This is a genomic window from Mycobacterium shunyiense (assembly GCF_058270075.1).
Map to the genome: position 1 here is coordinate 57,672 of NZ_JBZDPU010000005.1, position 57,083 is coordinate 114,754.

A 57,083-nucleotide genomic window follows, 5' to 3' on the forward strand; every position below is an offset into this window, starting at 1 on the left:
GGGTCAGTGGTGCGCAGGCCGCGCTGGCCTCGGCGACCGGCAGCGCCTCGGTGGTTCAGCGCAGCGCTGCCGAGCGTGATCTGGACAGCGCGCTGACCGGCGTGCTGGCACTGGGATCGTCCTACCCGCAACTCAATTCGTCGGCCAACTTCCTGAACCTGCAGGAGAACCTGGCCGACACGGAGGACAAGCTGGCGTTCGCCCGGCAGTATTACAACGACGCGGTGGCCACCCTCAACCGGCTCGTCGGAACGATCCCGTGGGTGTACCTGGCGCCGCTGGCCGGAGTCTCCGAGCGGGAGTACTATCGGCCGCCGCATTAGGGAAGCAGCACTCCGAATCCCTAAACTGGTCGGGTGCGTCTTGTCTTTGCCGGAACCCCAGAGCCCGCCCTCCCGTCGTTGCAGCGGCTGATCGACTCGCCCCGCCACGATGTGGTCGCGGTCCTGACCCGGCCCGACGCCGCCGCCGGGCGCCGCGGGAAACCCGCTCCGTCACCGGTCGCGAAGCTGGCGCTCGAGCACGACATACCGGTCCTGCGACCGGCTAAGCCCAACTCCGACGAGTTTGTCGCCGAGCTGTCCGAGCTGGCGCCGGACTGCTGTGCGGTGGTCGCCTACGGTGCGCTGCTGAGCGAGCGCCTGCTCGCGGTGCCACAGCACGGCTGGATCAATCTGCACTTCTCGTTGCTGCCGGCCTGGCGCGGGGCCGCTCCGGTGCAGGCCTCCCTGGCGGCGGGTGAAGAGGTGACCGGAGCGACGACGTTCCTGATCGAGCCGGCCCTCGATTCCGGTCCGGTCTACGGGGTGGTGACCGAGCGGGTCCGCGACACCGACACGGCGGGCGAACTGCTTGGGCGACTTGCTGATTCGGGTGCCGCGTTGCTGGAGTCGACCCTGGACGGTATCGCCGAGGGAGCGCTGACCGCGGTGCCGCAGCCTGCCGACGGAGTCAGCCTGGCACCCAAGATCACCGTGGAGTCGGCCCGGGTGCGCTGGGATCTGCCGGCCCACGTCATCGACCGCCGGATCCGCGCCGTCACCCCGAATCCCGGTGCGTGGACGATGATCGGGGACCTGCGGGTCAAGGTCGGGCCGGTCACGGTGGAGCCGTCGGAAGATTCGTTGGACCCCGGCGAGATCCGCGTCGAACGCAACGCGGTGCTGGTCGGTACCAGTTCCCAACCCGTCCGGCTCGGGCAGATCCAGCCGCCCGGAAAGAAACTCATGAACGCGACCGACTGGGCCCGCGGGGCGCGGCTCGACGAATCGGTGCGCGCCTCATGAGCAACAGGCCGAACCGTCCCAACCGTCCGCCGCAACGCAACCGCCAACACCGGCGCACCCCGCTGGATCCCGCCCGCCGGGCCGCCTTCGATGTGCTGCGCGCGGTGTCGGAGCGTGATTCCTACGCCAACCTGGCCTTGCCCGCGCTGCTGCGGGAGCGGGGGATCGAGGGCCGCGACGCGGCCTTCGCCACCGAGCTGACGTACGGCGCGTGTCGCACCCGGGGACTACTCGACGCAGTCATCGAGGCGGCCGCCGGGCGTCCACCCGAGCGGATCGATCCGGTGCTGCTCGATCTGTTGCGTCTGGGCACCTATCAGCTGCTGCGCACCAGGGTCGAGCCGCACGCCGCGGTGTCGACCACCGTCGAACAGGCTGGCATCGAATTCGACACGGCCCGAGCTGGTTTCGTCAACGGTGTGCTCCGGACCATCTCGCGTAGTACGGAGCAGGAATGGATGGAGCAGCTGGCTCCGCCGGCAGCCACCGACCCGGTCGGACACGCCGCATTCCTGCACGCCCACCCGCGGTGGATCGCCCAGGCCTTCACCGACGCGCTGGGCGCCAGGGCGGGAGAGCTCGACGCCCTGCTGACCAGTGACGACGAGCGTCCCCTGGTGCACCTGGCGGCACGGCCGACCGCACTGACCGCGGCCGAACTGGCGGAACAAGCTGATGGCACCGTCGGCCGCTACTCGCCGTATGCCGTCTATCTACCGGGCGGTGATCCCGGACAGTTGACGGCCGTGCGCGATGGTGCGGCTCAGGTGCAGGACGAAGGCAGCCAGCTGGTGGCCCGCGCCCTGACCCTGGCCGAGCTCGACGGCCCGGACAACGGCCGCTGGCTGGACCTGTGCGCCGGCCCCGGCGGCAAGACCGCTTTGCTGGCTGCGATCGGTGCGGCTTCGGGGGCCAGGGTCACCGCGGTCGAGCCCGCGCCGCGTCGCGCCGACCTGGTCGAGGAGAACACCCGCGGGCTCGACGTCGACGTGCGCCGCGTGGACGGGCGGGAATCGGATCTCGAACCAGGATTCGATCGCGTCCTCGTCGACGCCCCCTGCACCGGGCTGGGTGCGCTGCGCCGACGGCCCGAGGCGCGGTGGCGACGCCAGCCCGGCGACGTTCCCGGACTGGCGAAACTGCAGCGTGAACTGCTGGCGGCGGCCATCGCCCTGACCCGCCCCGGCGGCGTTGTCCTCTACGCGACCTGTTCGCCGCACCTCGCCGAAACCGTCGGGGTGGTGGCCGACGCCGTCCGCCGCCATCCGGTGACCCAACTGGACACCCGGGAGTTGTTTGCCCCGGCCGACGACCTCGGTGACGGACCGCACGTCCAGCTGTGGCCGCATCGGCATGGGACCGATGCGATGTTCAGTGCAGCCCTGAAGGTTGGATGAGCGCTTGCGCGAAGACCATCAAGATAGGCTGACCGCCATGGCAGAACCCCTGATCGCCCCGTCCATCCTGTCCGCTGACTTCGCGCGGCTGGCCGATGAGGTCGCTGCGGTGGCCGGGGCGGACTGGTTGCATGTCGATGTCATGGACAACCACTTCGTGCCCAACCTGACGCTGGGCATGCCCGTCGTGGAGTCGTTGCTCAAGGTGACCGACATCCCGATGGACTGCCACCTGATGATCGATCGGCCGGAGCGCTGGGCGCCGCCGTACGCCGAGGCGGGTGCCTACAACGTCACCTTTCACGCCGAGGCGACCGACAATCCGATCGGCGTGGCCCGCGATATCCGCGCCGCCGGCGCCAAGGCCGGCCTTTCGGTGAAACCCGGCACCCCGCTGGAGCCGTACCTGGAGATCCTCAAGGAATTCGACACCCTCCTGGTGATGTCGGTGGAGCCCGGGTTCGGTGGGCAGAAGTTCATCCCGGAGGTGCTCACCAAGGTGAGCACGGTGCGCCGCCTCGTCGACTCCGGCGAGCTGACCATCGTCGTGGAGATCGACGGCGGCATCAACGCCGACACCATCGAGCAGGCGGCCGAGGCCGGTGTGGACTGCTTTGTCGCCGGCTCCGCGGTGTACAGCGCGGCCGATCCGGCCGCCGCGGTGAGTTCCCTGCGCCAGCAGGCAGCGAGCGCCTCGAGACATCTGACGCTATGACGCTCGAGTCCGTGATGCGGCTGGCCATCGAGCAAGCCGAACAGGTCAAGGGCTCGACCTATCCCAATCCGCCCGTCGGCGCGGTGATCCTGGACCGTGACGGGCAGATCGCCGGGGTCGGGGGAACGCAACCGGTCGGCGGCCCGCACGCCGAGGTGGTGGCACTGCAGGCGGCCGGTGACCGGGCCAAGGGCGGCACCGCAGTCGTCACCCTGGAGCCGTGCAACCACCATGGCCGAACCCCACCGTGTGTAGATGCGCTTCTGGCATCAGGGGTTTCGAATGTCACATACGCGGTGTCCGACCCCAATCCCGCCGCGGCGGGCGGGGCGCAACGCCTCGCCGATGCCGGCGTCACCGTCAGCGCCGGGCTCCTGGCCGACGAGGTCGAGAAGGGGCCGTTGCGTGAGTGGCTGCACAAGCAGCGCACTGGATCACCCCATGTCACATGGAAATTCGCCACCAGCGTGGACGGTCGTAGCGCCGCTGCCGACGGTTCCAGCCAGTGGATCACCAGTGAGGCCGCCCGCGCGGACGTTCATCGCAAGCGGGCGGCGGCGGATGCCATCGTGGTCGGTACCGGGACGGTGTTCGTCGACGATCCGACGCTGACTGCACGTCGGGCCGACGGCACGCTCACCGATCACCAACCGCTGCGGGTGGTGGTGGGGATGCGGGAGGTGTCGTTGGACGCCAAGGTGCTCAACGACGATTCGCATACGATGCTGATCCGGACGCATGATCCGCACGAAGTGATGCGGTCGCTCGGCGACCGGACCGACGTCTTTCTGGAAGGCGGGCCGACCCTGGCCGGGGCCTTCCTGCGGGCCGGGGTGGTCAACCGGATCGTGGCTTACGTCGCACCGATTCTGCTGGGCGGGCCGATCACCGCGGTCGACGACATCGGGGTGCTGAGCATGGTGCACGCGCAGCGCTGGCGGTTCGATGGCATCACTGCCATCGGTCCGGATGTTCGCCTGAGCCTCGTGCCCAACTGACAGAAGGCGCGCAGCCATTAGCCAGCCTAGGTTAGGGTGACCTAAGTTACGGTCCTGAAATGACGAGCATTGTCGGTCATGATCGGTACACTCGTACCAAAGCGCGTTCGCTGCCGAATGTGCACCGGGTGTACACGAGCAAAGGACGCACATATGACTGCCCTGCAGGATTGGCTCCCCAGCACATCATGGGCCCCCCGCACGCTCCGCGCGCTGGTGAGTGTCCCGCTACGCCTCGTGCTGCCCAGCCGGCCGGAGGAGGCCGACCGGGCACCACGTTTGCTGCGTCCCGGGGTGGAGCGCTGCTGAAACCGATCAGCTGGATCGGTGGCGCCCTGGCGGCTGGTCGGTGCGCTGATCCTCTTGGTCGGCGGTCTGGACCGGCAGGGCCTCCGTCGGCAGGAACAGCTGCCCGGTTGACGTGTCATCGTCCGCACCGGTGTCGCCACTCTCGGGAGGTCCCGCCAACTCGTCGACGTGGACGTTGCGCGCGGCGATCAGCAGGCCGAGCACCGCACCCACCACACAGACGATCGCGGTGATACCGAAGATGTCGCCGTACATCGACACATACGCCTCGCGATAGCGGACGGCCTGTGAAGCCAGCCGCTCCTGCAGCGACATCTGGCTGGTGTTCGCCGCAGCCGCCAGGCTGGCCAGGTGCTGATTGAAGCGGAACAGACCCCAGGCGGACAGTGCCGCCATGCCGATCAGCATGCCGATCATCCGGGCCACCACGACGAATGCCGAGGCGATGCCGTGCTGCGCGGCGGGTACCACCCGTAGCGTGGCCGACGTCAGCGGGGCGATCACCAACCCGAGGCCCAGACCCACGATCGCCAGATCGGTGTCGAGCACGGGCAACTGGAACAGGACAAGGTCGTGGGTCCTGTCGAGCACGTCGATCGACCAGTGGGTGATCAGCCAGAAGCCGCCGGCCGCGATCATCAGGCCGACGAAGCTGACGATGCGATCCCCGACCCGGGTGGCGATCCAGCCACCGATCAGCGCGCCGATCGGCAGGGCGATCAGGAATCGCAGCAGCAGGAAGGCGGCGTCGTACTTGTCCTTGCCGAGCACGCCCTGGCCGAACAGTTCGACGTTGACCAGCGTGACCATCAGGGCGGCACCGGTGCACAAGGAGGCGGCAAGCGCGGCCAGGAACGGCCGGAACTTCACCCCGGCGGGTTCGATCAGCCGCGTGCGGGCCAACTTCTCCCAGACGAAGAACGCGACAGCCGCCACCAACGCGCCGATCAGCAGCGGTGGGCCCCACTCGGGCAGCACGTGCTTGCCGTCCGGCTCCGGGTTGTACAGACCCACGACAGCCAGGCCCAAGGCAATGGCCAGCAGGAGGCCGCCGACGACATCAACCTTTTCGCGGTGGTCGCTGGGCTCCTTGCCCGGCAGGCTGAAGTGGATCATCGCCATCGCGATGATGGCCAGCGGCACGTTGATCCAGAACACGGCCTGCCAGTGATGGAACAGCGCGACGGCGCCGATGCCGTACAGCGGGCCCAAGACGCTGCCGAACTCCTGTGCGGCACCGACGCCGCCCAGCACGGCAGCGCGACTGCGCGCCGCCCACAGATCAGCGGCCAGCGCCAGCGTCACCGGCAACAACGCACCGCTCGCGGTGCCCTGCACCACGCGGCCGATGACCAGGGTGGTCAGGTCGCCGGACAGTGCGGTGATCACCGAACCGACCGCGAAACCGGCCAGACCGACCTGGATCAGCATCTTGCGGCCGAACCGGTCCGAGGCCCGGCCCAGCAGCGGCATGGCAGCGATATAGCCCAGCAGATAGCCGGTGATGATCGGCGTGACCTGCTGGATCTTGTTTATCGCGATCCCGACGTCGGACATGATGTCGGTCATGATCGTGACCACGACATAGGTGTCGAGGGCGCCGAGCAGCACGGCGAGGCTGCCCGCGCTGATCGCGATGTGGCGGCTGCGGCCGGCGCTCACCGCCTGCGCGGCCCGCATCAGGACGCGGGCTTGGCGACGGTGACCTGCTTACCCCAGTCAGTCAGGGTCATGGTGACGCTGTTTCCGGGGGTGGGCTCAAGCTTGGCCTGCAGAAGGGTGTGGTCCCCGTCCTCGGTGATCCAGGCGGTTCCCGGGACCGGGCCGGTGGCCTTGAGCTGGGGGGCGATCTTGTTGACCGCATCGGCGCTCACGTTGCCGGTCACCCGGACGCCCTCGGTGCCGTTGATCGACTCGCGGCCGTCGGCCTTGGCGTCGCTGAAGTTCGCCAGCACGTTGGCCAATCCGGTGTCGGGGTTCAAGATGGCCGAGATGTCGTAGATCTTTTCGGCCGGCCCGTAATTGGACAGTGGGTCACCGGGGGTCAGCGCGGCATACAGGTCGCCACCGGAGACGACGAACTTTGCGTCAGCCAGTTTCTGACCCATGAAGATGAGATCGGCGGTGCCCTCGGCGGCCACCTCGGGGGCATTGGTCAGGTCACCGTCGAGCTTCTCGACGGGAAGACCCTCGATGGTGCCTTGCACGGTGAGGAGGAGATGGACGCTCTGCTGAGCCTTGGTCGAGGCCGCCGACTCCTGAAGGAGTTGGCCGGCGTCGGGCAGCGGGGCGCTCGACTTCTCCGAGGACGATGACGAACAACCCGCGACCAGCGCGGTCGCGGCGAAGAGGATTGCGAGTAAGGACTGGACTGCGAAGCGTGGGCGCGTCTGCATTACTGCATCGTAGAGGCTTCCGACGGTCGGGCGTTTTCTCCAACTCCGGGTTGAGGCGAATACTCTGGTCGCCGTGTTCACCGGAATCGTTGAAGAGCTGGGTGTCCTGGTCGACAAGGCGGAGCTGACGGATGCCGCCCGGTTCACCATCCGCGGCCCTGTGGTCACCGCCGACGCCGGCCACGGCGATTCGATCGCGGTGAACGGGGTCTGCCTGACCGTGGTCGACGTGCTGCCCGACGGAGCATTCACCGCCGACGTCATGGGGGAGACGCTGAACCGGTCGAGTCTGGGCGGGGTCGGCGTCGGCAGCCAGGTGAACCTGGAGCGGGCTGCCGCGGTCAACAGTCGCCTCGGTGGTCACATCGTGCAGGGCCACGTGGACGGCACCGGCACTGTGATTTCCCGCACGCCCTTCGACCACTGGGAAGTGGTGCGCATCGGCCTTCCGGTCACGCTGTCGCGCTACGTGGTCGAGAAGGGTTCGATCACCGTCGACGGCGTCTCGCTGACGGTGTCCGCGGTCGGTGACGACTGGTTCGAAGTGTCGCTGATTCCCACCACGCGTGAGCTCACCACGCTGGGGCAGGCGGCCGTGGGGACGACGGTCAATCTCGAGGTCGACATCATCGCGAAGTACGTGGAACGGCTGATGGCCGGTCCCGGTGAGTAAGAGCTGGCAATAACCGCTGGATTTCGGTGGTTCATACTGGAGTCGGCATATGGTCCCGCTTTGGGGACCTGGCATTCGAACAGGCAAGGTGGCGCAGATGACCAGGCTCGATTCCGTCGAGAGGGCGATAGCCGATATCGCGGCGGGCAAAGCCGTGGTGGTGATCGACGACGAGGACCGCGAGAACGAAGGCGACCTCATCTTCGCTGCCGAGAAGGCCACCCCCGAACTCGTTGCGTTCATGGTCCGCTACACCTCCGGTTACCTGTGTGTGCCGTTGGACGGCGAAATCTGCGACCGGCTGGGGCTGCTGCCGATGTACGCGGTCAACCAGGACAAGCACGGCACCGCCTACACCGTCACCGTTGACGCGAAAAAGGATGTGGGAACCGGCATCTCGGCGTCGGACCGGGCCACCACCATGCGTGCCCTCGCCGATCCGGGTTCGGTGATCGACGACTTCACCAAGCCCGGTCATGTGGTTCCACTGCGGGCCAAGGACGGTGGAGTGCTGCGCCGCCCCGGGCACACCGAGGCTGCCGTGGACCTGGCCCGTCTGGCCGGGCTGCAGCCCGCCGGCGCGATCTGCGAGATCGTCAGCCAGAAGGACGAAGGCGATATGGCGCGCACCGATGAGCTGCGGGTCTTCGCCGACGATCACGACCTGGCACTGATCTCGATCGCCGACCTGATCGAGTGGCGGCGCAAGCACGAGAAGCACATCGAGCGCATCGCCGAGGCGCGGATCCCCACCCGGCACGGCGAGTTCGTGGCGGTCGGCTACAAGAGCATCTACGAGGACGTCGAGCATGTCGCGCTGGTCCGCGGCGATATTTCCGGACCGGCAAGCGACGGCCACGACGTCCTGGTCCGGGTGCACTCCGAATGCCTGACCGGTGACGTGTTCGGCTCCCGGCGCTGTGACTGCGGTCCGCAGCTCGACGCCGCGATGGCGATGGTGGCGCGGGAAGGCCGCGGCGTCGTGCTCTACATGCGCGGCCACGAGGGCCGGGGCATCGGTCTGATGCACAAGCTGCAGGCCTATCAGCTGCAGGACGCCGGTGAGGACACCGTCGACGCGAACCTGAAGCTCGGCCTGCCTGCCGACGCCCGTGACTACGGCATCGGTGCGCAGATCCTGGTCGACCTGGGAATCCGGTCGATGCGACTGCTCACCAACAACCCGGCCAAGCGCGTCGGACTCGACGGCTACGGGCTCCACATCATCGAGCGCGTGCCGCTGCCGGTGCGGGCCAACTCGGAGAACATCCGCTACCTGATGACCAAGCGGGACCGGATGGGCCACGACCTCGTCGGCCTCGAAGACTACGACGAAGCGGTGAGCATGGACGACTACGACGAGGCGGTGTACCTACTCGGTGACCGCCGGCCGCCCAGCGCGACCGATTCGGGTTCGAGCCTGTGAGCGCCCACGGAGTCCCTGATCTGCCCCAGGTGGACGCTTCGAACGTGAAGCTGGCGATCGTAGCCAGCACCTGGCACACACAGATCTGCGATGCACTGCTCGACGGCGCGCGCAAGGTCGCCGCCGACGCCGGTATCGCCGAGCCGACGGTGGTCCGCGTACTCGGGGCCATCGAAATCCCCGTGGTGGCACAAGCATTGGCCGCCACCCATGACGCCGTGGTGGCGCTCGGTGTCGTGATCCGTGGCCAGACCCCGCATTTCGATTACGTGTGCGATGCGGTGACGCAGGGCTTGACGCGGGTGTCACTCGATGCGTCCACCCCGGTCGCCAACGGCGTGTTGACGACCGACAACGAGGCGCAGGCCCTCGACCGTGCCGGGCTGCCGGATTCCACCGAGGACAAGGGCGCTCAGGCGGCGGCAGCAGCCCTGTCCACCGCGCTGACGTTGCGCGAGCTGCGCGCCAAGGCATGACCGACAGATGACTGACAAGAAGACTGAGAAGAAGGCCGGAGACCGCTGGGATCTTGATATCCGGCCTTACCGGACACCATATTTCGCCTACGGTGCGGCTCTGATCATCTTCCTGGCGCACGTGGCGGTCGGTGTGCTGCTGAAGGTGGGCTCCACCGGCGTGGTCTTCCAGACCTCGGACCAGATCGCGATCGCCTTGCTCGGCGCGATCATCGGCGGAGTGGTGCTGATGTTCGCCCGGCCTCGGTTGAAGGTCGGGCCGGCGGGCGTGGCTGTGCGGAATCTCGTCAGCTTCAAGGTGTTTCCGTGGTCTGAGGTACTCGGCATCACCTTCCCGGTCGGGGCTCGGTGGGCCCGACTGGACCTGCCCGACGATGAGTACATCGCGGTGATGGCGATCCAGGCGATCGACAAGGGACGTGCCGTCGCGGCCATGGACGAGGTCCGGGCTCTGCTCGACCGGTATCGCTCAGATCTGGGCTGACACCGAGCGGTCAGCCGGCATCGCCGAGCACCAGACCTTCGCGGCGGGGGTCGGCCCCGCCGATCCAGCCCGGCGACGTGCGTACCAGGGCTGAGAGCCCACTTGACTGATCGGCCAGGGAAACCTGATGCCCTAGAGCGCGCAGGCCCTCGACCAGCTGATCGCGGTCGCCGTTGGCGACGGTGTCGACCAACGGATGCTCACCTCCGACGTTGGTGACCGGCGTGTTGGCCGCGCCGAAATCGATCATCGATACCGCCTGCTGCGGATCCAGGTTCCAATCCATGATGCCGACAAGGGTTTTCACCACGAACTGAATGATCACCGAACCGCCGGGGGAGCCCAGGACCGCATACAGCGGACCTCGTTGGGGGCCGGCCTTGTCGAATACCAGGGTGGGGGCCATGGTGCTGCGCGGGCGCTTGCCGGGCTGGACGCGATTGGGTATCGGCGTCCCTTCGACACTGGTCGGCTCGGCCGAGAAGTCGGTGAGCTGGTTGTTGAGCAGGAAGCCGTCGACCATGTGGAATGACCCGAACGCCGACTCGATGGTGGTGGTCAGCGAAGCCGCATTGCCGAAGCGGTCGATCACGCTGATCTGGCTGGTGCCGTGTTCCGGGGCGGGCGGGATGGTCATCGGTGGGGCGAAGTCCCCGGGTGTGGCTACGCCCATTGTGTGGCCTCGGGAGATCAGTGCGGCCCGGCCGGTGAGGTAGGCGCCGTCGAGCAGGGTTTCGGGTGATCCACCGGGCAGCGGGACAAAATCGGTGTCGGCGACGTAGCGATCACGATCGGCGTAGGCCAGACGCTCGGCCTCGGAGATCAGGTGTACCCCGGTCACCGACGGATGACCGCCGTTGAGGTCGACGCGGTCCGGCTTGTAATCGCTCATCGGGAAGTGCTCGAGCATGCCGAGGGTGGCCGCTACCGCGATACCGCCCGACGATGGGGGCGGCATTCCGCAGACCTCGCGGCCACGGTAGGTGGTGCACACCGGATCACGCTGTTTGACCGTGTATCCGGCGAGATCCTGCTCGGTCATGACGCTGGGCGTGCGCCCCCCGCTGGTGTCGGTGGCGGAGGCCACGACAGCACGGGCGATGTCGCCGGCATAGAAGGCCTTGGCCCCCTCGGATGCAATGGCGCCCAAGGTTTTCGCGTAGGCCGGGTTGGTCATGCGGGTGCCAACGGGTTTGGGGCTGCCGTCAGGGTTGAGGAAGTAGCCGGCGGCGGCGGGGTCCAGCCGAAGTTGTGCATCGGCATTGTCGATGGCGGCCGCCAGGCGCGGGCTGACGTCGAACCCCCGATCGGCCATCGACACAGCCGGGTCGAAGAGATCGCGCCAGGCCTTCTTGCCGAACTGGCGGTGGACGTCGTCGAGCAGTCGCACGATGCCGGGTACCCCGATGGAGCGGCCCGACGCCCTTGCGTCGGGTTTGGGGACTGCCCGGTCGGTCTCCGACACCCAGCGCAGGTAGTTCTCGCTCGCTGCTGCCGGCGCGGTCTCACGCCCGTCGTAGGCGTGCACTGCGTTGCCCACGGCGTCGTAGTACAGCAGGAAGCCGCCGCCGCCGATCCCGGAGGACTGCGGTTCGACCAGGCCGAGCACGGCCTGCGCGGTCACCAGGGCGTCCGCCGCGGTGCCTCCGTCGCGTAGCACCTTGCAGGCGGCTTCGGTGGCCAGGGGATTGGCGGTGGCCACCGCGTAGGTGGAGGTGTGGACGGCCGTCATGTCGCTGCGGTACCCGGTACCGATCTCGGGGTTGGTCGCCAGGTCCGGTGCCGGCGGTGCCGACGGTTTGGCTGGTGTCGGCGGTGCCGGCGGTTTGGGCTCCGGGGTGCCGTTGGACAGGATTTGGCACGGTCCGGCATCGGTCCTCGCGGGGCGCCGAATGCCGTCCGAGCATCCGGCAAGGATCACAGCGACGACACTGAGCAGCGCGATGACCGAACGGGTGGACGCCAGCAACCGCACAGTTCGACGGTAGCGGAGTTCGGTCGGATCGCGGCAGTAACCTGGAAACCGTGCCCGATCCAGCGACGTACCGGCCGGCGCCCGGATCGATCCCCGTGGAGCCTGGCGTGTACCGGTTCCGGGACCCGCATGGTCGGGTCATCTATGTCGGTAAGGCCAAGAGCCTGCGTAGCCGCCTGACGTCCTATTTCGCCGATGTGGCGAGCCTTGCGCCGCGCACCCGGCAGATGGTGATGACGGCGGGCAGCGTCGAGTGGACGGTGGTCACCACCGAGGTCGAGGCACTGCAGTTGGAGTACAACTGGATCAAGGAGTTCGATCCACGCTTCAACATCCGCTACCGCGACGACAAGACGTACCCGGTGCTGGCGGTGACGCTCAACGAGGAGTACCCGCGACTGATGGTGTACCGCGGGCCACGGCGCAAGGGGGTGCGGTACTTCGGCCCGTATTCGCATGCCTGGGCCATCCGCGAGACACTCGATCTGCTGACCCGCGTTTTTCCGGCCAGGACCTGCTCGGCGGGAGTGTTCAAGCGGCACAGGCAGATCGACCGTCCATGTCTGCTCGGCTACATCGACAAGTGCTCGGCGCCGTGCGTCGGTCGGGTCAGCGCCGAGGAGCACCGACGGATCGTGCTGGATTTCTGCGACTTCCTGGCAGGCAAGACCGATCGGCTGGCCCGTGACATGGAACAGCAGATGATGGCCGCTGCCGAGGATTTGGATTTCGAGCGGGCAGCCAGGCTGCGCGACGACATCGCGGCGCTCAAACGTGCATTGGAGAAGCAGGCCGTGGTGCTCGGCGACGGCACCGATGCCGACGTGGTGGCGTTCGCCGATGACGATCTTGAGGCGGCCGTGCAGGTGTTCCACGTACGTGGGGGCCGGGTGCGTGGCCAGCGGGGATGGATCGTCGAGAAGTCTTCGGAGCCGGAGGCGACCCGTGATTCGGCCCCAGAGCAATCCGGGCAGGAGCATCTGGTTGAGCAGTTCCTCACCCAGTTCTACGGCGAGCAGGCCGAACTGGGCGGTGCGGCCGACGAGGCCACCAACCCGGTGCCGCGTGAGGTTCTGGTGCCGGTGCTGCCGCCGAATGCCGACGAACTGGCGGCATGGTTGTCGGGGCTTCGTGGTTCGCGGGTGAGCCTGCGGGTGCCGGTGCGTGGCGACAAGCGCACCCTGGCCGAGACTGTCCAACGCAACGCACGTGAGGCACTGGCCCAGCACAAGCTCAAGCGCGCCGGCGACTTCAACGCGAGATCGGAAGCGCTGCAGAGCATTCAGGATTCCCTCGGGCTGGCCGATGCGCCGCTGCGGATCGAATGTGTGGATATCAGCCATGTACAGGGCACGGACGTGGTCGCCTCGCTGGTGGTATTCGAGGATGGCCTGCCGCGCAAGTCGGACTACCGGCACTACGCGATCCGTGAGGCTGCCGGCGACGGCCGCTCGGACGATGTCGCCTCGATCGCCGAGGTGACGCGACGTCGTTTCCTGCGGCACGTGAGCGATACGCAGCCGGAGGTAGGTGCCGATCAGCGTCCCCGCCGGTTCGCCTATCCACCCAATCTGTTCGTGGTGGACGGCGGTGCCCCTCAGGTCAACGCGGCGGCCGCGGTCCTCGACGAACTGGGGGTCACCGACGTCGCGGTGATCGGGTTGGCCAAGCGGTTGGAGGAAGTGTGGGTGCCGGCTGAGCCTGATCCACTGATCTTCCCGCGGAACAGCGAGGGGCTTTATCTGTTGCAACGCGTGCGTGATGAGGCACACCGGTTCGCGATCAGCTACCACCGCAGCAAACGGTCGAAGCGGATGACCGCCTCGGCGCTCGACTCGGTGCGTGGCCTGGGCGAACAGCGTCGCAAGGCGTTGGTGACACACTTCGGCTCCGTGGCCCGGCTCAAGGAGGCCACGGTCGAGGAGATCACCGCGGTGCCGGGGATCGGGGTGGCGACGGCGCAGGCCGTCCTGGCTGCGCTCGGCGGCGGGCCGCCAAGTGACGACGGCGGCGGGCCGCCAAGTGACGACGGCGGCGGGCCGCAAAATGAAGACAGCGGCAGGCCGCCATCGCCCGAAAGCGGTGAGCCGTCATCGGTCGAATGCGGTGGCCCGCGAAGTGAGAACAGCGCCGGACTGGGCGATTCAGGGGCGCCCGCAACGGTTATCGAGGATGATCGACGCAGGGTGTCGGGATGACGGGTAACGGGGACATGACTAGCCAGGCGGATCGCGCATGAACGAACATCTGCGCGAGGGCGGCATCATCGGTGGTGCGGACGCAGATTCGGGGATCGACGTGGTCCTGGTCACCGGCCTGTCGGGAGCCGGCCGCGGTACTGCGGCCAAGGTGTTGGAGGACCTCGGCTGGTACGTCGCCGACAACCTGCCACCGGAGCTGATCGCCCGCATGGTCGAGTTGGGGTTGGCCGCCGGATCGCGGATCACCCAGTTGGCCGTGGTGATGGATGTGCGGTCACGGGGCTTCACCGGTGATCTGGATTGGGTGCGCAATGAATTGGCCGCACGGAGCATCACCCCGAGGGTGCTGTTTCTGGAGGCGTCCGACGACATTCTGGTGCGCCGCTACGAGCAGAACCGCCGCAGTCACCCGCTGCAGGGCACGCAGACCCTGGCCGAGGGGATCGCTGCCGAGCGGGCGTTGCTGGCGCCCGTGCGCGCGGCGGCTGACCTGGTGATCGACACATCTGCCCTCCCGGTGCCGGCGTTACGTGAGAGCATCGAGCGTGCGTTCGGCGGTGAGACCGTCGCCTACACGAATGTCACTGTGGAGTCCTTCGGTTACAAGTACGGCCTGCCGATGGATGCGGACACGGTGATGGATGTGCGGTTTCTGCCGAACCCGCACTGGGTGGACGAGTTGCGGCCGCACACCGGCCAGCATCCGGATGTGCGTGATTACGTACTGGGACAACCAGGCGCCAGGGAATTTCTCGACACCTACCATCGTCTGTTGGACGTGGTGATCGCCGGTTACCGCCGGGAGGGGAAGCGTTATATGACCGTCGCCATCGGGTGTACCGGCGGCAAGCACCGAAGCGTGGCGATCGCCGAGGCGCTGGCGGAGCGGTTGCAGGGCGGTGACGGGCTCACCGTTCATGTGCTGCATCGGGATCTGGGTCGCGAATGACGCCGCGGATCGTGGCCCTCGGTGGAGGGCACGGGTTGTACGCCACCTTGTCGGCGGCCCGGCGGCTCAGCCCACATGTGACGGCCGTGGTGACGGTTGCCGACGACGGCGGTTCATCGGGACGGCTCCGCAGCGAACTTGACGTAGTGCCACCCGGCGACTTGCGAATGGCGTTGGCGGCCTTGGCTTCTGACAGTCCGCACGGCCGATTGTGGGCGACGATCATTCAGCACCGGTTCGGTGGCAGCGGCGCACTGGCCGGGCATCCGATCGGCAACCTGATATTGGCGGGCCTCAGTGAGGTGCTGGCCGATCCGGTCGCGGCACTCGACGAGCTCGGACGCATTCTGGGGGTGAAGGGCCGGGTGCTGCCGATGTGCCCCATCGCCCTGCAGATCGAGGCCGACGTGGCGGGTCTGGAGTCCGACCCTCGGATGAGCCGGGTGATCCGCGGCCAGGTGGCGATCGCCACCACGGTGGGCAAGGTGCGCCGGGTGCGGTTGCTGCCAGGCGATCCGCCGGCCACCCGGCAGGCGGTGGAGGCCATCATGAGTGCCGACCTCGTGGTGCTCGGGCCGGGCTCGTGGTTCACCAGTGTGATCCCGCACGTCTTGGTGCCGCAGTTGGCGGCGGCATTGCGGGCGACGACGGCGCGGCGAGCGCTCGTGTTGAATCTGGCTGCAGAGCCGGGCGAAACGGCAGGGTTCTCGGCCGAGCGTCACATCCACGTTCTGGCCCAGCATGCTCCGGACTTCAGCGTGCATGACATCATCGTCGATGCCAGCCGAGTGCCGAGCGACCGTGAACGGGAGCAACTCAGCCGCACAGCCAACATCCTCAATGCCCGCGTTGAGTTTGCTGACGTGTCCCGACCTGGTACACCTTTACATGACCCGGCGAAGTTGGCCGCGGTGCTGGAGGGGGTCCGGTTGCGTGCGACGGGGCCGGGCCGGGCTGTGCAGGAGTCCACCGTTCCGACGCCCGCTGCGAGGTCGGTCGACGTGGCGCACCAGGAGCCGGCGCCGAATACACCGAGAGGGGACGATCCGTGGCGATGACAGCCGAAGTGAAGGACGAGCTGAGCCGCCTGGTAGTCAACTCGGTGAGCGCTCGCCGCGCGGAGGTGGCGTCGTTGTTGCGTTTTGCCGGTGGCCTGCACATCGTGGCCGGCCGGGTGGTGGTGGAAGCCGAGGTCGATCTCGGGATCATCGCGCGACGCCTGCGCAAGGACATCTACGACCTTTACGGGTATAACGCGGTGGTCCACGTCCTGTCGGCCAGCGGTATCCGCAAGAACACCCGCTATGTGGTGCGGGTGGCCGCCGACGGCGAGGCGTTGGCGCGGCAGACCGGATTACTCGACCTTCGTGGACGCCCGGTACGTGGCCTGCCCGCGCAGGTGGTCGGCGGCAGCGTCGGTGACGCCGAGGCCGCGTGGCGCGGGGCGTTCCTCGCTCACGGATCGTTGACCGAGCCTGGCCGCTCGTCGGCGCTCGAGGTCAGTTGCCCCGGCCCGGAGGCGGCCCTGGCCCTCGTCGGTGCCGCGCGGCGGCTCGGGGTCAGTGCCAAGGCCCGCGAGGTGCGGGGTGCTGACCGGGTGGTGGTCCGTGACGGCGAGGCGATCGGGGCGTTGCTGACCCGGATGGGGGCCCAGGACACGCGGCTGACGTGGGAGGAACGGCGCATGCGCCGCGAGGTCCGCGCCACTGCCAATCGCCTGGCCAATTTCGACGACGCGAACCTGCGCCGGTCGGCGCGTGCCGCGGTGGCCGCGGCCGCCCGGGTGGAGCGTGCGTTGGACATCCTCGGTGACGGGGTGCCCGATCACCTGGCCGCGGCGGGCAAGCTGCGTGTGGAGCACCGGCAGGCGTCGCTGGAGGAGTTGGGCCGGCTCGCCGATCCGCCGATGACGAAAGATGCTGTGGCCGGCCGTATCCGGCGCCTGCTGTCGATGGCCGATCGCAAGGCGAAGCAGGAAGGGCTGCCCGACACCGAATCGGCGGTGACTCCGGACCTTCTCGACGACGCCTGAACCGCGGCCGGCGTCTACGTCACGTGGACGCCGCGCCTGATGTCCGTAATGAACAGCGGATTGGGCTCGGCCATCGTCATGCCTCAGGATCGGTGCCGCTCCCTGACCCCGGTCCCCGCGCTTGGTTGTGGTCCTGTTGCGCCTGGGCGAGGTCAACCAACTCGCCGTAACCCTTGCTCAGCGCCTGAGGATCCGCGGCGTTTCTCGCCACCCACGAAAGAAATTGTTCGGCAATAAGATCCACGATCTGGCTGTGTGATGGATCCCGCAGATCAAGGATCAGGACATTGTGTTCATTCAGTTCACGAATTTCTTGTCGCGCCGGCCCCTCGGGCAGGGTGTCCTCAAGAAAGTCGAACAAGAATGACGTCATGGAGCTGCTCCATGACCAGTCACCGTCCCGGAAACGAACAGAACCGCCCATACAATTCTCTCTGTGGTCGTGTGTTCGCACCGCATGAGCACGTCGGCGGTTCGTGTATCGCCCCCGGCCGCACGAGGTTCGGGGAACGGATTCCAGTGCGCTGCCCACTCAGTTCGCGTCCTGCGGTCGCGACGCGTTCGCGGACAGTCTCAATTGATTCCATCTGTGCCCTGAACTTTCCTGCCGCGTGTCCGGCACGTGTAGTTGCGGGAGTCCAGGCGCAGCATAAGCAATCCGGCGTCAGTCGGGGCTTGTGGGCCACGGAATCAACTGGGGGAAAACCGGTTTCGGCAGGGCCAATTGGCCGGCGCGTGTTCCGTGGGGTCAGTTGTGCAGTGGGTGGCTACGGTATTCGGGCTTCGGTGGGCCGAATTCGATGGCGTTCTCGTCGAGGCCGTTGGTGATGGTGATCCGGTCGTGGGCGAACCCGAAGCTGACCGCGACCATCTCGTTGGCGAGGTCGGTTTCGCTGCCGCTCCACGCCAGAAGTTCGACGGTGTGGAGCTGTTGTCCGTGAAAGGCTGAAAGCCGCCGACATGCGTCGTCTCGCCACGTCAGGGAGATGTCCTTCGGATCCTCGCCGTAGGCGATCGGCTCACAGGGGTCGATGTTGTTCCAGGTGATGGACAGATCGTCGACTTTCTGGTGGGTGAGCTCTACCTGCTCGCCTTCGAAGTCCAGCAGGACGGGGCAGTCGGCGACCCACTCATCGGCGACGCGGTCCCAGACCAGCCAGCTGCGGGTGAGGCGGCGTCCGATCTGTGCGTGCAATCGGCGTCCGTGGGCGCGAGCAATTGTGTGCCGGCCGACGAGCCACTGCGGCTGATAGCCCGGGATCCCAAAGAAGGACACCCGCCGATTATTCCGATCCCGCTGACAGGCCCAAGGAATATTTCGGATAACGATCACTATCCTAAATCTCGGATAGCGACTACTATCTGAAATATGGTCGACGATCGAAGCGATGATGAGACGACGCCGGCGCGGCGGACGCGGGCAGAGAACCAGGCCCGGACCCGGGCGGCGCTTTTGGACGCCGCCGCCCAGACGTGTGCCCGCAAGGGCTACGCCGCGGCGTCGGTGGACGAGATCGCTGCGGCGGCGGGGTATTCGGTCGGCGCGGTTTATTCGAACTTCTCCAGCAAGGAGCAGCTGTTCTCCGAGCTGATGAACGAACGTGCCTCCGGTCGGCTCGACCAGGTGGCGCAGACCATCTCCGAGAACGCCGACGGCCCACTGGCCGCGCTGGGGCGGGTGCTCGTCGAGATTGCCGACAACGACATCGAGTTCGAGTCGATCCAGGCCGAATTCTGGTTGCACGCGGTGCGCAATCCCGATGGTATGCAGATCTTGCAGGACCGGTCCGCCCGCACACTGGCCTCTCTGCGCGAGATCCTCGCCGAGGCGCTCGAGCGCAACAACGTCGACGACGGCGTCTCGTTGGACGGATTCACCGTCGTGGTCCTCGCCCTGTTCCAGGGGCTGATCCGGCAGCGGCGCATCGACCCGACGAGGGTACCCGAGGAACTGTTCGGCCAAGCGCTGACCTGGCAGTTGGCCGGTATGCCCAAGAAAGCCAAGGGGTAGTCGCGATGGATCCATTGCGTATCGGGCTCTACGCCATGCCCGCATTCTTCGTCCTGATGGCGGTCGAGTTCCTCAGCTACCACTTCGACAAAGACAGGGACAAGGACACAGGCAAGAACGGCGATTCCGCCCGGCTCCGAGCTGGCATCTCCTGGCGGGATACCGGCACAAACCTCTCGATCTACGCGTTGGGTTTCAACCTGCGGCCATTGGACAAGTTCATCGCGGTACCGATGGTGGCGATCGCCGCTGCCGTGACACCACTGCATCTCTCGGCTTCGCACTGGTGGGTCTGGGTGCTGGCCATCGTGCTGGCTGACCTGGCCTACTACCTGCAACACCGGATGTCCCACCGCATCCGGATGTTCTGGGCTGCCCACAACGTGCACCACTCGAGTCAGTACTTCAACCTGTCCACTGCCACGCGGCTGTCCTGGCTGATTCCCGGGTCGTTTCTGTCCACGATCGGTTATGCGGGGTTGGCCCTCATCGGGATCCCGGCCTGGCTGGTGTTCCTGTCGCAGGCGATCGTTCTGCTCTACCAGTTCCCAATCCATACCGAGCGCATCGACCGGTTGCCCCGCGCGATCGAGTATGTGTTCAACACCCCGTCGCACCACCGCGTGCATCACGGCGCCAACAACCCTTACCTCGACAAGAACTACGCGGGCATCTTCATCCTGTGGGACCGGATGTTCGGGACCTTCGTTGCTGAAGATGAGCCCGTCCGGTACGGCCTCACCAAGAACATCGACACCCACAACCCGATCAAGGTGAACTACCACGAGTTCGTGGCCATGGTCGGTGACGTCTGGCGGGCCCGAACCTGGCGCGGCCGCCTCGGCTATCTGTTCGGTCCTCCCGGATGGAGCGAAAATGCCGATGCCACAACGGCTGTCGAAGCCTACGCGCAGAAGGTGCCGGTCGAGAACGCGATGAGCTGAGGGCGGGCGACCAGATCTGATCGGCGTGCCGCCCATCCGCGATGGCGGCGGCTCCGAATACCTGATGACGCCGCAGCAGGCTGCGTCACGGGAAGAAGGAGCAAGCCATGCTGGACCGCTTCATCGGCTTGATCGGCGACACCGTTGCGCTGGCCGGGTCGGTCATCGGATGCCGGAGGGGCACCGAGGAACCGTCCTACCGGGCTGAACCGCTGATCGATGGGGTCGAGCTGCGTCACTACCTGCCGCGCCTGGCCGCCGAGACCACCGTCTTCGCTGACAGTAGGGAGGCTGCGCTCCACACCGGATTCCGCAGGTTGGCCGGCTATATATTCGGCGGGAACCACCGCCACGGAGCGGTCGCCGCCTCGGCGTCCGAACGCGAGACCGCCCGAGGTGGGCAGAAGATCGCGATGACCGCGCCGGTGGCGCAAGACGGCGATGCCGAGCAGGGGTGGGACGTCCGGTTCTATCTACCTGCTGCGTGGACGGTGCAGACACTTCCCGAGCCTGATGACAACCGGGTCCGGATCGTGGAGTTGCCCGCTCAGACCGTCGCGGTGCTGCGATTCAGTGGTGATCGTCGAGCGGATGCCATCTCTCGGCGCACGGAGCAACTTCGGGAGGCGCTGCGGGCCACCGGCTTCGACAGCGGGGACGAGGCGACGGCCTGGTTCTACGACCCACCATGGACGCTACCGCCGCTGCGGCGAAACGAGGTCGCCGTACCGGTCGATGTGTAGTCCGGCCACTTCGCTGGGCGTGCGCCTTCAGCAAAAGGTCAGCGGGGTGATAAGTGAGCCACGCTGATGTCATTGCGGCGTTGTAGTGTGTGGCGACCAACTGGACGTCAATCCAGTTCACGACCCCCGATTGAGGCAGCGGCCGCAATGCGACTGATTCTTGAGCTGATCCGCCCCTACCGGTTGCTGATCGCCGGGATCTTTGCCGTGCTGCTGGTGCAGATCGCCACCGGCCTGGCCGCGCCGTGGCCGCTGAAGGTCGTACTCGACAGCGTGGTCGGTCACCACCCGCTGCCCGGATGGCTGCATGGCATGCTGCAACCGCTGCTGGGCGGCGAAACCAAGATGCACATCGCCGGTCTCGCGGCGATCATGGTCCTGGTCATCGCCGTGGTGGCAGCGATCGCGTCGTACATCTCCAACTACCTGACCGAAACCGTCGGCCAGCGCATCGGCAACGACCTGCGCACCCGCGCCTACCATCACTTGCAGCAGTTGTCGCTCAACTACTTCGACACCCACCGCGTCGGCCCCATCTTGAGCACGCTCACCGATGACGTCGACACCATCCAGAGCTTCGCGTCGTCCTCGACCCTGGGCATCGCGACCGACCTGCTGACCATCGTCGGGATGCTGGCCATGATGCTGTGGCTGCAGTGGGATTTCACGCTCATCGCGCTCGCCGTGGCGCCCTTGCTCCTGTTGTTCGTGTCCCGGATCCGGAAGGCCGTGAAGGCGGCGACCCATGAGGTGCGCAGACGGGAATCCGACATCGTCGCGGTCGCGGAGGAGGGCCTGCAGTCCATCCGGGTGGTCAAGGCGTTCGATCGCGAGGACATGCAGGAGCGTGAGCTGGCGGCAGCCGGCCAGCAGGCCGTCGATGCGGCACTCAATGCGCGGCGCGTGAAATCGGTGGTGTCACCCATCGTCGGCGTCGTGGTGGCCGCCTGTACCGCGGTGGTGCTGTGGCGCGGGTCGGCGCTCATCCTCGCGGGCGCGATGACGGCGGGCACGTTGACCGTCTTCATCTCCTATCTGGCCTCGTTCTTCAAGCCGGTGCAGGATCTGGCCAAGCTCACCAACACCATCGCCATGGCCTCGGTCGGGGTCGACCGTGTCAACGCCCTGCTCACCGCGGAGACGTCGGTCGAGGAAAAACCCGACGCCATCGACACCGAGCGCATCAAGGGCGCGATCAGCTTCGAGCGGGTGGCGTTCAGCTACGACAGCGAGACACCCGTGCTGCGCGACGTCACCTTTGAGGTGAAACCGGGTCAACTCGTCGGCGTCGTCGGACACACCGGAAGCGGAAAATCCAGCCTGGTCAGCCTGATTCCGCGGTTCTACGACCCCAGCATGGGCACCGTCCGCGTCGACGGGGTCGACCTGCGCGATTACAAACTTCACGAACTCCGCCGCCAGATCGCCTACGTATTGCAGGACACGGTCCTGTTTCGGGGCACCATCCGCGACAACATCGCCTTCGGCCGGCCCGACGCCGACCACGACGAGATCGTCGAAATGGCCAAACTGGCCAACGCCCACGAGTTCATCTCCGAGATGCCGCAGGGCTACGACAGTCCGGTGGGGGAGCGTGGCCTCACCCTCTCCGGCGGCCAGCGTCAGCGCATCGGCATCGCCCGTGCGCTCATCCGGGACAGCCCGATCCTCATCCTCGACGAACCGACCGCAGCGCTGGACGCCGAGTCCGAGCGTCTCGTGATGTCCGCGTTGCAGCGGTTGATGAAAGACCGCACGGTGATCACGATTGCCCATCGGCTCAGCACAATTCGTGACGCAGACACGATCGTGGTGCTCGAGGAGGGCCGTGTCGTCGAGCAGGGCACGCACACCGAACTACTCACCGCCGGCGGCAGATATGCCGAACTGCACCGCATCCAATACGAGGACGAGACAACGTGACGCGTTCGCTGATCATCCTGCCCGACGACTCGGCGAAGCCCGTGATCGATGCGATCGGGGAGTCCACCCGGTCGGTGCGCATCAAGATGTTCGCCTTCAGCCACCGGCCGCTGTTGGAAGCGGTGGTGGCGGCCCACCGGCGTGGTGTCGACGTCAAGGTCATGCTCAACCCCGAGCGGCGTGACGGCGAGACCGACAACGACGTTGCCCGGGAGACGTTGCAGCGGTTCGGTATCGCGGTCCGCGAGAGCAACCCGGCCTTCGACCTGACGCACGAGAAGTCCATGGTCGTCGACGACGAGCGAGCGTTCGTCGAGTCGCTGAACTGGACAGAGGAGAACTTCACCGTGACGCGGGACTACGCCGTCGTCACTCCCAGCGCCTACGAGGTCGCCGAGATCATCGACTGCTTCGAGGCCGACTGGGCGCGTGAGGACTTCGATCCGGGCGGTGGAGCACACCTGATCTGGTGCCCCACCAACGGCAGGCATCGCATCGCCGAGTTCATCGACACCGCCAAGCACACGTTGTTCGTCCAGAACGAGCGTTATCAGGACCCGGTGATCATCGAGCGGTTGGTGCGCGCGGCGCACCGCGGGGTGAAGGTTCATGTCATGGCCCGCGCGGCCCACCACCTCAAGTCGGGCAAGCTGCTCGAAGGCGTCAGCGGGATGCGCATCCTCGACGACGTCGGCATCAAGATCCACCGCCTCAAGCACATGAAGCTGCACGCGAAAATGATCCTCGCCGATCACGAGCGGGCGATAGTCGGCTCGATCAACTTCTCTCCGGGCAGCTTCGACCACCGCCGCGAATTGGCCATCGAAGTGACCGACCACCACATCATCAAGCGCCTCAACGAGGTGGCCCATCACGACTGGAAACACTCCGAACCGATGGACTTGTCAGACGACGGGCTGATCGCCGATCTGGTGGGTCAGGATCCGCACGAAGTCGACCAACTAGCCCTACGCGACCGCGAAATCTGATGCACTGGCCGGACCGCGCGGCACGGCGTTTACGCCACTAGGCTGGCGGCGGGCAGTTCAGTTAACGGCAACTGTAGGGAGAATCACGTGACTATCCGGGTAGGCGTTAACGGCTTCGGCCGCATCGGGCGCAACTTCTACCGGGCCCTGGCAACGCAGCAGGCCGAGGGCAAGAACACTGATATCGAGATCGTGGCGGTCAACGACCTCACCGACAACGCCACCCTGGCTCACCTGCTGAAGTTCGATTCAATCCTGGGCCGTCTGCCGCAGGACGTCAGCCTCGAGGGTGAAGACACCATCGTCATCGGCGACAAGAAGATCAAGGCCCTCGAAGTAAAGGAAGGTCCGGCAGCCCTGCCGTGGGGCGACCTCGGAGTCGATGTGGTCGTCGAGTCGACCGGCATCTTCACCAAGCGCGAAAAGGCCCAGGGTCACCTGGACGCGGGCGCCAAGAAGGTCATCATCTCCGCGCCCGCCTCCGGTGAGGACATCACCATCGTGCTGGGTGTGAACGACGACAAGTACGACGGCAGCCAGAACATCATCTCCAACGCCTCCTGCACCACCAACTGTCTCGGCCCGTTGGCCAAGGTCCTCAACGACGAGTTCGGCATCGTCAAGGGCCTGATGACCACCATCCACGCCTACACCCAGGATCAGAACCTGCAGGACGGTCCGCACAAGGATCTGCGCCGTGCTCGCGCTGCCGCGCTGAACATCGTCCCGACCTCCACCGGTGCCGCCAAGGCCATCGGTCTGGTGCTGCCTGAGCTCAAGGGCAAGCTCGACGGCTACGCTCTGCGCGTGCCGATTCCCACGGGATCGGTCACCGACCTGACCGCCGAGCTTGCCAAGTCGGCTTCCGCCGACGAGATCAACGCCGCGATGAAGGCCGCAGCCGAGGGACCGATGAAAGGGATCATGAAGTACTACGACGCGCCTATCGTGTCGAGCGACATCGTCACCGATCCGCACAGTTCGATCTTCGACTCGGGTCTGACCAAGGTCATCGACAATCAGGCCAAGGTCGTCTCCTGGTATGACAACGAGTGGGGATATTCCAACCGCCTCGCCGATCTTGTTGAACTCGTAGGGAAGTCGCTCTAATACCAATGACTGTCAAGACACTCGCTGACCTGTTGGCCGAAGGTGTGGAGGGGCGGGGCGTCCTGGTGCGCTCCGACCTCAACGTCCCGCTCGACGACGAGGGCAATATCACCGATCCCGGCCGCATCATCGCCTCGGTGCCGACGCTCAAAGCGCTGGCCGAGGCCGGTGCCAAGGTCGTCGTCACCGCGCACCTGGGCCGCCCCAAGGGCGCCCCGGACTCGAAGTTGTCGCTGGCCCCGGTCGCCGCGGCGCTGGGGGAGAAGCTCGGGCGCCACGTGCAGCTGGCCGGTGACGTGGTCGGCACCGACGCCCTGGCCCGGGCCGAGGGCCTGACCGACGGTGACGTCTTGCTGCTGGAGAACATCCGCTTCGACCCGCGGGAGACCAGCAAGGACGACGCCGAGCGGTTGGCGCTGGCCAAGGCGCTGGCCGCCCTGGTCGAGGGTGCCGACGGCTCGCCGGGTGCCTTCGTCTCCGACGGCTTCGGCGTGGTGCACCGCAAGCAGGCCTCGGTCTACGACATCGCCACCTTGCTGCCGCACTACGCCGGCACGCTGGTGGACGCCGAGGTCAAGGTGCTGGAGCAGCTGACCAGCTCGACCGAGCGTCCCTACGCGGTCGTGCTCGGTGGCTCCAAGGTCTCCGACAAACTCGCGGTCATCGAGAATCTCGCGACCAAGGCCGACAGCATCATCATCGGCGGCGGCATGTGCTTCACCTTCCTTGCCTCCCAGGGGGTTTCGGTGGGTACCTCGCTGCTGCAGGAGGAGATGATCGATACCTGCAAGCGGCTGCTCGACACCTACGCCGACGTGATCCATCTCCCGGTGGACATTGTCGTGGCCGACAAGTTCGCCGCCGACGCCGAGTCGCAGACGGTGGCCTCCGACCGCATCCCTGACGGCAAGATGGGCCTCGACATCGGTCCGGAGTCGGTCAAGCGCTTCACCGCACTGCTGTCCAACGCCAAGACCGTGTTCTGGAACGGCCCCATGGGCGTGTTCGAGTTCCCGTCCTTCGCCGAAGGAACCCGGGGAGTGGCCGAAGCGATCATCGGCGCCACCGAGAAGGGCGCATTCAGCGTCGTCGGTGGTGGTGACTCTGCGGCGGCGGTGCGTCAGCTCGGCCTGCCCGACGACGGTTTCTCTCATATCTCGACCGGTGGCGGCGCGTCGCTGGAATACCTTGAGGGCAAGACCCTGCCCGGCATCGAAGTACTGGAGTCGTAGAACATGGCCCGTAAGCCACTCATCGCCGGCAACTGGAAGATGAACCTCAACCACTTCGAGGCCATCGCGCTGGTGCAGAAGATCGCATTCGCCTTGCCGGACAAGTACTTCGACAAGGTGGATGTGACGGTCATCCCGCCGTTCACCGATCTGCGCAGCGTGCAGACCCTGGTCGACGGCGACAAACTGCGGCTCACCTACGGCGCCCAGGACGTGTCCAAGCATGATTCGGGCGCCTACACGGGTGAGATCAGCGGAGCGTTCCTGGCGAAGCTCGGCTGCAGTTTCGTGGTGGTGGGGCACTCCGAGCGGCGTACCTACCACTGCGAAACCGACGAGCTGGTGGCTGCCAAGGCGGCTGCGGCGTTCAAACACGGCATCACACCGATCATCTGCATCGGTGAGCAGCTTGAGGTGCGTGAGGCAGGCAACCACGTCGAGTACAACGTGAACTCGCTGCGCGGCTCCCTGGCCGGTCTGAGCAAGGAGCAGATCGGTCAGGCCGTCATCGCCTACGAGCCGGTGTGGGCGATCGGCACCGGTCGGGTGGCCAGCGCGGCCGATGCCCAGGAGGTATGTAAGGCGATCCGCGGCGAACTGGGGAACCTGGCATCGCCGCAGCTCGCGGCCGGCGTCAGGGTCCTGTACGGAGGGTCGGTGAACGCCAAGAACGTCGGCGAGATCGTCGCCCAGGGCGATGTCGACGGTGCCCTGGTCGGTGGCGCGTCGCTGGACGGCGAGCAGTTCGCCACGCTGTCGGCGATCGCCGCGGGCGGACCACTGCCGTAACCCCGGGGACCTGGGCCGGACACCGCACCCGGTAGTCTTACAGCCATGGAATTGGCTCTGCAGATCACTCTGGTCGTGACCAGCGTGCTGGTCGTGCTCCTGGTGCTGCTGCATCGCGCCAAAGGTGGCGGTCTGTCCACCCTGTTCGGTGGCGGTGTCCAGTCCAGCCTGTCCGGCTCCACCGTGGTCGAGAAGAACCTCGACCGGTTGACGCTCTTCGTGACCGGCATCTGGCTGGTGTCGATCGTCGGCGTGGCGCTGCTGATCAAGTACGGCTAACCCTGGTTGTCCGGATACTCCCGCCAGTCGGGGGGTATTGCGGTGACCGCTCGCTACTGGCGTGGTGCCGCGCCGTTCGGGCGGCGTGACCCGCAGTTCACCCTGAACGGAAACGTCGTGCCGTCCGCGGGATGGGGCCGGACCGTTCTCCCGGTTCTTCCCGGCAGGCACTTTCTACATGTCGAAATTCCGGCCAGCGCTTCCTCCTCTGACCCGGGGTGCGGCACGCGGGCGCGGCAACGATACTGAGGACATGGCTGACGGTCCCGACACCGCCCTGGATCCGATCGGTGCGGTTCAGCGCACTCCGGTGGGCCGCGAGGCCACCGAGCCGATGCGTGAGGACATCCGGTTACTCGGTGCGATCCTCGGCGACACCGTGCGCGAACAGAACGGAGACGAGGTCTTCGACCTGGTCGAACGGGCCCGGGTCGAGTCCTTCCGGGTTCGCCGCTCGGAGATCGACCGGGCCGAGCTGGCCGACCTGTTCACCGATATCGATGTGCACCAAGCGATCCCGGTCATCCGCGCCTTCACCCACTTCGCGCTGCTGGCCAACGTCGCCGAGGACATCCACCGCGAGCGCCGACGCGCCGTGCACGAGGCCGCCGGCGAGCCACCGCAGGACAGCAGTTTGGCCGCCACCTATCTCAAGCTCGATCGGGCCGACCTGGCAGAGGCCGCCGTCGCTGACGCGTTGAGCGGTGCCCTGGTGTCACCCGTGATCACCGCGCATCCCACCGAAACCCGACGTCGCACGGTCTTCGACACCCAGCATCGGGTCACCGAGTTGATGCGGCTGCGCATGAACGGACTCACCCGCACCGCCGACGGCCGGGACATCGAGATCGAGTTGCGCCGCAACATCCTGACGCTGTGGCAGACCGCACTCGTACGGTTGTCGCGACTCAAGATCTCCGACGAGATCGAGACGGGGCTGCGGTACTACCCAGCGGCATTCTTCGAGGTGATCCCACAGGTGAACGCCGAGGTGCGGAACGCGTTGCAGGCGCGCTGGCCGGGGGAGAACCTGTTGGAGCAGCCGATCCTGCGGCCGGGAAGCTGGATCGGCGGTGACCGGGACGGTAACCCCAACGTCGATGCGGGCGTGGTGCGGCTCGCCACCGGGCGTGCCGCTCACGTCGCCTTCGCGCACTACTTCACCGAGATCACCGCGCTGGAAGAAGAGCTGTCGATGTCAGCCCGGCTGGTCACGGTCACCGACGAGCTGACCGCGCTGGCCGAAGCCTGCCACGAGCCGGCCCGCGCCGACGAGCCCTACCGGAGGGCGTTGCGGGTCATCCACGCCCGTCTGACCGCCACCGGTCGCGAGATCCTGGACGACCAGCCCGAACACGAGCTCGACCTCGGTCTTGCCGCGTATGCCACTCCGGAAGAGTTCCTGGCCGCCCTCGACATCGTGGACGCCTCGCTGCGCGGCCACGGCAGCGCGGTGCTGGCCGATGATCGGCTGAGCCGGTTGCGAGAAGCAGTGCGGGTCTTCGGTTTTCATCTGAGCGGCCTGGACATGCGCCAGAATTCCGAGGTACACGAGCAGGTGGTCGGCGAGCTGCTGGCCTGGGCCGGAGTCCATCCCGACTACGCTTCTCTGCCCGAAGCGCAGCGGGTGGAATTGCTCGCGGCCGAGATCTCCACCAGACGTCCACTGATCGGTGAGGGTGCTGAGCTCTCGGAGCTGGCCCGCAAGGAACTCGACATCGTGGGTGCCGCAGCGCGGGCTGTCGCCGTCTTCGGCGCACAGGCGGTACCCAACTACATCATCTCCATGTGCCAGTCGGTGTCCGACCTGCTCGAAGCGGCGATCCTGCTCAAAGAAGCCGGCCTGCTCGACGTTTCGGGTGCGGCTCACGGCGAGGTATACGCACCCGTCGGCATCGTGCCGCTGTTCGAAACCATCGAGGATCTCCAACAGGGTTCGGCTGTTCTGGAGACTGCGCTCGCGTTACCGGTCTACCGCAGCATCGTCGCTGCGCGGGGACAACATCAGGAAGTGATGTTGGGCTATTCGGACTCGAACAAGGACGGCGGTTATCTGGCGGCGAACTGGGCGTTATACCGAGCCGAGCTGGACCTCGTCGAAGCGGCGCGCACGACCGGGATCCGGTTGCGTCTGTTCCACGGACGGGGCGGTACCGTCGGCCGAGGCGGCGGGCCCAGTTATGACGCGATCCTGGCGCAACCGCCCGGTGCGGTGAACGGATCGCTGCGGATCACCGAGCAGGGTGAGGTGATCGCGGCCAAGTACGCGGAGCCACGCATCGCGCACCGCAACCTGGAGACGCTGTTGGCCGCGACGCTGGAATCCACCTTGCTCGACGTCGAGGGGCTCGGCGACGACGCCGACCCCGCCTACCGGGTGCTCGACGAGCTCGCTGCCCTGGCACAACAGGCGTACGCCGAATTGGTCCATGAGACACCTGGATTCGTCGAGTACTTCAAGGCGTCCACACCAGTCAGCGAGATCGGTGCACTCAACATCGGCAGCCGGCCCAGCTCACGCAAACCGACCACCTCCATCGCCGATCTGCGGGCCATCCCGTGGGTGCTCGCCTGGAGCCAGTCCCGCGTGATGCTGCCGGGTTGGTACGGCACGGGCACCGCGTTCGCGCAGTGGATTGCCGACGACGACACCAGGCTCTCGGTGTTGCAGGACCTGTACCGGCGCTGGCCCTTCTTCCGCACGGTGTTGTCGAACATGGCCCAGGTGCTGGCCAAGTCGGACATGGGTTTGGCGGCACGGTATTCCGAGCTGGTCGACGACGAGGAATTGCGGGCCCGGGTGTTCGACAAGATCGTCGCCGAGCACACCCGCACCATCGAGATGTACAAGCTGATCACCGGTCAGGACGACCTGCTGGCTGACAACCCGGCCCTGGCCCGCTCGGTGTTCAACCGGTTCCCCTACCTCGAACCGCTCAATCACCTTCAGGTCGAGCTGCTGCGCCGGTACCGCGGCGGGGATACCGACGAACGGGTACAGCGCGGAATCCTGCTCACCATGAGCGGTTTGGCGACAGCGCTGCGCAACAGCGGCTGAATTGTTGCTGCCGCAACGGTGGCTAGATTGTTGCTGCCGCAACGGTGGCTAGATTGTTGCTGCCGCAACGGTGGCTACCTCACCAGGACATCGGCCAGCCGCAACGACACCCTCGCCCGGCGGTCGGCATAACCGCGAGCAGCACGCTGAATCTCCGCCGTCTGTTCAGTTCGGACGCGTTGATAGCGTTGCAGCGCTTCGGCGTAGTCGCCGTCAGGGACCGTGGCGATCTGGGTGGCCAACTCGGCGGCGTCCTGGATGGCCTGATTGGCGCCCTGGCCACCGAATGGCGTCATCGGGTGTGCCGCATCCCCGAGTAGCGCGACGCGCGCGGTGGTCCACCGGTCGATCGGGTCGCGGTCGTACACCGGATGCATGTACACCGGACTCGTGGCGGCGCGCAGCATCCGACCAACCGCGGGTTCGAACTCGTCGAACTGGGCGGCGAGCGCCTGCAGGTCCGCCTGGGCCGACCACAGGTGCAGCGGAGGCTCGTCCACCCCGAGGGTGGCATCGACGGCCACCTGCCTGCCGGCTCGCACCGGCATGGCGATGACGTGCTTGGCGTAGTCCGCCGAATGCCAGGACCGCAGCCGGTCGTTGGGAATCTCTAGGCATTCGGCGGGGCTGACGGCTCGGAAGATCACCGAGCCGCAGTAGTGAATGTCATCGTCGCTGAACATCTTCCGTGCTCGCGAACGCAGCCCGTCTGCGGCGATCACCAAGCCTGCCCGCACCACCTCACCGTCGGTGAAGGTCAGCTCGACGTGGTCGTCACGCTCGGTGATACCGGACAGTTCGTGGCGAAGGCGCACCTGCTCGGATCCCACCGCCGAGACCAGCAGGCCGTGCAGATCCGCGCGGTGCACGGTGCGGGGAGCAAGGTCGGAGTCGGCGTAGCCGAACCGGCCGTGTTCGGCGCCGGCCTCCGGCGTTGCCGCGTAGTCGGTGATCTTCTCCAACTGTCCGAGCTGATCGCGGTTCTCGAAGTACTGGGTGGCCGAGGAGATTTTGTCGAACGCATCGGCAATACCCCACTCACCGAACAATCGGAGGGTCTGCGGCGAGATACCCAGTGGGCCGCCGACCTCGCCGAGTTCGCGGGCCTTGTCGAAGACGACGGGCCGGCCACCGTTGTGCTGGAGCGCGACGGCGGCGGCGAGGCCACCGAGGCCTGCGCCGATGATGGCGATATCCATCGAGATTCCTCTCGGGTTCATGGGATCCGGACCAGGGCTTCGGTGTCGAGGTGGACATCGGGCAGAACGTCGGGCCGGTAACTGGTGACGGTTCGGACATTGCAGAGCGGCAGCCACAGCCCGGTTTCGACGATGCGGCGTTGGATCGCATCCACGAGCTCGCGGCGGCCGTCTGGGTCCGCACAGATGAGCTGGGCGTCGAGCATGGAGTCCAGGTCATCTGGGGCGTTGCGGCGGTTCATGTTTCGCTGAGTCACGGCGAACTGATAGCGCAGCAGGTCGGGGTCGGCACCGGTGAAGTAGAAGAACCGGAAGTCGTAGTCGCCGGCCTCCTGGCGGCTTCGCAGTTCCGGGAAGTCGACGTCGGCGAGGACCAGCTCGATACCGTGTTCTCTCCACTGTGCGGCAACTGCGGTGAGGACGGCGGCGTCGACAGGGGAGAACGTGCTGTTGAACACCACGTCGAGCGAAAGCCGCTGCGCATCCGCGGTGGCGAGGAGTCGGCGCGCCGTCACCGGGTCGTAGGCCAACTCGGCGGAGCAGTCCCGGTACCCGTCGGTCGTCGGGGTCAGCACCGATGAGGCGACGGAGTATCCGTGGCCATCGAGGATCGGTCGCAGCGCGGAACGGTTGATCAGCAGCGACAGTGCTCGGCGCACAGCAGGATCGGTCAGCGGTCCACGGGAAGCGTTGGGACACAATCCGTAACTGATCCCCGGGTTGTGGATGTCGGCGAGGTGATGGCCGTCGATCGCGCCGGCGTACAGGTCGCCGGTATCGGTCTGCTCGAACATCAATCGGCGCGAGCCGTCGGTCAGCCCGCCCGTGACCGGGCGCCATCGGCCGGTGCCCAGACCCTGCGCGTTGCGGATCGCCAGATTGACAGTGGCCAGTGACCGCAGGAACGCCGCATTGTGACGCGCGAAGTGAAACGTTACGGTGTCGGTTCCCGCCTCGACTGATTGGAGCCCGGCGAGCATCGTCACCGCGGCAGGACGCGGTGGGACCTCCTGGAGCGCAGCGATACCGGCGAAGCTCTGCACGACGGCCTCCGGGGTCAGCGGTGTGCCGTCGGAGAAATGACGATCGGGGGCGATCGTCACCTGCAGGGTCAGCGGGTCGCGGTAGTGCCACGAGGTGGCCAGCCACGGCAGGAGCCTGCCGGTTCCCGGATCGGTGTCGAGGAGGCTGTCATAGATCAGCCGGCAGTAAGTTTTCGAGATGCTGTTGTAGGCCAGGCGCGGGTCGCTGGTGAGCTGATGGGTCGGCCAGCCGAACGTGAGGTCGCGCATCATCGCACCGGCGCCAATCTCGTTGCCTGCCATGCCGAACGGGCCGCGAGCGCCGCCACCACCCCGATCGCCGTCACCAGCACTGCCGCTCCGCTGAACAGTTCGGCGCCGAAACCGTCGATCATCGTCGCCCCGGTCGCCACTCCGATCGCCGCGCCCAACGCCCGAAGGTAGTGGTACAGGCTGGAATCGAAGGCCACCTGAGTCGAATTTGTCAGCACGTTGGCTGCCAACGAACTCCAGAGGAACCCCATCGCGCAACCCATCAACGCAGCGCTGCCCAGCGGCACGTGTCCGAACAGGCTCAGACCCGCCACGATCAGGAAGACCGAGCCTGTGCACACCAGCCGGGTGCTCTTCGAATTGTCTCCGGGCCTACCGGATCTCAGCATCGGGATCAGCCCGGCGAAGAACGCCATCGGCAACAGGAACAGTGCCGAGGCATAGGAATCCAGTCCACGAACCTGCTGCAGCACATACACCACGGAGAGGGTGAACACGTTGGTCGCGATGCCGGCCATGAACACCACGACCAGACTTCCCGACAGGACCCGGGTCTGGGACCGGCTGCGCAGAACGATCACGGCGATCCCGAGCAGGATCGCCACGATCAGCAATGCCACCTCGGCGTACACCGTGGTGGACCGACCGATCGTCAGGAAGACCGCGAGCTGAACCACCGCGAGCGCCACCAGCGGGGTCGCCACCCGTCCGGTCGTGGCGGTGTCATCGGTGTCTGGCGTGGCGGGTGCAATGGCCAACAGCGCCATCGCCGCGACGGTGGTCACCACGGTTTCGTAGGGGAACGAGCGCCAGCCCCACAGATCGTTGAACAGGGCGGTGATCAGCGGTGAGCACAGGGCTGAGGCCGAGACCACCAGGCCCCAGGTACCAAGGACCGCCGAGTGATGGTCGGGATAGAACTGAGCCCGGATGATCCGGAAGATCTGGGGTGCGAGCACCGCCGAGGCGATGCCCTGCAGGAAGCGCAACGCGATGAGGACCCAGAACTCGGGGCTGAGTCCGACGGCGATACCGAGGACCGCCAGGACCCCCGAACTGGCGAAGAACAGAGTCGTGGGTCGGTACCGGTGCGACAGCAGGCCCGCAGGCAGCAACGCCAGACAGAATCCGGCGAGGAACGCCACGCCGATATAGGCGGCCCGTGAGAACGGGATGCCGAAATACTCGGCAATCGCCGAGTTCAACAGCACAGCCGACGACGAATTGGAGTAGAGGGTGTATTCGGTCAGGTAGAGCGATGCCGCAACGGCATATAGGGACGGCTTCATGACGCCTCGAAGCTGATAGCAGGAGCAAATGGGCAGCGAAAGCTAACCCGAGATCCTCTTCAGCGGCGCCAGACGTGCTCGATTCCAGATCGAAGCCAGCAAACTGGGTGCGAACGCCGCGCCACGCGCGTCTGCTCGATCGAATCCGGCACCCATGGCCACCACTGTAACCGAGGTGCCGCGCGGACCCGCCCTACAGGCCTGTGCTCTTGCGGACCCGGTCGATCACTCCGCGCACCGCGCTCTCTGTTGCGGCCAACGGTGCCATCACGGCCTCGCCGATACCGACGATGACCTCGACGCGGTCCACGATCGACTCCAGGCGCTCGACCATACCGATGAGGCGAGGCGCGAGTTCGTCGATGCGGGTGATGGTTTCGTTGAAGCGGTCCAGCGTGGAATCCAGGCCGCCGGTGGACCTGTTCAGGTCGACCAGGGTGCTGCTGAGATCGGTGAGCAGGGTGTCTACCTGCTCGACGGTCATATCGGCATTGAGTGCGGCCTGCGTCAGCGTCCGGATGCGCTGCCGCCCGGAGTTCGGGCGGGCGCGGCCGTCCCCTTTGTCTGCCATGGCACACAGTATGGCCGCTGGGGAACCAAACGCGGGCCAACCGCGTCTGAATGGTTGTGCGGCAATTCTGCGAACAGCGAGTCCGGTCGGCGGTGGTGACCGACCGGGCCACGCCCAACCGTCAGGTGGCCGACTACGTGGCCGGCTATGCCGAGGCCCTGGCCGACCGAACCGCCGAGCGGAAGCGCAGCAACTCCGACGACTAGTCGACTGGCTCAGAGCTTGCTTGCGGCAGCCTCGTCGAGCAGCCACACCGTCCGGTCGCGACCGATCGCGCCTGCGGCGGGCACGTCGACCGGATCGGCGCCACCGAGCGCGGCGGCGACCGCATCGGCCTTGGCCTCGCCGGACACCACCAGCCACACCTCGCGGGAGTTGCGAATCGCGGGGAGTGTCAACGTGATACGTCGTGGCGGTGGCTTGGGGGAGTCGGGCACCCCCACCACCATGCGGTCGTTCTCACGCACCGCGGCAGTGTCGGGGAACAGTGAGTTGACATGTCCCTCGCCGCCCATGCCGAGCAGATGCACATCGAACTCAGGGCCGGGTGCGTCGAAGTTGGCGGCCAGCAGTTGTGCGTACCCGGCGGCGGCCGCGGTGAGATCGTCACCGAATTCGCCATCGCTGGCGGCCATCGCGTGCACGTTGACGTCCGAGATCCCGACATGGTCCAGCAGTGCCTCGCGGGCCTGCTTGTCGTTGCGCTCGTCGTCGTCCTGCGGCACGAAACGCTCGTCGCCCCAGTAGACGTGCACCTTTGACCAGTCGATCTCGCCGCTGCGCTCTCCGACCCGCTTGAGCAGGCCGATTCCCGTGCCTCCGCCGGTGAGCACGATGTTGGCATGACCTCGCTCGGAGATCGCCGACGTGATGGCTCCTACCAACCGGTCTCCGGCTGCGGTCACCAGCGCGTCGGTGTCGGCGTAACGCTCGATAACAGTGCTCATACGTATTGGACCTTGTCGATTCCCGTGAGTGCGTCGTAGTAGATTTCGTCGGCGTCGAGCCGGCGCAGATCCTCTGCCAGGCACTCCTTGGCTTCGCGGCGGGCCAAGGGCACCAATGCATCCGGCTTGCCGGTGCGGCTCAGTACCGCCGTGACGCCGGTCTGCGGCCGCGCCAGTGTCACGGTTTCACTGGGCCGGGTCAGCTCGACCTTCAAGTCACCTGTCGTCCGGGTCACTGGCCCGTCGATGCGGTTGGCCAGCCAGCCGGCCAGGATGTCGAGCGCGGGCTCGTCCTTGAGCCCGGACACGAGCGCCGAGGTGATGGGTTCGTGTGGCGGCTGATCGATCGCGGCGGCCAGCAAGGCGCGCCAGTAGGTGACGCGGCTCCAAGCGAGATCGGTGTCACCATCGGTGTAACCGTTGAGCCTGCTCTTGATGCAGGCCAGCGGATCAGAGCCATTCGTGGCGTCGGTGATCCGGCGAATCGCCAACTTGCCCAGCGGATCCTGTGCCGGGAAGGCGGGGGCGAGGTCGGGCCACCAGGTCACCACCGGCGTGTCCGGCAACAGGAACGGCGTCACGACACTGCTGGCGTGGTTGGCCAGCGGACCGGACAACCGCAGCACCACCACCTCGTTGGCGCCGGCATCGCGGCCCACCCGCAACTGGGCGTCCAGTCGGGCCTCCGTGGTCAAGCGATCGCCGGGGATGACCACGATCACCCGGCAGGGATGCTCACGGCTGGCCCAGTTGGCCGCCTCGATCGACTCCTCAAGCACCGCTTCGGTATCGGGGGCGATGACCAACGTCAGCACCCGGCCGAGGGTGATCGCACCGCCCTCTTCGCGCAGAGCGACGATCTTCTTGTTGATCGCCCCGGTATTGGTCTCGGGCAGATCGACAATCACGGCCGCCTCCATTCCCGGCCTGACCGGCGCAGCATCTCGAACGACGATTCGGGGCCCCAGGTTCCGGACTCGTAGGAATCGGGCTTACCGTGGGTAGCCCAGTACTCGAGTGCGGGATCCAGGATTTTCCAACACAATTCGACCTCGGCATTGACCGGGAACAGCGATGGCTCGCCCAGCAACACGTCGAGGATCAGGCGCTCGTAGGCTTCCGGCGACTCCTCGGCGAAGGCCGAACCGTAGGAGAAGTCCATGCTGACATCGCGGACCTCCATGATGTGGCCCGGGACCTTGGACCCGAACCGCAGCGTGATGCCTTCGTCCGGTTGGACCCGGATCACCAGCGCATTCTGGCCGAGCTCATCGGTCATCGTGGCATCGAAGGGCAGGTGCGGTGCCCGCTTGAAGAGCAGCGCGATCTCGGTGACCCTGCGGCCCAAGCGTTTTCCGGTGCGCAGATAGAACGGCACGCCCGCCCAGCGTCGGGTGTCCACGTCCAGTGTGATGGCTGCGAACGTCTCGGTGGTGGATGTCTTGGAGAAGCCTTCCTCGTCCAACAGCCCGACGACCTTCTCGCCGCCCTGCCAGCCCGCGGCGTACTGCCCCCGCGACGTGGTCTCGTCCAGCGGCTCGGCAAGCCGGGTGGCCGAGAGCACTTTGATCTTCTCGGCCTGCAGTTCGGCGGGGGAGAAGCTCACCGGCTCTTCCATCGCCGTCAGTGCCAGCAGCTGCAGCAGATGGTTCTGGATGACGTCGCGGGCGGCGCCGACTCCGTCGTAGTAGCCGCCCCGCCCGCCGAGCCCGATGTCCTCGGCCATGGTGATCTGGACACTGTCGACGTAGTGGGAGTTCAGCACCGGCTCGAACATCTCGTTGGCGAAGCGCAGTGCCAGGAGGTTCTGGACGGTTTCCTTGCCCAGGTAGTGGTCGATGCGGAACACCGACGACTCCGGGAACACGCTGTTGACCACAGCGTTGAGTTCCTCGGCGCTCTTGAGGTCGTGACCGAACGGCTTCTCGATGACCACCCGGCTCCAGCTGCCCTCCGGCTTGTCGGCCAGCCCGGATTTGCTCAGCTGCTCGCAGACCTGGGGGAACGCCTTCGGCGGAATCGACAGGTAGAACGCGTGATTGCCGCTGGTGCCGCGCTCGACGTCGAGTTTGTGCAGGGTGTCCTTGAGCCGTTCGAACGACTCGTCGTCGTCGAATGTGCCCTGCACGAACCGGAATCCCTCCGCCAGGCGGTCCCAGACCTCCTGGCGGAAGGGAGTGCGGGCGTGCTGCTTGACCGCGTCGAAGACGATCTTGCCGAAATCCTCGTCCGCCCAGTCGCGGCGGGCGAAGCCCACCAGCGCGAAGCTGGGTGGCAGCAGACCGCGGTTGGCCAGGTCATAGATGGCCGGCATCAACTTCTTGCGGGCCAGATCGCCGGTCACACCGAAGATCACCACCGCACACGGGCCCGCGATGCGGGGCATGCGCTTGTCGCGCTTGTCCCGCAACGGGTTACGCCAGGCGGTCTCCGGCCTGTCGTTGAGCGGGCTCATTTCTTGGCGGCGTCGAGTTGGCCCTGTGTCGCGTCGAGCAGTTCCTGCCACGACTTTTCGAACTTGTCCACACCCTCGTCCTCGAGCACCTTGAACACATCGACCAGGTCGATGCCGACGGCGCTGAGCTTGTCGAAGATCTCCTGCGACGCCGCAGCGGTCCCGGTGATGGTGTCCCCGGTGATCTTGCCGTGGTCGGCGAACGCTTCCAGCGTCTTCTCCGGCAACGTGTTCACCGTGTGCGGCGCAACCAGTTCGGTGACGTAGAGGGTGTCCGAGTAGTCCGGATTCTTGACACCGGTGGAAGCCCAGAGCACGCGCTGCACCCGGGCGCCGTTGTCCTTGAGCGCCGCGAAGCGCTCCCCGCCGAAGACTTCCTCGTAGGCGGCGTAGGCGAGCCGCGAGTTCGCCACACCGGCCTTGCCGCGCAGGGCCAGTGCATCCTCGGAGCCGAGCTTCTCCAGCCGGTTGTCGATCTCGGTGTCCACGCGGGACACGAAGAACGAAGCGACGGAGTGGATCTTGGACAGATCGTGGCCGGCCTCGCGGGCCTTCTCCAGCCCGGACAGGTAGGCGTCCATCACTGCCCGGTGCCGCTCCACCGAGAAGATCAGCGTGACGTTGACCGAGATGCCCTCGGCGATCACCGCGGTGATCGCGGGCAGCCCCGCCAGCGTGGCCGGGATCTTGATCAGCAGGTTCGGGCGGTCGACGGTCTTCCACAGGTCGATGGCCTGCAGGATCGTCTTGTCGGTTTCGTGGGCCAGCCGCGGGTCCACCTCGATGGATACCCGGCCGTCGACCCCGTCGGAGGCCTCGTACTGCTTGGCCAGGACATCGCAGGCGTTGCGGACGTCGTCGGTGGTCACCGTGCGGATGGTGTCGTCCACGTCGGCTCCCTGCTTGGCGAGCTCGGCGACCTGGGCGTCATACGCGGTGCCCTTCGACAGCGCGGCCTGGAAGATCGACGGGTTGGTGGTGACGCCCACGACGCTGCGGGTATCGATCAGATTCTGCAGATTGCCGGTCTGCAACCGCTCGCGCGACAAATCGTCGAGCCAGACGGATACACCCGCGGCGCTCAGCGCCGCGAGATTCGGGTTCTGAGTCATGTTCGCCTTCTCCTGCCAGTCGTGAAGTTAGTTGTCGCGACCGCGGTGCGGTCAGTTGTCCAGCGATCGTTCCGCCGCGGCCGCCACGGCCTCGGCGGTGAAACCGAACTCACGGAACAGCGTCTTGTCGTCGGCAGAGGCACCGTAGTGCTCGATCGAGACGATCTCGCCGGTGTCTCCGACCAGCTTGTACCAACTCTGCGCCACTGCGGCCTCGACCGCCACCCGGGCCGAAACCGCCGGCGGCAGCACCGAATCGCGGTACTCCTTGGGCTGGGATTCGAACCACTCGACACACGGCATCGACACCACGCTCGCGTTGATGTCCTTGTCCGCCAACAGCTTCTGTGCTGCGACGGCGAGCTGCAGCTCGGAGCCCGTGCCGATGATCACCACGTCGGGATTCTCCTCCGGGGTGCCGCCCAGCACGTAGCCGCCGCGGGCCACGCCTTCGGCGCTGGTGCCTTCGATCACAGGTACACCCTGGCGGGTCAGGATCAGGCCCACGGGGCCGGTGCTGGCGGTGCGCTCCAGCACGGTCTTCCAGGCGTAGGCGGTCTCGTTCGGGTCGCCCGGACGCACCACCGACAGATTCGGGATCGCCCGCAGCGCCGCCAGGTGTTCGATCGGCTGGTGCGTCGGGCCGTCCTCGCCGAGGCCGATCGAATCGTGTGTCCAGACGTAGATCGGATCGATGTTCATCAACGAGGCCAAACGCACGGCCGGCCGCATGTAATCCGAGAACTGGAGGAACGTTCCGCCGTAGGGCCGGGTCGGGCCGTGCAGCACGATGCCGGACAGGATCGCGCCCATCGCGTGCTCGCGGATACCGAAGTGCAGGGTGCGCCCGTACCAGGTCGCGTTCCAGTCCTCGGTCGAGATCGACGGCGGCCCGAACGAATTGGCACCCTTGATCGTGGTGTTGTTGCTGCCGGCGAGATCGGCCGAACCACCCCACAACTCGGGCAGCGTCTGTCCGACGGCGGCCAGCACGGCACCGGAGGCGGCGCGGGTGGCCACGGGCTTGGAGTCCAGGTCCCAGTGCGGCAGGTCGGCGTCCCAGCCCTCGGGAAGCTCCTTGGCCTGCAGCCGGTCGAGCAGGGCCTTGCGCTCGGGCTCCCGCTTGGCCCAGGCGTCGAACGACACCTGCCATTCGTCGTGGACCTGCTTGCCGCGGGTCACCAGTTCACGGGTGTGGGCGATGACGTCGTCGCGCACCTCGAAGCTCTTGTCCGGGTCGAACCCGAGGACCTTCTTGGTGGCGGCCACCTCGTCGGCGCCCAGCGCCGAGCCGTGCACGCCACCGGTGTTCATCTTGGTGGGGGCGGGGTAGCCGATGATGGTGCGCAACGCGATGAACGACGGCTTGTCGGTCACCTTCTTGGCCTCGGCGATGGCCTGCTCGATACCGACTACATTCTCGCCGCCCTCGACTTCCTGGACGTGCCAGCCGTAGGCGCGGTACCGCGCGGGGACATCCTCGCTCAGCGCGATGTCGGTGTTGTGCTCGATGGAGATCTTGTTGTCGTCCCAGAACACGATGAGGTTGCCGAGCTGCTGGGTGCCCGCGAGCGACGACGCTTCGCTGGTGACGCCCTCTTCCATGTCGCCGTCAGAGGCCACCACATAGATGTAGTGGTCGAAGGGGCTCTCGCCCGGGGCGGTGTCCGGATCGAACAGGCCGCGCTCGTAACGGGCGGCCATCGCCATACCGACGGCCGAGGCCAGGCCCTGGCCCAGCGGGCCGGTGGTGATCTCCACACCCTTGGTGTGGTGGTACTCGGGATGGCCGGGGGTCAGCGAGCCCCAGGTGCGCAGCGCCTCGATGTCGGCCAGTTCGAGGCCGAAACCGCCGAGGTAGAGCTGGAGGTACAGGGTGAGGCTGGAGTGCCCACAGGACAGTACGAAGCGGTCCCGACCGATCCACTCGGTGTCGCTGGGATCGTGCCGGAGCTGCCGCTGGAACAGCGTGTAGGCCAGCGGTGCCAGGCTCATCGCGGTTCCCGGGTGGCCGTTGCCGACCTTCTGCACCGCGTCAGCCGCGAGCACCCGGACGGTGTCGACGGCAACGCTGTCGACTTCGGTCCAGTCATCTGGGTGGTTGGGCTGGGTGAGAGCGGTGATCTCTTCGGCGGTGGTCACTAAGCTCACTTCCTCGTCTTCTATCTGCCGGCACGTGCGCGCAGTTGCCATGCTGCTACGACAAACACCCTAGTGGGGCGGAGTCATCCGATGCAGACTGGTTGGCGCACCGATACCCGCTCGTTTACCCGGTTGTTGCCCCGAACAGACCCTGCGGTGCCGAGGCGTTCGGGCGGCGGTCTACCATCGTGTGTAGTAGAAGCCGCGTGACGCCACCCGAGGAGTTATTTGCGTGAGCATTCGCGAGCGCCGGCTCATCAATGGGGCGCCGAGCCGAGTACGGTCCACCTTCCTGTCGTATTTGGCGTTGACCAAGCCGCGTGTGATCGAGTTGTTGCTGGTCACCACCATTCCGGCCATGTTGCTGGCCGAACGGGGCACGGTTGACCCGCTGCTGATCCTCAACACCCTGATCGGCGGCATGCTTGCCGCGGCAGGCGCCAACACGCTCAACTGTGTGGCCGACGCCGACATCGACAAGGTGATGAAGCGCACCGCCCGCCGCCCGTTGGCTCAGGCCTCCGTGCCGACGCGGCATGCACTGATCTTCGGGTTGGTGCTGTCGGTGACGTCGTTCTGCTGGCTGACCTGGACGTCGAACCTGCTGTCCGGGGTGCTGGCCGTGGCCACCATCGCGTTCTACGTCTTCGTCTACACCCTGCTGCTCAAACGCCGCACCTCCCAGAACGTGGTGTGGGGCGGAGCGGCCGGTTGCATGCCGGTGATGATCGGTTGGTCCGCGGTGACCGGCACCATCCAGTGGCCGGCGGTGGTGATGTTCCTGATCATCTTCTTCTGGACACCGCCGCACACGTGGGCACTCGCGATGCGTTACAAGGACGACTACAAGGCGGCCGGCGTGCCGATGTTGCCCGCCGTGGCCACCGAGCGTCAGGTCACCCGCCAGATCCTGATCTACACCTGGTTGACGGTCCTCACCACGCTGGCGCTGGCGCTGGCCACCGGATGGCTGTACGGCGCTGTTGCCCTACTGGCGGGCGCCTGGTTCCTGGTGATGGCGCACCAACTGTACTCCGGGGTGAAGCGCGGTGAGCCGGTGAAGCCGCTGCGGTTGTTCCTGCAGTCGAACAACTACCTGGCTGTCGTGTTCTGTGCATTGGCCATCGACTCGGCGCTGGCGCTGCCGACGCTCTTCGGTCACTAGGTCGACGAACCCGCGGTCCGCACCTGCGGGGTGTGGCAGCGTTGTGGCATGACCGAATCGGTGAGTCCCGACAACTTCGCACGTGCCGAATCCGACCTGTACTTCGCCAGTATCGTCAACGACGGCGGTTTCGGGCAGTTCTTCCACAACCGTGAGATGAGCTCGATCGAGCATCAGATCGTCATCCGGCAGAACCGCGACACCCTGTACTCCGCGGCGGTCTTCGATCTCGATGCCGGGCCGGTCACCATCACGCTGCCCGAGTGCGCCGGCCGGTTCATGTCCCTGCAGATCATCAGCGAGGACCACTACACCACCAACGTCGTCTACGCGCCTGCCGAGCTGACGTTCAGTCGCGATTCCGTCGATAGCCGCTATGCGGCAGCGGCAGTACGCATCCTGGCCGATCCCGCCGACGCAGCGGACCTTGCCGCGGTGCATGCGCTGCAGGACGCGATCGTGGTCTCACAGGACGATGCGCCGGGATTGTTCGAGGTTCCGCCGTGGGATCCGGTCAGTCAGAAGACAGTTCGGGACGCACTCATCAGCCTGTCGACCACTCTTGCCGACACCCGATCAATGTTCGGTCCAAGGTATGAGGTGGAGCCGGTGCGTCACCTGATCGGCTCGGCGTTCGCCTGGGGCGGCAACCCGGAACGCGATGCGCTGTATCTCACCGTGGTGCCACCGGCGAACGACGGCGCCACAGTGCACCGGCTGACCGTGAAAGACGTCCCGGTCGACGGGTTCTGGTCCATCACGGTCTACAACAAGGACGGCTACCTCACGTCGAATGCGCAGAACGCCTATTCGGTGAACAACGTCACCGCCGTCAAGGACGACGACGGCGCCACCACGGTGCAGTTCGGCGGCAGTGACGAAGGCGGCGCGGTGGCCAACCTGCTGCCCGTCACCGAGGGCTGGAATTACCTCGTGCGGTTGTACCGGCCGAGGCCCGAGATCCTCGACGGATCCTGGACGTTCCCCGCCGCGCAGCCGGTCTAGGGGACCAGCACGACCGAGCCGACGGTCTTGCGGCCCTGCAGGTCGGTGTGGGCCCGGGCGGCCTCGGCCAGCGGGTAGCGCCCGCCGACGGTGATGGTGATCGACCCGTCTGCGATCGCATTGATCAATTCACCTGCACGCCAGGAGAATTCGTCGGGCGTGCGAGTGTGGTGGGCCAGCGTCGGCCGGGTCAGGAACACCGAGCCCGCCGCGTTGAGCCGTTGCGGGTCCACCGGTGGCACCGGCCCGCTGGCCGCGCCGAACAGCGCCAGCGTGCCCCGCACCGCGAGGCTGTCCAGGCTGGCGTCGAACGTCGACGCACCGACCCCGTCATATACGGCGGCGACCCCCGCCCCGCCGGTGAGATCACGGATCTTGTCTCCGAACTCGGTCGGGTCCTCGGGGTATTCGAGGACCTCGATCGCGCCGGCCTGCCGGGACAGTTCGGCCTTCTCCGGAGTCGAGGCGGTAGTGATCACCCGGGTGCCGATGCTGGTGGCCCACTGGGTGAGGATCAGGCCGACGCCGCCTGCCCCGGCATGCACCAGCACGGTGTCGTTCGGCTGCACCGGATAGGTGGACTTGATCAGGTAGTGCGCGGTCATGCCCTTCAGCAGAGCCGAGGCGATTGCGTCGGGAGCCACCCCTTCAGGCACATACGCGACGAAATCAGCTGGGGCAATACAGAAGTCGGCGTAGGCGCCGATCGCATTGGCGGTGACCACGCGGTCACCGACAGCCAGCGCGGCCACGTCGTCGCCGACGGCGGCGACCGTGCCGCAGACTTCGGACCCGACGACGAAGGGCAGGTCACGCGGATACAACCCGGATCGGAAGTAGGTGTCGATGAAGTTGACGCCGATGGCCTCGGCCTTGATCAGGACCTCGCCGGGCCCCGGGGCGGGCTCGGGCCGTTCGACGTAGCTCAGGACTTCGGGTCCGCCGGTCTCGGCAACTTCGATGGCATACACGCCATCCATCATCCACACCTATCATCGCGGGGGTGAAGCTCGCCCGTCCGGATGTGTTCCATCCCCGCATCGTGTTGGCCGGCTGCGCGGCACTGCCAGACGGGGACGGCGACGACGCCGGCCTGGTGACGGCGCTGCGCAACCGCGGCCTGCATGCCCGCTGGCTGCCGTGGGACGACCCGGCCACCCTCGACGCCGACGTGGTGATCCTGCGGGTCACCTGGGACTACGCCGAGCGCCTCGAGGAGTTCCTGTCATGGACGCGCTCGGTGCGTCACCTGATCAACCCGCCGGGAGTCGTGGCGTGGAATACCGACAAGCGCTACCTCGACGATCTGCACAGCATGGGGATTCCGGTGGTACCGACCGGATACTTCGCGGTCGGTGAACAGGTCATCGTGCCCGACGGTGAAGTGGTGGTGAAGCCCGCGGTCGGTGCGGGCTCGCGCGGGGCGCAACGATTCGTCGACACCTCCGAGGCTCTGGCCCACGCGGCGGCACTGCACGCCACGGGTCGCGCCGTGTTGGTGCAACCGTACGACCACCGGATCGCCGAAGGAGAGACCGCACTGGTGTTCCTTGGCGGCAAGGAGTCCCACGCGTTCATCAAGGGACCGATGCTGCCTCCGCCCGGACAGTCACCCGAGTTCGAGGAGACCGGGACCTACGCGCACGAGTCGTTGTCGCCGGCCGATCCTGACGACGAGGTGTGGCGGGTCGGGCGCCTGGCGATCGACGCGGTGATCCGGTCGTTCTACCTTCAGCCCGAGGAGTTGGTTTACGCCCGTGTCGACGTGATCGGCGGCCCGGACGATCCTCGCGTGTTGGAGCTGGAGCTGGTCGAGCCAGGGCTGGGTTTCCGGCAGCTCGATCAGGTCGATCGGGAAGACGCCGAGCGGCGGTTCGCCGTCGGTGTGGAGGGCGCGCTCGAACGGCTCGGCCTGGGCCCCTTGTCGCACCGCGGTTTCTGACCTCCACATGACCTGGCCGCCCTAGAGTCGGCGCGATGGACACCTTTGAAGGACGGGGCGCCGTGGTCACCGGCGGCGCCAGCGGCATCGGCCTGGCGACGGCGCGTCAGTTCGCCGCGCGGGGCGCCCGGGTTGTGCTTGCCGACCACGATGCGGCGGCGCTCGACCGAGCCGTCGCACAATTGCGGTCCGAGGGGCACGACGCACACGGCGTGCCGTGCGATGTCCGCGAGCTCGAACAGGTCACCCACCTCGCCGACGAGGCCTTCGGGCTGCTCGGTGCCGTGCACGTGGTGTTCAACAACGCCGGCGTGGCTGTCGACGGCCCGGTCGCCCAGATGACCCACGACGACTGGCATTTCGTCCTTGACGTCGACCTGTGGGGGCCGATTCACGGCGTCGAGGCGTTTCTGCCCCGCCTCATCGAGCAGGGCCAGGGCGGGCATCTGCTGTTCACCGCGTCTTTCGCCGGGCTGGTCCCCAACGTCGGCCTCGGCGCGTACTGCGTGGCCAAATACGGTGTGGTCGCACTGGCTGAGGTGCTCGCCCGCGAGGTCGGCAACGACGGCATCGGGGTTTCGGTGTTGTGCCCGATGATGGTTGGCACCAACCTTCTTGCCACCTCGGCGCGAGCCCGCGGAGAGGCGGTCGAGGACCAACTCATCGCCGGCAACGACGTTCTCGACGTCGACGAGGTTGCCCGGCTCACCGCCGAGGCGGTCCTTGCCGACCGGCTGTATGTGCTGACGCACGAGGCGTCACGAACGTCGATCCGCCGCAGATTCGATCGGATCGACGCGACCTTCGACGCACAGAGCGCCGCCGGGTGGAGCCACTGAGGCGGGCGGGACCGGACTAGGTGCCGGCCGGGACCCGCTCCCGCATCGAGGCCCACAGCGCCGCGGTGGCCGCGGTACAGGTGGCCGCACCGGCGACGTGGACGGCGACCAGGACGGCGGGAACGCCGGTATAGAACTGCACGATCCCGACGAGCCCCTGTGCGCACACCACCACGACCAGGACGGCGAGCCGGATCATGACCGGTCGAGAGGCGCGCACCGCGGTGAGGCCGAATCCCAGCGCGACGATCAGGGACAGGTACGCGACCAGCAGCGACGAATGCATGTGCACCAACGTGGTGATCTCGACCTCAAGTCGCGGCACCACGCGGTCGAGGCTCTTGTCCCCGGCATGCGGACCGGCGCCCGTCACCAGCGTGCCGGTCACCAGGACGGCGGCCAGGACGATTGCACTCAGGACCGTCAACTGCCGCAACGGTTTCGGCACGGTCGCGGTGGGCGCGCCGTCGTCGGATTGACCGATTTTGACGAACAGCAGCACCGCGAGCCACACCATTGCCATGGATGCGAGCAGGTGGATGGCCACGGTCCACCACAACAGGCCGGTCCGCACCGTGATGCCGCCGATGATGGCCTGGACCACGGTGGAGGCCGGCATCAGCCAGGCGTAGATCAGCACCTCTCGGCGGCGACGGGCCCGGGTCACGGCCAGGACGGCCGCAATGGCGGTCAGCACCACCAGGAAGGTGATCATCCGGTTGCCGAACTCGACCACCTGATGCACGACGGCGACCTCGGCGTGCGGGACGGGGGTGAAGCTGCCCGGGAAGCACTGGGGCCAGGTGGGGCAGCCCAGGCCGGACGCGGTGACGCGCACGATCGCCCCGGTGACCGAGATGCCGCCCTGGGTGAGGATCACCAGGAATGCGATCAGGCGCTGGACCCGGAGACTTGGCAGGGGCAGCAGGTCGACCATTCGCTGGAAAGCTGTTCCGCCGGGCACGGCCTGATCGTAGTTGATCAGGAACTACAACCCGTAGTAGGGCCGGTGTGGATCAGGTGAAGCGGAACCAGCGCAGCGCGCAGATCGCGGCGACGGCACCCCAGACCACCAGCACGGCCAAGCCGAACCAGTCCATCGACAGTGTCATCGCCTGGGTCAAGGACTCGGTGAGGGCTCCCGACGGTGTCAGCCGGGCCGCCCAGCGCAGGGCCGACGGCACGGGGCCACCTTCGAGGGTCAGCGCGCCCAGACCGGCGAACACGAACCACAGCAGGTTCGCCAGCGCCAGCACGATCTCGGCCTTGAGGGTGCCGCCGAGCAGCAACCCCAGCGCGGCGAAGGTGGCCGTGCCCAGCGCGATGATCACCGCACCGAGCGCCAACCCCAGCGGCGAAGGCCGCCAACCCAGCGCAAAACCGATGGCGCCCAACAAGATTGCCTGCAAGAACACGACAGTGACGACCGCCAGTGACTTGCCCGCGATGATTCCCCACACCGGAAGCGCGGTCGCGCCCAGCCGTTTCAGGGCGCCGTAGCGACGGTCGAAGGCCACCGCGATGGCCTGCCCGGTGAATGCCGTGGAGATCAGGGCCAGCGCCATGATCGCCGGGGTGAAGGTCCCGGCCCGGTCGTCGCCGAACGAGCCAAGGGGCAGCAGCGTCATCCCGACCAGCAGCGTGATCGGGATGAACATGGTCAACAGCAGCTGTTCACCGTTGCGCAGCAGCAGCTTCAGTTCCAGCTGGTACTGCGCGGCGAGCATCGCCGGCACCTTGGCCGGACGGGGATCGGGGGAGAAGGTGCCCGGGGCGAACCGGTTCGGAGCGCTCGTCATGACCGCAGCTCCCGTCCTGTGAGGTCGAGGAATACATCTTCGAGACTGCGCTGCTCCACCCGCATGTCGGTGGCCAGCACGTTGAGTCGGGCGCACCACGCCGTGACGGTGGCCAACACCTGCGGGTCGATGTGCCCCTCGACCAGGTACTCGCCGGGTGCCGTCTCGGTGGCCTTGTATTTCTCCGGCAGGGCCGCGGAGAGCAGGGACAGGTCGAGCTTGCGCGGCGCACTGAAACGCAGCTGGTTCTCGGCGCCGCTGTGGGTCAGCTCGGCGGGTGTGCCGGTGGCGACCGCCACGCCGTGATCGATGATCACGATCCGATCCGCGAGTTCCTCGGCCTCGGCGAGGTGATGGGTGGTCAGCACGACCGTCACGCCGTCCCGGCGCAGCGCATCGATCAACTCCCACACCACGATTCGGGCGTGGGCGTCCATTCCTGCGGTCGGCTCGTCGAGGAATACCAGCTCGGGGCGACCCACCACGGCGCAGGCCAACGCCAGGCGCTGTTGCTGGCCGCCCGACAGTCGCCGGTAGGTGGTGCGGGCGGATTCGGTCAGGCCGAGGGTGTCCATCAACCAGGCCGGATCGAGAGGGTCGGCAGCGTAGGAGGCCACGAGATCGAGCATTTCGCCCGCTTTCGCAGCGGGGTACCCGCCGCCGCCCTGCAGCATCACGCCGATCCGCTCACGGAGTTGGGCGTTGTCGGCAACGGGGTCCAACCCGAGGATCTCAACTCGGCCGTCGTCCGGGCGGATGAATCCCTCGCACATCTCGACGGTGGTGGTCTTGCCTGCGCCGTTGGGTCCGAGCAGAGCCAGCACCTCGGCGCGCTGCACTTCGAGGTCCAAATTGGACACCGCCGTCGTCGCGCCGTAGCGCTTGCTGACGCCGCGGAGCAGCACCGGTTGATCAGAACGCGAGGTCACGGGGATTCAGCGTAGGCGTCGGGGGATTGCGTAGGTGTCGGCGGTGCGTCCGTGTCGGTCTGGCGTGACGCGCGCCACGGCAGCCGGCGCCAGGTTATGCCGATCAGGATCAGCACGATCAACGTGCTGGCCAGCGTGGCCATCACGATCTGGAACAACGTGAACCGGTCGCCGTTGGCCGTCGGGCCGAAGATCCCGACGACCAGGGTTATGGCGATCGTGGACCCACGGAAACCGGGCCGGGTGGCCCACGCGGCCAGCGGGATCACCGCCCACAGCAGGTACCACGGCTGCACCACCGGGAACAGCAGGATGGTTCCGCCCAAGGCGACGCCCAATCCACCCACGGGGTGCAGCCGGCCGCGCATCACGGCCAACAACAGCCAGCTGACCAGGATTGCGATCAGGAAGACGCCGATGGCGCGGGTCAGGGCGAGCACTGCGGTGGTGTGGTCGCCAAGCCCCAGCAGGATGCCGACCTGACCGGTGCCCAATGCCAGCAGGGTCGGCGGCGACATCCAGCTGCGCACCACGTTGGCGGTGCCGAGGGTGGACAGCCAGCCGAAGCCGAGCCCGCTGGCCCAGCCGATCAGGCCCATCACGGCCAGCGAGATCACGCCGAGCGGGACACTGGCCACGAAGAACGCCTTGATCGTGCCGCCCAGGCGCCAGGCCAGGGCCATCGCGACGAACCCGAGTGCGAGCAACGACGGCAGCTTGACCTGCGAGGACAGTGTGATGAGGACGGTGCCGAACAAGAGCATCCCCGCGGGATACCAGCGGTCCCAGTCCTCGCGTGAGTGTGGCCAGGTCAGCGGCCGGGGAATTATGGGAGCGGCGACTGATCCCGATGTCGCCGACCTGGCAGCTCCGATGCCCCGCAGCGCGAACTCGGTCCCGGCCAGCATCAGGCCGAGCATCAGCGCCTCGTTGTGGATACCGGCCACCAGATGCATGAAGAGCAGGGGATTACATGCGCCGAGCCACAGTGCGCTGACCTCGGCGACGCCGCAGCGCCGGGCCAACCGGGGCGTCGCCCACACGATGAGCCCGACACCGAGCAGCACCACGGCGCGGTGACACAGCACGGCGGCGACGATGTTCTCACCGGTCAAGGCGGAGATGCTCTCGCCGATCCACAGGAACAGCGGTCCGTACGGGGCCGGGGTCTCGCGCCACAGACTGGGTACCGACAACGTGAACACGTGATCGAGGCCGAGACCGGTCGCCGGGCCGACCTGATAGGGGTTGAGGCCGATGTACCCGATCTCACTCTGGGCCAGGTAGGAGTAGACGTCCTTGCTGTACATCGGGGGTGCGATCAGCAGCGGGATGGCCCACAGCAACAGGGTGCGGTCGAGCTGGCTGCGTGACATCCGGCGGGGGCCCAGAGCGAAGCGTCCGAGCATCAGCCAGGCCAGCGCCATCATCACCGCACCGGTGGTGGTCATGGTGAGAGACACGGTCTGGATGCGGGACGGCAGGTTGAGCAGCCGCACGCCGAACGTCGGATCCTGCACGACGGGACGGGCGCCGGCACCGAGGGCGCCGATCGCCATCAGTACGGTGCCGGTGGCACCGAAAAGCCGGGTACGACGCAGCGCGACGACCTCGGCGGGGTTGAGTGGGGATCCGACTGTGCGTTCGTCGCCGTGCCACCGGGCGATAGATGTGCTGAAGGTCGACAGGCGGCTTGCCATCAGGGCAGCGTAACCGTCGGCCGCGGCGGTCTTCGCCGGGCAACGGTGGCCCAGGTCACGTAAGGGTGCCCTTGGTGGATCCCTGAGCGGAATTCCGTCACAATGGTGTTGTGAAAATGGGTCGGACGACTGCGGGCTCTGCTTCGGCTGGTGCGCCGAAGCCGGTCAACGACGTCGTGCCGGCATCGGACGGGCATACCCGCCGCGCGATCATCCACCTGTTGCTCGAAGGCCCGATCACCGCGGGGCAGATCGGTGACCGGCTCGGCATCTCGGCCGCCGGTGTACGCCGCCACCTCGATGCCCTGATCGAAGCCGGCGATGCGCAGGCCAGTGCCGCGGCCGCCTGGCAGCACAACGGCCGGGGCCGCCCGGCCAAGCGCTACCGCTTGACGGCTGCGGGGCGCGCCAAGCTCGGCCACACGTACGACGATCTCGCCGTCGCCGCGATTCGGCAATTGCGCGAGATCGGCGGCAAGGACGCCGTACGGACCTTCGCTCGGCGCCGGATGGACACCATCCTGGCCGGCGTGACCGAGGGGTCCGAGGGCGTCGCCGACACCGCCCAGCGTGTCGCCGACGCACTGACCCGGGCCGGGTATGCCACCACCACGAACCCGGTGGACGGCCCGATTCGCGGGGTGCAGATCTGCCAGCATCACTGTCCGGTATCGCACGTCGCCGAGGAGTTCCCGGTGTTGTGCGAGGCGGAGAGTGAGGCGTTCGCCGAGATTCTGGGCACCCACGTGCAGCGACTGGCGACCATCGTCAACGGTGACTGCGCCTGCACCACCCACGTTCCACTCGATGCGGACGGCCCAGCCCGGACGGCCGCAGCGACAAGCCAAACGACAGCGAGCAACAAGCAAGGAGCGGCGACATGACCATCACGCCCGAAACGCCATTGACCCAGGAAGAGACCATCGCGTCGCTGGGCAACTACGGCTACGGCTGGTCGGACTCGGACGTCGCGGGCGCCAGTGCGCAGCGCGGCCTGTCGGAAGCCGTCGTGCGTGACATCTCGGCCAAGAAGAACGAGCCGGAGTGGATGCTGGAGTCCCGGCTCAAGGCACTGCGCACGTTCGACAAGAAGCCCATGCCGAACTGGGGTTCCAACCTCGAGGGCATCGACTTCGACAACATCAAGTACTTCGTGCGCTCCACCGAGAAGCAGGCGGCTTCCTGGGAGGAGCTGCCCGAGGACATTCGCAATACCTATGACCGCCTTGGCATTCCGGAGGCCGAGAAGCAGCGTCTGGTGGCGGGTGTGGCTGCGCAGTACGAGTCCGAGGTCGTGTACCACCAGATCCGCGAGGACCTAGAGGCGCTCGGCGTGATCTTCCTCGACACCGACTCGGGCCTGCGCGAGCACCCGGAGATCTTCCAGAAGTACTTCGGCACGGTGATCCCGGCCGGCGACAACAAGTTCTCGGCACTCAACACCGCGGTGTGGTCGGGTGGTTCGTTCATCTATGTCCCGCCGGGTGTGCACGTCGACATCCCGCTGCAGGCCTACTTCCGGATCAACACCGAGAACATGGGGCAGTTCGAGCGGACGCTGATCATCGCCGACGAGGGCTCCTACGTTCACTACGTCGAGGGTTGTACCGCACCGATCTACAAGTCGGATTCGCTGCACTCGGCCGTCGTCGAGATCATCGTCAAGCCGGGCGCCCGCGTCCGCTACACGACGATCCAGAACTGGTCCAACAACGTCTTCAACCTGGTCACCAAGCGTGCCCGGGCCGAGGCCGGCGCCACGATGGAGTGGATCGACGGGAACATCGGTTCCAAGGTCACCATGAAGTACCCGGCGGTGTGGATGACCGGTGAGCACGCCAAGGGCGAGGTGCTCTCGGTGGCGTTCGCCGGCGAGGGACAGCACCAGGACACCGGCGCCAAGATGCTGCACCTGGCCCCGAACACGTCGAGCAACATCGTGTCCAAGTCGGTGGCCCGCGGCGGTGGCCGCGCGTCCTACCGCGGACTCGTCCAGGTCAACAAGGGCGCGCACGGCAGCAAGTCGAGCGTGAAATGCGATGCGCTGCTGGTCGATACGATCAGCCGGTCGGATACCTACCCGTACGTGGACATCCGCGAGGACGACGTCACGATGGGCCACGAGGCCACGGTGTCCAAGGTCAGCGAGGATCAGCTCTTCTATCTGATGAGCCGCGGTCTGACCGAGGACGAGGCGATGGCGATGGTGGTGCGCGGCTTCGTCGAGCCCATCGCCAAGGAACTGCCCATGGAATACGCGCTCGAGCTCAATCGGCTGATCGAGCTGCAGATGGAAGGCGCGGTCGGTTAAGTGGCACAGAATCTCACTGAAGCGGTCGAGGGGATCGCGACTAATAAGGGCGAGCTGTTCGCATCCTTCGACGTCAACGCCTTCGAGGTGCCTGGCGGTCGCGACGAGCTGTGGCGGTTCACCCCGCTGAAGCGGCTTCGCGGCCTGCACGACGGTTCGGCCGTTGCGAACGGCAAGGCCGGCATCACGGTGACCGAGCGCCCGGGCGTGACGGTCGAGACCGTCGGCCGTGACGACAAGCGGCTCGGCGAGGGCGGAGTACCCACCGATCGCGTTGCTGCCCAGGCATACTCGTCGTTCGAGACCGCGACGGTGGTGACGGTCAAGCGTGACACCGAGGTGGCCGAGCCCATCGAGATCGTGATCGACGGACCCGGCGCGGACACCGTGGGTTACGGGCATCTGCAGATCCGGGTCGAGGAACTGTCCCGGGCGATCGTGGTGGTCGACCTGCGCGGCAGCGGAACCTACGCCGACAACGTCGAGATCATCGTCGGTGATGCGGCCGGTCTTGGACTGATCTGGATCGCCGACTGGGCCGACGACATGGTGCATGTCAGCGCGCACCACGCCAAGCTCGGTAAGGACGCGGTGCTCGGACACGTCAACGTCACCCTCGGTGGCGATGTCGTGCGCACCTCGGCCACCGTGCGATTCACGGGGCCCGGCGGTGACGCCAAGATGCTCGGCACCTACTTCGCCGACGACGGTCAGTTCTTCGAGTCGCGGCTGCTGGTCGATCATGCTCAGCCGCACTGTAAGTCCGACGTCCTCTACAAGGGCGCGTTGCAGGGCGATCCGGATTCCAAGAAGCCTGACGCGCACACGGTGTGGATCGGCGACGTGCTGATCCGCGCCGAGGCCACCGGCACCGACACCTTCGAGGTGAACCGCAACCTGGTGCTCACCGATGGTGCCCGCGCCGATTCGGTGCCCAACCTCGAGATCGAGACCGGCGAGATCGTCGGCGCCGGGCACGCCAGTGCCACCGGACGTTTCGACGACGAGCAGTTGTTCTACCTGCGTGCCCGTGGCATCCCCGAAGATCAGGCCCGACGTCTTGTCGTGCGCGGATTCTTCAACGAGATCATCGCCAAGATCGCTGTCCCCGAGGTGCGCGAGCGTCTGACCGCAGCCATCGAAAAAGAACTTGCCATCACTGAATCGAGAGCCAACTAGTCATGACCACTCTGGAAATCAAGGACCTGCACGTCTCGGTCAACGCCGCCGAAGGCGCTGAGAACACCGAGATCCCGATCCTCAAGGGTGTCGACCTCACCGTGAAGTCGGGGGAGACCCACGCGGTGATGGGCCCCAACGGCTCGGGCAAGTCGACCCTGTCCTATGCGATCGCCGGTCACCCGAAGTACACCGTGACCTCAGGGTCGATCACGCTCGACGGGCAGGACGTCCTCGAGATGAGCATCGACGAGCGGGCGCGCGCGGGCCTCTTCCTGGCCATGCAGTACCCCGTCGAGGTGCCCGGCGTGTCGATGTCGAACTTCCTGCGCACCGCGGCCACCGCGGTCCGCGGCGAGGCCCCGAAGTTGCGGCACTGGGTCAAGGAAGTCAAGGGCGCGATGGACGATCTGGAGATCGACCCGGCGTTCGGTGAGCGCAGCGTCAACGAGGGATTCTCCGGTGGCGAGAAGAAGCGCCACGAGATCCTGCAGCTCGGTCTGCTCAAGCCCAAGATCGCAATCCTCGACGAGACCGACTCGGGTCTGGACGTCGACGCGCTGCGCATCGTGAGCGAGGGTGTCAACCGCTACGCCGAGGCCGAGCACGGCGGCATCCTGCTGATCACCCACTACACCCGGATCCTGCGCTACATCCGTCCGCAGTTCGTGCACGTGTTCGTCGGCGGCCGCATCGTGGAATCGGGCGGCCCGGAACTCGCCGACGAGCTCGAAGAGAACGGATACGTGCGCTTCACGCAGGCGGTCGGAGCCTGACATGACAGCCGCACGGACTATCGACCCCACCGTGCTGGCTGAGGTCAGGGCGGACTTCCCGATTCTGAGCCGGGTCATGCGCGGTGGAAAGCAGTTGGCGTACCTGGATTCCGGGGCGACGTCGCAGAAGCCGCTGCAGGTGCTCGACGCCGAACGGCGCTTCCTGACCACTTCCAACGGTGCCGTGCACCGCGGTGCGCACCAGCTGATGGAAGAGGCCACCGACGCCTACGAGCAGGGCCGCGCGGACATCGCGGCGTTCGTCGGTGCCGATCCGGATGAGCTGGTGTTCACCAAGAACGCCACCGAGTCGCTCAACCTCGTCGCATACGTGCTGGGGGACGAGCGGTTCGAGCATGCAGTCGGCCCCGGTGACGTCATCGTCACCACCGAGCTGGAGCACCACGCGAACCTGATTCCCTGGCAGGAGCTGGCCCAGCGCACCGGTGCGACGCTGCGTTGGTATGGCGTGACTGACGACGGCCGCATCGATTTGGATTCCCTGGAGCTCGACGAGCGGGTGAAAGTGGTGGCCTTCAGCCATCATTCGAATGTCACGGGCGCCGTTGCCCCGGTGGCCGAACTGGTGTCGCGGGCCAAGGCGGTGGGTGCGCTCACGGTGCTGGACGCCTGCCAGTCGGTGCCCCATCAGCCGGTTGACTTTCACGCGCTCGACGTCGATTTCGCGGCATTCTCGGGTCACAAGATGCTTGGCCCTACCGGTATCGGTGTGCTCTACGGGCGACTCGCGCTGCTGAACTCGATGCCGCCGTTCATCACCGGCGGCTCGATGATCGAGACCGTCACGATGGAGCAAACCACCTACGCGCCGGCGCCGCAGCGATTCGAGGCAGGCACGCCGATGACCTCGCAGGTGGTCGGATTGGCCGCAGCCGCAAGGTATTTGAGCGCGATCGGGATGGACGCCGTCGAGGCTCACGAAGCCGAACTGGTGGCAGCCGCGCTGGAAGGTCTTGCCTCGGTTCCGCAGGTTCGGATCATCGGGCCGACGACGATGGAACATCGGGGGTCCCCGGTGAGTTTCGTGGTCGACGGGATCCATGCCCACGATGTCGGGCAGGTGCTCGACGACGAGGGCGTCGCCGTGCGCGTCGGACACCACTGCGCCTGGCCGCTGCACCGTCGCTTCGGGATCGCCGCCACCGCTCGTGGGTCCTTCGCGGTCTACAACACGCTCGACGAGGTCGACCGCCTGGTGGCCGGCATCAGACGCGCCGTGGAGTTCTTCTCGTGAAAATGGAACAGATGTACCAGGAAGTGATCCTGGACCACTACAAACATCCGCACAATCGCGGACTCCGGGAGCCTTTCGCCGCCGAGGTACATCACGTCAACCCGACCTGCGGGGACGAGGTGACGCTGCGGGTAACGCTGTCCGACGACGCGGAGACGGTGGCGGACATCTCGTATGACGGGCAGGGCTGCTCTATCAGCCAGGCTGCCACCTCGGTGCTCACCGATCAGGTGATCGGTCAGAGCGTCGGAGACGCCCTCAAGACGGTCGAGGCGTTCACCGAGATGATTTCCTCACGCGGCAACGTGGAGGGGGACGAAGATGTAATCGGTGACGGCATCGCGTTCGCCGGTGTCGCCAAGTATCCGGCGCGGGTGAAGTGCGCGCTGCTGGGTTGGATGGCTTTTAAAGACGCGTTGGCACAGGCCAGCGACGACGTGGAGGACAAGCGATGAGTGATACCGCTTCTGACGAGCTGCTCGCCGATGTCGAGGAGGCCATGCGCGACGTGGTTGATCCCGAGCTGGGCATCAACGTCGTCGACCTGGGCCTGGTCTACGGACTCAACGTCGAGCAGGGCGATGAAGGCGCGGTTGCGCTGATCGACATGACGCTCACCTCGGCAGCATGCCCGCTGACCGACGTGATCGAGGATCAGTCGCGCACCGCGCTCGTGGGCGCGGGCCTGGTCAACGAGATCAAGATCAATTGGGTCTGGAACCCGCCGTGGGGCCCGGACAAGATCACCGACGACGGTCGCGAGCAGTTGCGCGCGCTC

At 66.6% G+C, this 57,083-nt stretch carries 55 protein-coding genes (2 of these 55 cut by a window edge); 36 read left to right on the top strand and 19 right to left on the bottom strand.

Features of this window, described 5'->3' with window-relative positions:
* The 6 genes from AC4ELH_RS02785 to AC4ELH_RS02810 all read left to right on the top strand — a co-directional run.
* Positions 1–323: the 3' portion of a LemA family protein gene (locus AC4ELH_RS02785; RefSeq protein WP_498883196.1), read on the top strand. Its footprint begins 214 nt before the window's first position; 323 of the gene's 537 nt are visible here — the last part of the coding sequence; its start codon lies off the left edge, out of view; the stop codon is at positions 321–323.
* 33 nt (positions 324–356) lie between these two features.
* The gene (gene fmt / locus AC4ELH_RS02790; RefSeq protein WP_064878005.1) at positions 357–1,286 is read left to right on the top strand and encodes a methionyl-tRNA formyltransferase; all 930 of its coding nucleotides are present in this window, start codon (positions 357–359) and stop codon (positions 1,284–1,286) included.
* Positions 1,283–2,683 (top strand): RsmB/NOP family class I SAM-dependent RNA methyltransferase, encoded by a 1,401-nt coding sequence (locus AC4ELH_RS02795; RefSeq protein ID WP_498883197.1) that lies wholly within the window; start codon positions 1,283–1,285, stop codon positions 2,681–2,683. Before fmt ends, AC4ELH_RS02795 begins: the two co-directional genes overlap by 4 nt.
* A 37-nt stretch (positions 2,684–2,720) precedes the next feature.
* Positions 2,721–3,398, top strand: a complete 678-nt coding sequence (gene rpe / locus AC4ELH_RS02800) for a ribulose-phosphate 3-epimerase (protein WP_064878001.1) — start codon at positions 2,721–2,723, stop codon at positions 3,396–3,398.
* A complete protein-coding gene (ribD, locus tag AC4ELH_RS02805) occupies positions 3,395–4,396 on the top strand; it encodes a bifunctional diaminohydroxyphosphoribosylaminopyrimidine deaminase/5-amino-6-(5-phosphoribosylamino)uracil reductase RibD (RefSeq protein ID WP_498883198.1) in 1,002 nt (333 codons plus the stop codon). Before rpe ends, ribD begins: the two co-directional genes overlap by 4 nt.
* A gap of 153 nt (positions 4,397–4,549) precedes the next feature.
* Entirely contained in the window at positions 4,550–4,705 is a 156-nt protein-coding gene (locus AC4ELH_RS02810; protein WP_498883199.1) for a hypothetical protein, read from the top strand.
* 6 nt (positions 4,706–4,711) lie between these two features.
* Here the strand turns inward: AC4ELH_RS02810 and AC4ELH_RS02815 are convergent, their stop codons facing one another.
* Together AC4ELH_RS02815 and AC4ELH_RS02820 are read right to left on the bottom strand one after the other, a co-directional pair.
* A complete protein-coding gene (locus tag AC4ELH_RS02815) occupies positions 4,712–6,385 on the bottom strand; it encodes an MFS transporter (RefSeq protein ID WP_498883200.1) in 1,674 nt (557 codons plus the stop codon).
* Positions 6,385–7,101 carry an LppX_LprAFG lipoprotein gene (locus AC4ELH_RS02820; RefSeq protein WP_064960557.1) on the bottom strand — a complete coding sequence of 239 codons (717 nt, stop codon included), beginning with the start codon at positions 7,099–7,101 and terminating at the stop codon, positions 6,385–6,387. The genes AC4ELH_RS02815 and AC4ELH_RS02820 overlap by 1 nt, the downstream gene beginning before the upstream one ends.
* Before the next feature lie 73 nt (positions 7,102–7,174).
* Here AC4ELH_RS02820 and AC4ELH_RS02825 point away from each other — a divergent pair, with 73 nt between their 5' ends.
* From AC4ELH_RS02825 to AC4ELH_RS02840, 4 genes are all read left to right on the top strand, one after another.
* Positions 7,175–7,774, top strand: coding sequence for a riboflavin synthase (locus AC4ELH_RS02825; RefSeq protein ID WP_055113658.1), 600 nt, complete (start codon positions 7,175–7,177; stop codon positions 7,772–7,774).
* A 97-nt stretch (positions 7,775–7,871) separates the two neighbouring features.
* Positions 7,872–9,200: a bifunctional 3,4-dihydroxy-2-butanone-4-phosphate synthase/GTP cyclohydrolase II gene (locus AC4ELH_RS02830; protein WP_003880816.1), complete on the top strand. Its 1,329-nt coding sequence runs from the start codon at positions 7,872–7,874 to the stop codon at positions 9,198–9,200.
* Complete coding sequence (ribH, locus tag AC4ELH_RS02835) at positions 9,197–9,676, top strand: 6,7-dimethyl-8-ribityllumazine synthase (protein ID WP_055113660.1); 480 nt, start codon at positions 9,197–9,199, stop codon at positions 9,674–9,676. Before AC4ELH_RS02830 ends, ribH begins: the two co-directional genes overlap by 4 nt.
* Before the next feature lie 7 nt (positions 9,677–9,683).
* Positions 9,684–10,160, top strand: coding sequence for a PH domain-containing protein (locus AC4ELH_RS02840; RefSeq protein WP_064877991.1), 477 nt, complete (start codon positions 9,684–9,686; stop codon positions 10,158–10,160).
* A 10-nt stretch (positions 10,161–10,170) separates the two neighbouring features.
* On the opposite strand, the gene AC4ELH_RS02845 is transcribed toward AC4ELH_RS02840, so the two are convergent.
* Positions 10,171–12,135 carry a gamma-glutamyltransferase family protein gene (locus AC4ELH_RS02845; RefSeq protein WP_498883201.1) on the bottom strand — a complete coding sequence of 655 codons (1,965 nt, stop codon included), beginning with the start codon at positions 12,133–12,135 and terminating at the stop codon, positions 10,171–10,173.
* 50 nt (positions 12,136–12,185) lie between these two features.
* Here AC4ELH_RS02845 and uvrC point away from each other — a divergent pair, with 50 nt between their 5' ends.
* Genes uvrC through whiA form a run of 4 tightly spaced genes read left to right on the top strand, consistent with a single transcriptional unit; the run spans position 12,186 to position 17,317 of the window.
* Entirely contained in the window at positions 12,186–14,333 is a 2,148-nt protein-coding gene (gene uvrC, locus AC4ELH_RS02850) for an excinuclease ABC subunit UvrC (protein ID WP_498883202.1), read from the top strand.
* A gap of 37 nt (positions 14,334–14,370) precedes the next feature.
* Entirely contained in the window at positions 14,371–15,285 is a 915-nt protein-coding gene (gene rapZ, locus AC4ELH_RS02855) for an RNase adapter RapZ (RefSeq protein WP_055113665.1), read from the top strand.
* Positions 15,282–16,343, top strand: coding sequence for a uridine diphosphate-N-acetylglucosamine-binding protein YvcK (yvcK, locus tag AC4ELH_RS02860; RefSeq protein ID WP_064877987.1), 1,062 nt, complete (start codon positions 15,282–15,284; stop codon positions 16,341–16,343). The genes rapZ and yvcK overlap by 4 nt, the downstream gene beginning before the upstream one ends.
* Complete coding sequence (gene whiA / locus AC4ELH_RS02865; protein WP_055113667.1) at positions 16,340–17,317, top strand: DNA-binding protein WhiA; 978 nt, start codon at positions 16,340–16,342, stop codon at positions 17,315–17,317. Before yvcK ends, whiA begins: the two co-directional genes overlap by 4 nt.
* Before the next feature lie 76 nt (positions 17,318–17,393).
* On the opposite strand, the gene AC4ELH_RS02870 is transcribed toward whiA, so the two are convergent.
* Together AC4ELH_RS02870 and AC4ELH_RS02875 are read right to left on the bottom strand one after the other, a co-directional pair.
* Positions 17,394–17,690 (bottom strand): hypothetical protein, encoded by a 297-nt coding sequence (locus tag AC4ELH_RS02870; RefSeq protein WP_064960559.1) that lies wholly within the window; start codon positions 17,688–17,690, stop codon positions 17,394–17,396.
* A gap of 375 nt (positions 17,691–18,065) precedes the next feature.
* A complete protein-coding gene (locus AC4ELH_RS02875) occupies positions 18,066–18,593 on the bottom strand; it encodes a hypothetical protein (protein WP_064886534.1) in 528 nt (175 codons plus the stop codon).
* A 93-nt stretch (positions 18,594–18,686) separates the two neighbouring features.
* On the opposite strand from AC4ELH_RS02875, the gene AC4ELH_RS02880 reads away from it, so the two are divergent.
* The 10 genes from AC4ELH_RS02880 to ppc all read left to right on the top strand — a co-directional run bounded on the left by AC4ELH_RS02880 (position 18,687) and on the right by ppc (position 30,395).
* On the top strand, positions 18,687–19,328 hold the full coding sequence (locus AC4ELH_RS02880) for a TetR/AcrR family transcriptional regulator (protein WP_498883203.1): 642 nt from the start codon (positions 18,687–18,689) through the stop codon (positions 19,326–19,328).
* 5 nt (positions 19,329–19,333) lie between these two features.
* Positions 19,334–20,272 carry a sterol desaturase family protein gene (locus AC4ELH_RS02885; RefSeq protein ID WP_498883204.1) on the top strand — a complete coding sequence of 313 codons (939 nt, stop codon included), beginning with the start codon at positions 19,334–19,336 and terminating at the stop codon, positions 20,270–20,272.
* Positions 20,273–20,379: 107 nt separating this feature from the next.
* Positions 20,380–21,015 (top strand): SOUL family heme-binding protein, encoded by a 636-nt coding sequence (locus AC4ELH_RS02890; protein ID WP_448446677.1) that lies wholly within the window; start codon positions 20,380–20,382, stop codon positions 21,013–21,015.
* A gap of 147 nt (positions 21,016–21,162) precedes the next feature.
* A complete protein-coding gene (locus AC4ELH_RS02895) occupies positions 21,163–22,938 on the top strand; it encodes an ABC transporter ATP-binding protein (RefSeq protein ID WP_064886531.1) in 1,776 nt (591 codons plus the stop codon).
* Positions 22,935–23,927: a phospholipase D-like domain-containing protein gene (locus AC4ELH_RS02900; RefSeq protein WP_055113680.1), complete on the top strand. Its 993-nt coding sequence runs from the start codon at positions 22,935–22,937 to the stop codon at positions 23,925–23,927. The genes AC4ELH_RS02895 and AC4ELH_RS02900 overlap by 4 nt, the downstream gene beginning before the upstream one ends.
* 87 nt (positions 23,928–24,014) lie before the next feature.
* Positions 24,015–25,037, top strand: a complete 1,023-nt coding sequence (gene gap, locus AC4ELH_RS02905; RefSeq protein WP_055113682.1) for a type I glyceraldehyde-3-phosphate dehydrogenase — start codon at positions 24,015–24,017, stop codon at positions 25,035–25,037.
* A 5-nt stretch (positions 25,038–25,042) separates the two neighbouring features.
* Positions 25,043–26,269, top strand: a complete 1,227-nt coding sequence (locus AC4ELH_RS02910) for a phosphoglycerate kinase (RefSeq protein ID WP_448446680.1) — start codon at positions 25,043–25,045, stop codon at positions 26,267–26,269.
* Positions 26,270–26,272: 3 nt separating this feature from the next.
* A complete protein-coding gene (tpiA, locus tag AC4ELH_RS02915; RefSeq protein ID WP_498883205.1) occupies positions 26,273–27,058 on the top strand; it encodes a triose-phosphate isomerase in 786 nt (261 codons plus the stop codon).
* Between the two features lie 45 nt (positions 27,059–27,103).
* Positions 27,104–27,337, top strand: a complete 234-nt coding sequence (gene secG, locus AC4ELH_RS02920) for a preprotein translocase subunit SecG (RefSeq protein ID WP_003880837.1) — start codon at positions 27,104–27,106, stop codon at positions 27,335–27,337.
* A 253-nt stretch (positions 27,338–27,590) separates the two neighbouring features.
* Entirely contained in the window at positions 27,591–30,395 is a 2,805-nt protein-coding gene (ppc, locus tag AC4ELH_RS02925) for a phosphoenolpyruvate carboxylase (RefSeq protein WP_498883206.1), read from the top strand.
* Positions 30,396–30,469: 74 nt separating this feature from the next.
* Here the strand turns inward: ppc and AC4ELH_RS02930 are convergent, their stop codons facing one another.
* The 4 genes from AC4ELH_RS02930 to AC4ELH_RS02945 form a co-directional block, all read right to left on the bottom strand.
* Entirely contained in the window at positions 30,470–31,594 is a 1,125-nt protein-coding gene (locus AC4ELH_RS02930; protein WP_498883207.1) for an FAD-dependent oxidoreductase, read from the bottom strand.
* A gap of 17 nt (positions 31,595–31,611) precedes the next feature.
* On the bottom strand, positions 31,612–32,886 hold the full coding sequence (locus AC4ELH_RS02935) for an ABC transporter substrate-binding protein (protein WP_498883208.1): 1,275 nt from the start codon (positions 32,884–32,886) through the stop codon (positions 31,612–31,614).
* On the bottom strand, positions 32,886–34,178 hold the full coding sequence (locus AC4ELH_RS02940; RefSeq protein ID WP_498883209.1) for an MFS transporter: 1,293 nt from the start codon (positions 34,176–34,178) through the stop codon (positions 32,886–32,888). Before AC4ELH_RS02940 ends, AC4ELH_RS02935 begins: the two co-directional genes overlap by 1 nt.
* Before the next feature lie 193 nt (positions 34,179–34,371).
* Positions 34,372–34,749, bottom strand: coding sequence for an ATPase (locus tag AC4ELH_RS02945; protein ID WP_498883210.1), 378 nt, complete (start codon positions 34,747–34,749; stop codon positions 34,372–34,374).
* Between the two features lie 50 nt (positions 34,750–34,799).
* Between AC4ELH_RS02945 and AC4ELH_RS02950 the strand changes: the two genes are divergently transcribed.
* Entirely contained in the window at positions 34,800–34,955 is a 156-nt protein-coding gene (locus tag AC4ELH_RS02950) for a hypothetical protein (protein WP_498883211.1), read from the top strand.
* A 9-nt stretch (positions 34,956–34,964) separates the two neighbouring features.
* Here the strand turns inward: AC4ELH_RS02950 and pgl are convergent, their stop codons facing one another.
* The 5 genes from pgl to tkt are packed head-to-tail and all read right to left on the bottom strand — an operon-like array spanning position 34,965 to position 41,405.
* Positions 34,965–35,696: a 6-phosphogluconolactonase gene (gene pgl / locus AC4ELH_RS02955; RefSeq protein WP_498883212.1), complete on the bottom strand. Its 732-nt coding sequence runs from the start codon at positions 35,694–35,696 to the stop codon at positions 34,965–34,967.
* A complete protein-coding gene (opcA, locus tag AC4ELH_RS02960; protein ID WP_064886541.1) occupies positions 35,693–36,604 on the bottom strand; it encodes a glucose-6-phosphate dehydrogenase assembly protein OpcA in 912 nt (303 codons plus the stop codon). Before opcA ends, pgl begins: the two co-directional genes overlap by 4 nt.
* Positions 36,601–38,151 (bottom strand): glucose-6-phosphate dehydrogenase, encoded by a 1,551-nt coding sequence (gene zwf / locus AC4ELH_RS02965; RefSeq protein WP_055113699.1) that lies wholly within the window; start codon positions 38,149–38,151, stop codon positions 36,601–36,603. The genes opcA and zwf overlap by 4 nt, the downstream gene beginning before the upstream one ends.
* A complete protein-coding gene (gene tal / locus AC4ELH_RS02970; protein ID WP_064960567.1) occupies positions 38,148–39,263 on the bottom strand; it encodes a transaldolase in 1,116 nt (371 codons plus the stop codon). Before tal ends, zwf begins: the two co-directional genes overlap by 4 nt.
* Before the next feature lie 51 nt (positions 39,264–39,314).
* Complete coding sequence (gene tkt, locus AC4ELH_RS02975) at positions 39,315–41,405, bottom strand: transketolase (RefSeq protein ID WP_448447813.1); 2,091 nt, start codon at positions 41,403–41,405, stop codon at positions 39,315–39,317.
* 232 nt (positions 41,406–41,637) lie between these two features.
* Here tkt and AC4ELH_RS02980 point away from each other — a divergent pair, with 232 nt between their 5' ends.
* On the top strand, positions 41,638–42,570 hold the full coding sequence (locus AC4ELH_RS02980; protein ID WP_055113706.1) for a heme o synthase: 933 nt from the start codon (positions 41,638–41,640) through the stop codon (positions 42,568–42,570).
* 60 nt (positions 42,571–42,630) lie between these two features.
* Positions 42,631–43,575 (top strand): DUF1214 domain-containing protein, encoded by a 945-nt coding sequence (locus AC4ELH_RS02985; RefSeq protein WP_448447811.1) that lies wholly within the window; start codon positions 42,631–42,633, stop codon positions 43,573–43,575.
* On the opposite strand, the gene AC4ELH_RS02990 is transcribed toward AC4ELH_RS02985, so the two are convergent.
* A complete protein-coding gene (locus tag AC4ELH_RS02990; protein WP_064886540.1) occupies positions 43,572–44,546 on the bottom strand; it encodes a quinone oxidoreductase family protein in 975 nt (324 codons plus the stop codon). The genes AC4ELH_RS02985 and AC4ELH_RS02990 overlap by 4 nt on opposite strands.
* 32 nt (positions 44,547–44,578) lie before the next feature.
* Here AC4ELH_RS02990 and AC4ELH_RS02995 point away from each other — a divergent pair, with 32 nt between their 5' ends.
* Together AC4ELH_RS02995 and AC4ELH_RS03000 are read left to right on the top strand one after the other, a co-directional pair.
* Positions 44,579–45,517, top strand: coding sequence for an ATP-grasp domain-containing protein (locus tag AC4ELH_RS02995; protein ID WP_498883213.1), 939 nt, complete (start codon positions 44,579–44,581; stop codon positions 45,515–45,517).
* Between the two features lie 35 nt (positions 45,518–45,552).
* Positions 45,553–46,356: an SDR family NAD(P)-dependent oxidoreductase gene (locus AC4ELH_RS03000; RefSeq protein ID WP_064886515.1), complete on the top strand. Its 804-nt coding sequence runs from the start codon at positions 45,553–45,555 to the stop codon at positions 46,354–46,356.
* 16 nt (positions 46,357–46,372) lie between these two features.
* On the opposite strand, the gene AC4ELH_RS03005 is transcribed toward AC4ELH_RS03000, so the two are convergent.
* From AC4ELH_RS03005 to mptB, 4 genes are all read right to left on the bottom strand, one after another.
* Positions 46,373–47,293 carry a COX15/CtaA family protein gene (locus tag AC4ELH_RS03005; RefSeq protein ID WP_498883324.1) on the bottom strand — a complete coding sequence of 307 codons (921 nt, stop codon included), beginning with the start codon at positions 47,291–47,293 and terminating at the stop codon, positions 46,373–46,375.
* Between the two features lie 79 nt (positions 47,294–47,372).
* Positions 47,373–48,155, bottom strand: a complete 783-nt coding sequence (locus AC4ELH_RS03010) for an ABC transporter permease (RefSeq protein ID WP_498883214.1) — start codon at positions 48,153–48,155, stop codon at positions 47,373–47,375.
* Complete coding sequence (locus AC4ELH_RS03015) at positions 48,152–49,084, bottom strand: ABC transporter ATP-binding protein (protein ID WP_064886512.1); 933 nt, start codon at positions 49,082–49,084, stop codon at positions 48,152–48,154. Before AC4ELH_RS03015 ends, AC4ELH_RS03010 begins: the two co-directional genes overlap by 4 nt.
* Complete coding sequence (mptB, locus tag AC4ELH_RS03020; RefSeq protein WP_064886511.1) at positions 49,081–50,784, bottom strand: polyprenol phosphomannose-dependent alpha 1,6 mannosyltransferase MptB; 1,704 nt, start codon at positions 50,782–50,784, stop codon at positions 49,081–49,083. The genes AC4ELH_RS03015 and mptB overlap by 4 nt, the downstream gene beginning before the upstream one ends.
* Positions 50,785–50,900: 116 nt before the next feature.
* Between mptB and AC4ELH_RS03025 the strand changes: the two genes are divergently transcribed.
* The 7 genes in view from AC4ELH_RS03025 to AC4ELH_RS03055 are tightly spaced (at most 2 nt apart) and all read left to right on the top strand, a layout consistent with a single transcriptional unit that may run on beyond the window.
* On the top strand, positions 50,901–51,668 hold the full coding sequence (locus AC4ELH_RS03025) for a helix-turn-helix transcriptional regulator (RefSeq protein ID WP_088304528.1): 768 nt from the start codon (positions 50,901–50,903) through the stop codon (positions 51,666–51,668).
* Entirely contained in the window at positions 51,665–53,095 is a 1,431-nt protein-coding gene (gene sufB, locus AC4ELH_RS03030; RefSeq protein WP_055113723.1) for a Fe-S cluster assembly protein SufB, read from the top strand. The genes AC4ELH_RS03025 and sufB overlap by 4 nt, the downstream gene beginning before the upstream one ends.
* Positions 53,096–54,274 (top strand): Fe-S cluster assembly protein SufD, encoded by a 1,179-nt coding sequence (gene sufD, locus AC4ELH_RS03035; RefSeq protein ID WP_448447791.1) that lies wholly within the window; start codon positions 53,096–53,098, stop codon positions 54,272–54,274.
* A 2-nt stretch (positions 54,275–54,276) separates the two neighbouring features.
* Entirely contained in the window at positions 54,277–55,050 is a 774-nt protein-coding gene (gene sufC / locus AC4ELH_RS03040; protein ID WP_064886509.1) for a Fe-S cluster assembly ATPase SufC, read from the top strand.
* Position 55,051: 1 nt separating this feature from the next.
* Positions 55,052–56,305 carry a cysteine desulfurase gene (locus tag AC4ELH_RS03045; RefSeq protein ID WP_498883215.1) on the top strand — a complete coding sequence of 418 codons (1,254 nt, stop codon included), beginning with the start codon at positions 55,052–55,054 and terminating at the stop codon, positions 56,303–56,305.
* 2 nt (positions 56,306–56,307) lie between these two features.
* On the top strand, positions 56,308–56,760 hold the full coding sequence (gene sufU / locus AC4ELH_RS03050) for a Fe-S cluster assembly sulfur transfer protein SufU (RefSeq protein WP_498883325.1): 453 nt from the start codon (positions 56,308–56,310) through the stop codon (positions 56,758–56,760).
* A protein-coding gene (locus tag AC4ELH_RS03055; protein ID WP_064886506.1) for a metal-sulfur cluster assembly factor crosses the window boundary here: on the top strand, positions 56,757–57,083 show its 5' portion. The gene runs 15 nt beyond the window's last position; 327 of the gene's 342 nt are visible here — the first part of the coding sequence; the start codon lies at positions 56,757–56,759; its stop codon lies off the right edge, out of view. Before sufU ends, AC4ELH_RS03055 begins: the two co-directional genes overlap by 4 nt.

Coding starts and splice junctions, on each gene's coding strand:
- secG (WP_003880837.1), top strand. CDS start 27,104: ATGGAATTGGCTCTGCAGATCACTCTGGTCGTGACCAGCGTGCTGGTC.
- whiA (WP_055113667.1), top strand. CDS start 16,340: ATGACAGCCGAAGTGAAGGACGAGCTGAGCCGCCTGGTAGTCAACTCG.
- AC4ELH_RS02890 (WP_448446677.1), top strand. CDS start 20,380: ATGCTGGACCGCTTCATCGGCTTGATCGGCGACACCGTTGCGCTGGCC.
- AC4ELH_RS02885 (WP_498883204.1), top strand. CDS start 19,334: ATGGATCCATTGCGTATCGGGCTCTACGCCATGCCCGCATTCTTCGTC.
- AC4ELH_RS03025 (WP_088304528.1), top strand. CDS start 50,901: ATGGGTCGGACGACTGCGGGCTCTGCTTCGGCTGGTGCGCCGAAGCCG.
- pgl (WP_498883212.1), bottom strand. CDS start 35,696: ATGAGCACTGTTATCGAGCGTTACGCCGACACCGACGCGCTGGTGACC.
- tpiA (WP_498883205.1), top strand. CDS start 26,273: ATGGCCCGTAAGCCACTCATCGCCGGCAACTGGAAGATGAACCTCAAC.
- AC4ELH_RS03045 (WP_498883215.1), top strand. CDS start 55,052: ATGACAGCCGCACGGACTATCGACCCCACCGTGCTGGCTGAGGTCAGG.
- AC4ELH_RS02840 (WP_064877991.1), top strand. CDS start 9,684: ATGACTGACAAGAAGACTGAGAAGAAGGCCGGAGACCGCTGGGATCTT.
- sufB (WP_055113723.1), top strand. CDS start 51,665: ATGACCATCACGCCCGAAACGCCATTGACCCAGGAAGAGACCATCGCG.
- tal (WP_064960567.1), bottom strand. CDS start 39,263: ATGACTCAGAACCCGAATCTCGCGGCGCTGAGCGCCGCGGGTGTATCC.
- rapZ (WP_055113665.1), top strand. CDS start 14,371: ATGAACGAACATCTGCGCGAGGGCGGCATCATCGGTGGTGCGGACGCA.
- AC4ELH_RS03000 (WP_064886515.1), top strand. CDS start 45,553: ATGGACACCTTTGAAGGACGGGGCGCCGTGGTCACCGGCGGCGCCAGC.
- AC4ELH_RS02930 (WP_498883207.1), bottom strand. CDS start 31,594: ATGGATATCGCCATCATCGGCGCAGGCCTCGGTGGCCTCGCCGCCGCC.
- AC4ELH_RS03010 (WP_498883214.1), bottom strand. CDS start 48,155: ATGACGAGCGCTCCGAACCGGTTCGCCCCGGGCACCTTCTCCCCCGAT.
- AC4ELH_RS02870 (WP_064960559.1), bottom strand. CDS start 17,690: ATGACGTCATTCTTGTTCGACTTTCTTGAGGACACCCTGCCCGAGGGG.
- AC4ELH_RS02795 (WP_498883197.1), top strand. CDS start 1,283: ATGAGCAACAGGCCGAACCGTCCCAACCGTCCGCCGCAACGCAACCGC.
- AC4ELH_RS02910 (WP_448446680.1), top strand. CDS start 25,043: ATGACTGTCAAGACACTCGCTGACCTGTTGGCCGAAGGTGTGGAGGGG.
- AC4ELH_RS02820 (WP_064960557.1), bottom strand. CDS start 7,101: ATGCAGACGCGCCCACGCTTCGCAGTCCAGTCCTTACTCGCAATCCTC.
- rpe (WP_064878001.1), top strand. CDS start 2,721: ATGGCAGAACCCCTGATCGCCCCGTCCATCCTGTCCGCTGACTTCGCG.
- AC4ELH_RS02810 (WP_498883199.1), top strand. CDS start 4,550: ATGACTGCCCTGCAGGATTGGCTCCCCAGCACATCATGGGCCCCCCGC.
- AC4ELH_RS02945 (WP_498883210.1), bottom strand. CDS start 34,749: ATGGCAGACAAAGGGGACGGCCGCGCCCGCCCGAACTCCGGGCGGCAG.
- AC4ELH_RS02830 (WP_003880816.1), top strand. CDS start 7,872: ATGACCAGGCTCGATTCCGTCGAGAGGGCGATAGCCGATATCGCGGCG.
- AC4ELH_RS02935 (WP_498883208.1), bottom strand. CDS start 32,886: ATGCGCGACCTCACGTTCGGCTGGCCGACCCATCAGCTCACCAGCGAC.
- yvcK (WP_064877987.1), top strand. CDS start 15,282: ATGACGCCGCGGATCGTGGCCCTCGGTGGAGGGCACGGGTTGTACGCC.
- zwf (WP_055113699.1), bottom strand. CDS start 38,151: ATGAGCCCGCTCAACGACAGGCCGGAGACCGCCTGGCGTAACCCGTTG.
- ppc (WP_498883206.1), top strand. CDS start 27,591: ATGGCTGACGGTCCCGACACCGCCCTGGATCCGATCGGTGCGGTTCAG.
- sufC (WP_064886509.1), top strand. CDS start 54,277: ATGACCACTCTGGAAATCAAGGACCTGCACGTCTCGGTCAACGCCGCC.
- sufU (WP_498883325.1), top strand. CDS start 56,308: ATGGAACAGATGTACCAGGAAGTGATCCTGGACCACTACAAACATCCG.
- AC4ELH_RS02895 (WP_064886531.1), top strand. CDS start 21,163: ATGCGACTGATTCTTGAGCTGATCCGCCCCTACCGGTTGCTGATCGCC.
- mptB (WP_064886511.1), bottom strand. CDS start 50,784: ATGGCAAGCCGCCTGTCGACCTTCAGCACATCTATCGCCCGGTGGCAC.
- AC4ELH_RS02880 (WP_498883203.1), top strand. CDS start 18,687: ATGGTCGACGATCGAAGCGATGATGAGACGACGCCGGCGCGGCGGACG.
- ribD (WP_498883198.1), top strand. CDS start 3,395: ATGACGCTCGAGTCCGTGATGCGGCTGGCCATCGAGCAAGCCGAACAG.
- AC4ELH_RS02940 (WP_498883209.1), bottom strand. CDS start 34,178: ATGAAGCCGTCCCTATATGCCGTTGCGGCATCGCTCTACCTGACCGAA.
- AC4ELH_RS03005 (WP_498883324.1), bottom strand. CDS start 47,293: ATGGTCGACCTGCTGCCCCTGCCAAGTCTCCGGGTCCAGCGCCTGATC.
- AC4ELH_RS02815 (WP_498883200.1), bottom strand. CDS start 6,385: ATGCGGGCCGCGCAGGCGGTGAGCGCCGGCCGCAGCCGCCACATCGCG.
- AC4ELH_RS02950 (WP_498883211.1), top strand. CDS start 34,800: ATGGTTGTGCGGCAATTCTGCGAACAGCGAGTCCGGTCGGCGGTGGTG.